Consider the following 57,671-nt stretch of genomic DNA (forward strand, 5'->3'; position numbering starts at 1 on the left):
TGCTGCATGAGAAGGGGCCGATGAATGTCAACGAAATCGCCGCCGTGCTGTCGCTGCCGCAGTCGACCGTCTCGACCAACATCCAGGTGCTGGAGGATGCGGGGCTGATCCGCACCGAGAACCTGAAAGCGAAGAAAGGCAGCCAGAAAATCTGTTATCCGACGGCCGAAGAAGTGCTCGTCGTGTTCAAGAGCGAATATCGTGCGGTCAAGAACGACGCGATCGAAGTGTCGATGCCGATCGGGCTTTACACCGGCTTCGAGGTTACCGCGCCCTGCGGCCTTTGTTCGCCGGACGGCATCATCGGCTTGCTCGATGTACCGAACACTTTCCTCGATCCGGATCGTATGAAAGCCGGGCTGTTGTGGTTCACCCGCGGTTTTGTCGAATACCAGTTTCCCAATAATGCCAAGCTCGCCAATGCCGAGATCACCGAGCTCGAAGTGGCGATAGAGCTGTCTTCGGAAGTGCCGGGCACCAGCGCCGATTGGCCCTCGGACATCACGCTGACGATCAATGGCGTCGATGTCGGCACCTGGACGTCGCCGGGGGATTTCGGCGACAAGCGCGGCGTCTTCACGCCGTCCTGGTGGAAACTCAAGGGTTCGCAATACGGCAAGCTCAAGAACTGGCGAATTGCCAATGACGGCACCTATGTCGACGGCCTCAGGATTTCCGAAACCGGCCTCGCCGCACTCGATCTGAAGAGCCATCATTCAATCCGCGTCCGTATCGGCGTCAAGGACGACGCCAAGCGCCCCGGCGGGATCAACATTTTCGGCAAGGGCTTTGGAAATTACGATCAGGACATCCTGCTCCGGATCAAAACTGGTTGATATCATGAAACCGGGTTCTGAAGATAACGCAGCAATTTCAATGAACTGGCTTTCTGCTGAGCCAAAACCTTCGTCTAATTGTCCTACTTTTGGCTATTTTGGCTTGACGAAGAGCTGCCAATTCCTCTTTGATATCGGGCAAGATGATTTAAATCATCGTTTGTGATATCGATGGGAGGAATGCATGAAGGCAGCCGTTACGGCACATCCGCATTATGTTGTCTCGGAAATCGATCCGAGGCTCTACGGATCCTTCATCGAGCATCTCGGGCGGGCAGTTTATACCGGCATCTACGAGCCAGGCCATCCGACGGCGGATGCCAATGGCATGCGTCAGGACGTCATCGATCTCGTCAGAGAACTTAATGTTCCGATCGTCCGCTATCCCGGCGGCAATTTCGTCTCCGCCTACAATTGGGAAGACGGCATCGGCCCCAAGGAAGAGCGCCCGGTGCGGCTCGACCTCGCCTGGCATACGTCGGAAAGCAACGAAGTCGGCCTGCACGAATTTGCCGATTGGTGCACCTCCGCCAACACCGAGATGATGCTTGCCGTCAATCTCGGCTCGCGCGGCCTTGACGAAGCCCGCAACCTTCTGGAGTACGCCAACCATCCCGGCGGCAGTACATGGAGCGACAAGCGCATCGCCAATGGCCGCAAGGAGCCCTTCGACGTCAAGCTCTGGTGCCTCGGCAATGAAATGGACGGCCCCTGGCAGATCGGCCACAAGACCGCGGACGAGTATGGCCGCTTAGCGCATGAGACGGCCAAGGCAATGCGCGCCTTCTCCAAGTCGCTCGAGTTGGTGGTCTGCGGCTCTTCGAATGCCAAGATGCCGACCTACCCTGAATGGGAAGCGACGGTTCTCGACCATACCTACAACGAGGTCGACTACATCTCGCTGCACATGTATTTCGACAACGAAGCCAACGACGCTTCGAACTATCTCGCCATGAGCGAAAAGCTCGACGACTACATTGTCTCGGTCGCCGGCGTCATCGACTATATCAAGGCCAAGAAGCGCTCCAACAAGCAGGTCTACATCTCGTTCGACGAATGGAACGTCTGGTACCATTCCAAGGAGCAGGACAAGAAAATCCTCGGCGGCAGCGACGGCTGGCCATTCGCCCCGCCGTTGCTCGAAGACATCTATAATTTCGAGGATGTGCTGCAGGTCGGCCTGATCCTCAACACGTTCATCCGCCGTTCCGATGTCGTCAAGATCGCCTGCCTGGCACAACTGGTCAACGTCATCGCGCCGATCATGACCGTTCCGAATGGCCCGGCATGGCGGCAGACGATTTTTTATCCCTATCTGTTTGCTTCTAACTACGGCCGCGGCAATGCGCTGGATCTCAAGGTGGAAAGCCCGACCTATAAATCCACCGTTGCGGGCGACGTCGCCTACGTCGACATTGCCGGCGTGCACGACACGAAGACCGGCCACGTCACCTTCTTCGCCGTCAACCGCCATTCGAGCGAGGCAATCGAAACAGTGGTCGACCTCACCGGCTTCGGCGAAGCGGAAATCGTCGATCACCGGGTCGTGGCGCACGCCGATCTGAAAGCCGTCAATTCGGCCGAGAACCCAGGCAATGTCGGCCCAAGGAAGGGTGAGGGCGCCTCACTCGCCGGCGGCAAGCTGAGCCTGTCGCTGCCGGCCTATTCCTACCAGGTCATTCGCCTGAGGCTCTGAGTTCAGGCGGATCATCGAGACAAGCGCAAGCGCTGAGGAGGAGCGTCGACGTGACGGCCGATATCGAGATCAGAAACGTGAGCAAGCAGTTCGGTGCCATGACGGTGCTGGATCATCTGTCGCTCTCCATAAGGGCACGCGAATTCATCGTGTTCCTGGGGCCGTCCGGTTGCGGAAAATCGACGCTTCTTCGAATGATTGCCGGTCTCGAAGCTGTCGATAGCGGCGAGATTGCCATCAACAATGAGCGCATCGATCATCTGCCGCCGGGCAAGCGCGGCATTGCCATGGTGTTCCAGTCCTATGCGCTTTATCCGCATATGACGGTGCGCGCCAACATGGCCTTCGGGCTTGCGAATATCGGCGTTCCAGGCAAGGTCATCGAGGCGCGCATCAACGAAGCCGCCCGCATCCTCGAAATGCCGCATTTGCTCGATCGCAAGCCGGGCCAGCTCTCCGGCGGTCAGCGCCAGCGCGTCGCCATCGGCCGTGCGATCGTCAAGGAGCCGAAGGCGTTCCTGTTCGACGAGCCGCTCTCCAATCTCGATGCGGCGTTGCGCACCCGCACCCGCATCGAACTTGCCCAGCTTCATCAGCGCCTGCAGTCGACGATGATCTTCGTCACCCACGACCAGGTCGAGGCAATGACGCTCGCCGACCGCATCGTCGTCATGAACAATCGCAAGATCGATCAGATCGGCACTCCGATGGAGATCTACGAGCGTCCGGCGACCAAATTCGTCGCAGGGTTCGTCGGTGCGCCGGCGATGAACTTCGTTCATGCGACGCTCAACAAATCCGGCGAGAACGCCACGGCCAGGTTTGCGGACGGCATCTCGGTGCAGACCGAGATCGCCTCCAGCCAATTGACCGATGGCAAGTACACTTTCGGCATCCGTTCGGAAGACGTCCGTATCGTTGCCGCCGGACAGGGCAATGCCGATGGCGTGGTCGATGTGCTCGAGCGGCTCGGCGAACGCACCCTGATCTACGCGCGGCTGGGCGATGGCCAGCAGATAGTCGGTTCCGATGCCGGCAACAGTCGCGTCGCCGTCGGCGACAGGATCGGGCTCGCCTTCGACGGCCAGAAATCGCATCTGTTCAATGAGACCGGCCGCGCCTGGCATGCGAGGGAGGCCTGAGATGGTTGACCGGCTGGCGATGTCCCCGACCGCGACGCTTGCTGTCGGCGCCAGAACGCCGACCGCCGACATCTATGCGCCGCAATGGCGAAACTTCATTTTCGTTGCGCCATTCTTGTTCTTCTTCACGACGCTGCTGCTCTTCCCGCTGCTCTGGGGGATGTGGCTGAGTTTCCACAAGGCCGACACGTTCTCGTCCGGAAATTTTGTCGGTTTCGGCAATTACGTCAGGCTGTATCACGACAAGGTCTTCCTGCAATCGATCTGGAACACCTTCTACTTCGTGCTGCTGACGGTGCCGACGCTGGCGCTGATCGGTCTTTTCCTGGCGCTTTGCCTCAATCGCCGGACGCGCACTGCTGCGGTTTTGCGGACGCTGTTCTTTTCCTCGTCGGTGCTGTCGGTCACCATCGTCACGCTGATCTGGCGCATCGTCTTCATTCCGAATGTCGGCCTGTTGTCGACGATCTACGGATGGTTCGGCGCGACCGCGCCGGCTTTCATTTCCGATCCCAACCTGGCGATGGTCGGCATCGCCATTGCCACCATCTGGTGGTGCATCGGCCTGCCGATGATGCTCTTTCTCTCGGCGCTCCAGCAGATTCCGCAGGATATCTACGAGGCGGCGGCGCTGGACAATGCCAATCGCTGGCAGACGCTACGCTCGATCACGCTGCCGTCGATCAAGCGGACCTTCATCCTGGTGATCATTATCCAGATCGTGCTGCAATTCCAGCTGTTCGGCCAGGCTTGGCTGATGACGCGGGGCGGTCCGAACAACCTGACCAAGCCGATCGTGCTCTACATCTACGACACCGCATTCCGCCGCTGGGATCTCGGCCTGGGCGCCGCTGCATCGGAAATCCTGTTCATCCTCATCCTGATCGCGGCCATGGCCCAGTACCTGGTGACACGCAGCAGGGGAGACCAGGCATGAGCGCTCCAGCCGCTTCCATCAAGGGACGGGCATTTGGCGACCATTTGTTATTGGCCCTGGTCCTCCTGCTTTCGATCGTCATGATCGCGCCGGTTCTGTGGGTCATCGGCCTGTCACTCAAGGACAATGCGGAGCTGATGGCAGATCCGAATTCGGTGTTTCACGCGCCCTATACGCTGAAGAACTACATCAACACGGTCGGCACCTCGTCGGTGTTCATCTGGGTGCGCAACAGCATCATCGTCTCGGGCGGATTGACGCTCGGCACCTTGATCCTGTCGTCGCTCGCCGGCTACGGCTTTGCACGGCTGAATTTCCCCGGCCGAGACGTGCTGTTCGTGATCGTGCTGTTCGGCCTGGCGGTCCCGGAGCAGGCCGTGCTCGTCGCCCGTCACCAGATCTTCAGCATGCTGAAGTTCCACAACACCTATCAAGGGCTCATTCTGCCGGGCCTTTCGGCTCCGTTCGGCGTCTTCCTGATGACCCAGTATTTCAAAGCCATCCCGAAGGAGTTGGACGAAGCCGCCATGCTCGATAACGCCAGCCGGCTCAGGATTTTCTGGAAGGTGCTTCTGCCGCTCACGCTGCCTGCGCAGGCAACGCTCGGCATCTTTACCTTTCTCGGCGCGTGGAACGATTATTTCTGGCCGCTGATTTCGGCAACGAGGAAGGACATGTTCACGCTGACGGTCGGCATGGCCTCGACGCAGACCAACTTCGCCCAGTCCGAAGGCATCGGCTTCCTGATGGCGCAGGCGGTGTTTGCCGGTGCACCGATCCTGATCGTCTACCTGTTTTTCCAGAAATACATCGTCACGGCGGTCTCCGGCGCTGCGGTGAGATAACGAAGATTGCCTGACGGCCGGGGGGAATGCGCAGCGATTGAAGCACGAAGGCCAATCCAGGGTGGAGCGGCGGAAACTCAGTAGGAGGAACTGATATGAAACTGAAGAAAATGCTGTTTGCCGCAGTCTCTGCGGGCGCAATGATGCTCGCAAATCCAAGCTTCGCGGCCACGGAACTGAGCGTGCAGCGCTTTTTCGGCGCCTGCGATGCCGATTTCGGCACCAACACCGATCCCACCAAAGCCGTTGGCGAATGCGGAATCATCACCTCGCTGATCAACAAGTTCAACGCCGACAATCCCGATGTCCACGTCAACGTCACCACCGTGGAATGGCCCGGCTACGATCAGCTGACCGCGCAGTTCGCTTCAGGCGACGCTCCGGACATCGTCACGATCCATGAATCCGTACTGTCGGATTATCAGTCGAAGGGCCTGTTGATGCCGCTCGACGATCTCTTGAAGTCAGTCGGCGTGACACCCGACGCCTTCACCGACGCGGCGCGCAATGGCGCCACCAAAGACAGCAAGATCTATGGCCTGCCGATCGACAGCTGGACGATGCTCTATCATGTCAACATGGATCTTTTCAAACAAGCCGGCCTCGTCAGTGCCGACGGCACGCCGATTTTTCCAAAGTCGCCCGAGGAACTGCTCGCCCAGGCCGAACAGTTCAAGCAGAAGACGGGCAAGCCTTATTTCGTCCAGAACCTGACCAATGAGACTGCGCTCTACACACGCAATCTCTACACTTATCTTTTCCAGCAGGATTCCGATTTCTTTGCCGATCCGAAGCATGTGAAGTTGAATACGCCGGAAGCCAAGAAGGTCGTCGAGATGTACAAGGCGATCTTCGAGAAGGGCTACACCACCAAGGACCTCGATTATGGCGGCTCGATCAATGCCTTCCTTGCCGGCGAGGGTGGCGTCCACCTCAACGGCACCTGGGTGGTCGGCGATTACAACGCCCAGTCCGAAACCAAGGGTACGGCGCTCAACAAGGGCGGCTATGCGGTTTATCCGTATCCGCAGCTGTTTGGCGGCACCCACGCGCAATATGCCGACGGCCACACCTGGGCCGTGTCGCAGAAAGACCGCACGCCTGAACAGATCGCGGCCATCGGCAAATTCCTGAAGTTCTTCGCCGACAACGACTTTGAGTGGTCGCGCACCGGTCACCTGCCCGCCTACAAGGCCGTCATCACCTCGGACGCCTTCAAGGCCCTGCCGCATCGCAACACGATCTCTGCGGTCGCCGACCTCGGCAAGCCGCTGCCGTCGGCCGTACAGCGCCAGTTTGCGATCCAGGACATTATCGGCGAAGAGATGAGTGCAGCAATCAGTGGCCAGAAGGACGTCGACACCGCCCTTGCCGACATGGAAAGCCGCGTCAACGAATTGCTCGCCAACATTTGACCACGGGTTTCGAAAGGCCCTCCCAAGGCGCCCCCGCGGCTGGAAACGGCCGCGGGGTTTTGGTGAGGCGGTGGTTGCAGTGGTTATTGCGTGACTTGCCCGTGGCGACCGGGTCGAACACGCCAATCACGGCGCCGCAACCTCGGCAGCAGCCGACGCGAGCCCTGACTGGAGGATTCCGCTAGAACGCCGCGGCCATGGGCATTGCGATCTTGTTGGGGATCTGGATGTCGATCTCCAATCTCGACGTCGTTTCGCCGTGATCCATGCTCACCTGCAGGAAATCCTGGTCGACCTGAACATGCCGGGCGATCACCGCCATGATCTCCTCGCGCAACACGGAGACGAGATCGGGCTGGTTGCGGCTTCGACGCTCGTAAGCCAACAGCAGTTGCAAGCGCTCGCGCGCCACGGGCGCGCTGCCGCGGCGCTTGAAGATATCGAGCAGGTTCATGCTGCCCTCCTTCCCAACAGCCGGTCGAGGAGGCCCCTCCGCTCGAAAGGCAGAACGACCGGCAGGTCCTCGCCCTCGAGTCTTCTTGCCGCGTCGATATAGGCGCGTGCGGCGGGGTTGGTGTTTTCGCTGAGCGTAACCGGCGCGCCCACATTGGATGCGCGCAGCACGTCCTGGCTCTCGGGAATTATTCCCAGCAGAGGCGTGGACAGGATCTCGAGCACGTCATCGATGCTGAGCATCTCGCCGCGGGCAGCGCGGGCAGCGTCGTAGCGCGTGACGAGGACGTGTTTGGCAATCGATTCACCTTGCTCGGCTTTCATCGTCCTGGAGTCGAGCAGGCCGATGATGCGATCGGAGTCGCGGACCGAGCTCACTTCCGGGTTGGTCACGATAACCGCCTCGTCGGCAAAGCGCATCGCAAGCTGCGCGCCGCGCTCTATGCCGGCCGGGCTGTCGCAGAAGACATAGTCGAAAACCGAGCGCAGCTTGTCGATGACATCGGCGACGCCTTCCTCGGTGAGAGCATCCTTGTCGCGCGTTTGCGAGGCCGGCAGCAGGAACAGCGTGTCGAGCCGCTTGTCACGGATCAGCGCCTGCGAGAGCTTGGCGGTTCCCTGAATGACGTTGACGATATCGAAAACAACACGCCGCTCGGCGCCCATGATCAGATCGAGGTTGCGCAGGCCGACATCGAAGTCGACGAGGGCCACCCGCTTGCCGGTTTTCGCGACCGCGGCGCCGAGAGCGGCCGTCGAGGTCGTCTTGCCGACACCCCCTTTGCCGGACGTGATAACCACTACCTTGCCCATATTTGTGCCTCCAATGTTGTTAGTTGAGCGGTGCGACGCAAAGTGCGCCGTCCTCGAGAAAGGCCTGTACCGGCCTTCCTCGCGAGGAGGCGTCCATCTCCTCGGCGGTGCGGTACCAGCCGTCTACCGCCAGAAGTTCGGCTTCATTTTTCCGGCAAAAGATACGAGCCGCGGAATTTCCGGTGGCGCCGGCGAACGCACGTCCACGCAGCGTGCCGTAGACGTGGATCGATCCTCCGGCGATGATCTCGGATCCGGAACTGACGGAGCCGACAATGACCACATCGCCATCGGGGTGAAAGATCGACTGGCCGGAGCGGATCGGTGCCTTGATCATCAATGAGTTCGGCGCCTGCGGCTCTTCCGTGTTGGCCTCAGCGGCGGCTTTCGGGTCCGGCTGCACGTAAAGCGCGTCAGCGGTGGCCTCCTTGGCGCCAACGAGGAGCGGCGGCAGATCAGCGTCGAGACCAACATTGCCGTCCGCCTCGATCGCGTAGATGCGAATCCCGCGCTCCGCGAGCTGTGAGACCAGATCTCCGATCTCGCCCGCCTCGGGCTTGAGTATATTCAGGTCGAGCACGACCGGGCGACCGGCAAAGAAGCCGGGAGAGTTTTCGGTCCAGTGATCCAGGCTTTGCAGCCATTCCCCCAACGGGGCCTCAGGGGTGAGGGTGAAGGCTACAAACGAGCGCGCTCGAAAGCGTATGGACTTGTTTTGGATGGGAGCGACGCAGGTCACAGAGGCGAGTCCTTACTGATTGGTTAAGGCTAGCCCGGCATGGTTAACGAAAAGTTAATGGCGGCTTTCCGAGGCTTCCATTCTTGCTGTTTCGGAGCACCAACGGTCGATCTGATTGGGCCCTGGAGACCCTCGCCCTTGCCGAAGACCGGCCGAAGGGCGGAAATGAGGCGTTGCGACGGTGCGGAGGTGCCATTCGACCTCCGCACCGCAATCGCCATGGCACTTTTGTCAGTTACCCATCATCTGCTTGGCGTTTTCCGGCGTGATCGCCGTCGTTGCAACGGTGACCGTCGGCTCGACGGATGTGGCGCAATCGAGAAGAACCGACTTTGCCATATCGATCGCCTCCTTGGCGCCCGTCGGATAAGTGAAGGTTGCAGCCCATTCGCCTTCGGCAACGGCCCGGATGCCGCCGGCAGGACCTGGCAATCCGTCGGTGCCGATGATCTTGATCTGCCCTTCCTTGCCGGCGCCCTTGGCGGCAAGGCGCGCTCCGGCGGCCATCATGTCGTTGCTGGCGTAGACCATCTTGATATCGGGATTGGCCTGCAGCATGGCTGCGAACGCCGTCTGTGCCTTGTCCGGCAGCCAGTCCGCCGCCTGCTCAGCGACGACCTTGATCTTGTCGTTCTCCTTGACGCCGTCCTTGAAGCCGTTGAGCCGTTCCACGGCAGGGGTCGAACTGGGCAGCCCTTCCAGAACGGCAACTTCACCGCCGTCAGGAAGCAGTTTCGTGGCGGTGTATTTGCCGGCTTCGAAGGCGATCTTGTAATTGTCGCCGCCAATAAAAGCCGTGTAGTCCTTGCCCGGATCGCCAACCGTCTTGCGGTCGAGCTCGATGACGGGGATGCCGGCCTCCATGGCCCGCTTCACCGCCGGCGTCAGCGGCGATGCTTCGAAGGGCGATATCAGCAGCAGGTCGACCTTCTGGGTGATGAAATTGTCGACCTGTGAGGTCTGGGTGTTCACGCTGCCGGCGCCGTCGGCGATCTGCAAGGTGAACTGGGACACTGCCTTGGCGGCGGCGGTGAGTTCGTCATTGACGTGCTGGCGATACGGCTCGGCATTGTTGGCCTGAGAAAAGCCGATTACGAATTCGCCGGTCTTGGAGCAAGCCTTGACCAATGGTTCCGCAGCTTGAGCCCCTCCGGCGGCTGCGAGAAAGGTCCCGGCAAGCAGACACGTTTGCCAGGCCCTTTGTCTGCTATTGCGTGTGCTCCTGATAACCATGGTTGTTTCCTTCCTGTCGATGCCCTTGGCTCGACTGTTGGTTTGCTGAGCTTCACTCTCCCGACGCCGGGTAAGCTGGCGTTCAGGGGTCTTCCAATGTCGCCCACTTAACGGACCAGACCTTCGCGGCGACGGACGAGGGACTGAAGAACCGCCGCCAGGATGATGATCGCGGCTGTCGCGAGCAATTGCAGGGCGGGTGTGATGTTGTTGAGTTGCAGGACGTTGGCGAGCGCGCCGAGCATGATCGTGCCGGCGACCGTGCCGACCATCGATCCGGCTCCACCGAACAGGCTGGTACCGCCGATGACGACCGCGGCGATGGCGGTAAGTTCGTACCCGGCGCCGTCATTGGCACTGCCGAAGTTGAACTGCCCTGCATGGACGATGCCGGCGAGAGCGGCCGCGAAGCCGGTGATCGCATAGACGGTGATCTTGACGGCGGACACCGGAACGCCCGAGAGGCGCGCCGCCCGCTCATTGCCGCCGACGGCAAAGACATAGCGGCCAAAGCGGGTCGTGTTGAGAACCACTGTGGCGATCGCCGCAAAAGCGATGAAGACGATGGTTGCCACCGGCACCACATTGTTGAACAAGCGCTCGCCCAGAATGGCAAATACCGGAGGGGCAAGCCCGGGTCCGTCGCCATAGGAGATGTTGATGTACTCGTTGCCCGAGACGACCAGGGCCAGACCGCGCGCGGCCTGAAGGCCCGCGAGGGTGACGATGAAGGGCTCAAGGCGGAAGCGCGTCGAGATCGAGCCCTGAACGGCACCGAAGACCACGCCGGCAAGAAGCACGGCAAGAATCGTCGGCACGAGGCCAACACCGCCATTGATCATCATCGTAGCCGTGACGACACTGGCCAGGCCAAGCAAAGCGCCAACCGAGAGGTCGATCCCCGCAGTGATGATGACGAAAGTCATGCCGATCGCGATGATGCCGGTCTCGGACACGGCGCGTACGATGTTGGCGATGTTGTCCGGGGCGATGAACAGTATCTGTCCGTGCCGGCGCGGCGAGAAGATGATGCCGCCGATCACGACGACCACCAAGCCGATCAGGCTCTGGAAGCGGACGATGAGTGCAAGCGGATCGCGCCGCTTCTGAGCTGTCTTGCCGCTCGGCAGTTCGGTATCCGCCGTGCTGGTGTCGGACATCAGGAGGCCTTTCCGGTTGCGGCGGCAAGCACCGTGTGTTCATCGACGCCGCGCTCGAATTCCGCCACGTTGCGGCCCTCCCGAAGAACCACGATGCGATCGCATAGGCCAATCAGCTCAGGCATTTCGCTCGAGGCGACGAGTATGCCGAGGCCTTGCGATGCCAGATCGCGAAGCCTGGCATAGATTTCCGCCTTGGCGCCGACGTCGACGCCACGCGTCGGTTCATCCAGCAACAGCAGCCGCGGATTGCCGAGGATCTCCTTGGCGAGCACCACCTTCTGCTGGTTGCCGCCCGACAGCGCGCCGACCGGGATGGCCGCATTGCGCGGTCGTATGTCGAATTGGCCGAACGAGCGCGCCACAGCGGCTGCTTCGCGTGCAATCGACATGAAGCCGCGCGGTGAGATTCGTCGCAGCACCGACATGACCAGGTTGCGGCCGACCGTCGTACGCAGCATCAGTCCGCTTCCTCGCCTGTCGTCGGTGACGAAGGCGACGCCGGCCCTGCGCGCAGCTCTGATGGACTCGAGGCGCACCGGGCGATCGTCGACCTCGACGGTGCCGGCCCAACGGCCTGCCAGGCCGGTGCCATAGAGCGCGCTGAGCAACTCGGTACGGCCGGCACCCATGACGCCCGCCAGCCCGACAATTTCGCCCTCATGCACGTCGAGCGAAACGTTTTGGGGAACCTGCCAGCCGGCGCTGGCTCGAGCGGGATGGAAACGGGCGTCCTTGAGATGAAGGAGCCGGCGACCTACCGTGCGTGTGCGTTTCGGGTAAAGGTCCTCCAGAGGCCGGCCGACGAGAAGGCTGACCAGTTCGGCCTGTGGTGCGTCCGGGGCTGTCGTCCCGGCCACGCGGCCATCGCGCATCACCGTTACCCGGTCCGCAACTTGGGGAACCTCCTCAAGCCGATGCGAGATGTAGATGATGCCCACGCCGGTGGCACTGAGCTTGCGCATGATGGTGAAGAGCCTGTCCACCTCGCTGACCGTCAGGGCCGCCGTCGGCTCGTCCATGATCAGGACACGCGATGCATAGGACAGTGCCTTGACGATCGCCACGACCTGACGATGCCCGATCGACAGTTCGCCGACGGGCCGTTCGACATCGATGTCCAACTCGATGGCGGTCAGCCGGGTGCGGGCTTCTTCGCGCATCCTTGCGACATCGAGAAAACCGCCGGGCTTCACCAACTCGCGACCGAGGAAAAGATTGGCCGCGACATCGAGGCCAGGCACGAGATCGAGTTCCTGGAAGATCGTGGCGATGCCGGCGGCCTGCGCTTCGCGCGGATTGGCAAAATGCACCGGTGCGCCATCGATCGTGATCGTTCCTTCGTCAGGGGCGTGCACACCGGACAGGATGTTCATCAATGTCGACTTGCCAGCGCCGTTCTCGCCCAGCAGGGCATGGATCTCGCCCACGCGCAGTTCGAAATCGACGCCGCGCAAAGCGTGAACGCCACCGAAACGTTTAACGACGCCATTCATGGTCAGAAGCGGCGAAGTCATGCCGGTCTTCCGCAGGATGCGCGCAGGCGCAGCGTCGGCTCAAGGCGAACCGTGCGTCGTTGGCCATCTGGAAGTCCAATCCGCTCAATCAGCAACGCGGCTGCCTGCCGGCCCAAATCCTCGCAGGGCTGTTCGACCAGCGTCAGTCGCGGCTCGAAGTAATCGGCCCATTCGAAATCGTCGAAGCCGACCACCGATATGTCCCTGGGGACAGCGAGCCCTCGCTCACGGACCGCGCGCATCACGCCTATCGTCGACAGATTGTTGCCGGTCACCAGGGCAGTCGGAGGCACCAGCAGCGACAACAGCGCATGGGCGGCGGTGCTCGCACTGGCGGTGGTCGCGTTTCCCGTCACGACGTAGTCCGGCACAAACTCCAGGCCGTTGGCCTCCAGTGCCGCGCGAAATCCGTTCATGCGCTCCAGCGTGGTGGCAAATCCCCGCTGTCCGGCAACAAAACCGATGCGGCGATGTCCGAAGGACACGACGTGGTCGATCAGCGCGCGGATGGCCTCGAAATTCTCGACACCGACCTGATCAAAGCGATCGTCAGGTAGTCGGTCGATCAAGACGCAGGGCAGGGACCGTTCCGAGAGATATCGCAATGCAGCTTGCGGCGCGGCAGAGGGCGCCAGGATGATCCCGTCGACGCGTCGCTGGTGCAGTGCCTGGACGACAGCCAGTTCCTTGTCGGGATCGTCCTGCGTATCCGACAGGAACACCATGAGGCCAAGGCGCGCGCACTCGGTCTCGACGGCGCAGATGATGTCGCTGAAATAGGGGTTTGAGATCGCCGAAATCGCCAGGCCGACACTGCTCGTCGAGGCCAGCTTTAGCGAGCGTGCGACACTGTTGGGCATATAGCCGAGAGCAGCGATCGCCTCGCTCACCGATCTGGCAGTGGCCGGGGAGACATAGCGGGTTTGATTGACGACGTGTGAAACGGTCGACACCGACACGCCTGCCCTGCGAGCGACCTCGACGATCGTCGTCATCGCGGAGCTGTCGCGCTCGACGTGGTGACGGGCAAGCGCACGCACGCTCCTCCTCGAATCTTGCGTTTCCCAGTCTCACAATCTTTGAATCCGCCTGGGCGGCCGTTGTGACTTTCCGAAAGCTAGCGCCATCGAAACGTTTGCGCAACCGGTTTTCTGGCTTGATGTGACTTGCTTGCGCCGAAATCAGCCAGGACTTCCGTGCCGGCCATCAGCTGCGGCTGGATGCCACCGCGATCTGTTGGCCGGGCGCGACAACTAGAGCAAGGCTTCGTACCGATCGCCAATCGTGTCGACTGTGAAATCCGCCGCCCGGCTTTTCAGGACGGCAGCAGGGGTGGGGTGGTCCAGCATCTCGGCCATCGCCTTCGCCAGGGCTGCGGCGTCACCGACCGGCACCAAGGTGCCGAAACGGCCGTCACCGAGTATCTCGCGCGGGCCATGCGGAGCATCGGTGGAGATTACCGGGACACCGGCAGCCATGGCCTCGACCAACACGTTGCCAAAGCCTTCGCTGGTGGATGTAAGGACGAACAGATCGGCTGCGGCATAACAGGCTGCCGGATCGTTGACGTAGCCGGCAAAGAGCACTTCCCCGCCTATGCCGGTACCTTCGGCATAGGCGTGCAATTCGGCAGCCAGCGGACCTTCGCCGAAGATGACAAGCCGGGCAGGGCGGCCGGCGCGCAGGGCAGCGAAGGCCCGCAGCAAAGTCCGGTGGTCCTTGACCGGCACCAGGCGCCCGGCGGTGGCGATGACCGGGCCATATCCCATCGCTGCCAATTTTGCCTGCCAGGCATAGGAAGTCCCCTGCGGTGCTTCAGCCGGCGGCAGCGGGTTGCTGATGACCACGACCTTGGATTCGGGGAAGCCGCGGGCGATGATGTCACGGCCGACACCCGCCGAAACGGCGATGGCTTTGGTCGCGCGCGCTGCAACCAGCGCGGAAAGCCAGATCGCCAGCCTCGCGCCGAGGCCGCTCGCAGGCAGCGAGGCGGCGGCGTGGAAGCTTGGAAAGAATTTTGCGCGGCTTCTGGCCAACATGAGTGACAGCGCCATGACCAGATTGGCGAATTCCGGGGCACTATAGACCGCATCAGGATCAAGGCGGCGGAACAAATTTGCGCTTCGCACGATGCCTTTTAGCGTCGCCGACTTGGCGTAACCCTCGCCGCGCAAGAGAAGGCCGAAGTCGACCAGATGCACGGCGGCGGAGCGCAGCGCCGCGTTAGGCCCTTGCGCGTTCCAGGTAAAAAGCGTGACCTCGTGGCCACGCGACGCCATTTCATTTGCCATCAGGACGAAGACACGCTCGGCGCCGCCGCCTCGCAGGCTGGCGATGTGGAAAACGATGCGCTTCGCCATGCCTTGCTTCAGGCTCGGCTGGCAGCAAGGTCTGATCTGTTCGGCGGCCGGCGCATGTCGCGGATAATGCCCATGCCAATGGCCAGCAGCATGCCCAGGGCAAAGCCTGCGAACGCTCCTGCGCCTGCCACCAGGGCAGTGCGCGGGGGCCATGAGCGCCCTGGCGGGGGCACCGCGGTCGAAATCACCTGTACGTTTGTGGTGTCGATCTGCTCGCGCTCACTGATTTGGCGCGCACGTGACAGAAAGCTCTCATAGACCGCTCTCTTCGAGGCCGCATCGCGTTCAAGCTCACGCAGGGCGACTTCGGACTCGCTGTCGGTGAAAACGTTGCTCTTCAGATCGTTCATCCTGGCGTTGAGAGAGGCCAACGAGGCCCTGGCCTTGTCCAGGCTGGACTTTGCCGTTCCGACGGTGCGGGAGAACTCGGCTCGGAGTTGCGAGTTGACGGTCTCGAGCTCCGTCCTCAGCCTGACAATCGTCGGGTGGCGCGGACCGAAGGTCATCGACTGTGAGTCGATCTGCTGTCGCAGGCTGTTTGACCTGTCGCGCAGCGCCGCGAGCGCTTCCGAAACCGTGGGGTCGGGATTGGCCCCATTTATACCGGAGGCAACCAGGGCGTCGTAGCTTGCCTGCGCGGCGATCACGCGCGATTGCGCATCGACGATTTCGCCGTTGAGCTGCGTCATCGTCTGCGAACTGACGAGCTGGCCATTGCTGGAGGACAGGTTGTGGCTGCGCCTGTAGCTCTCGACCTTCTCTTCGGCTGCCTGGACGTCGCTCTTGAGTTGGCCAAGCCGGCTGTCGAGGGCAGCCGCGGCACGGCCGGCACCGGCAGCTTCGGCCTTGGCCAGTTCTTCCTGGAAGTTTTTGACTATGGCCTGCGAGATCAGGATCGCTTTGGCAGTGGTTTCCGCGGATACCGAGAGGGTTGTGACAAACGAGGTTGGGTCCGCAGCGGCGTTTACCCGGTCCGCCAGGTTCTTCAAGGCGATAAGCTTCGGGTCGGGCTTCGCCACCGCGCCAGACGTAGACGTGCTCCGGTCTGGATCGAAAAACTCTGGATCGTGAGTCAGATTCAGTTCGTCCACCACACGGGAAAGCACGTTGCCCGAGGTCAAGATGCGCTGCTTGCTGCGTGTGTTGAGCAGCTGGCTATCGACCTGGCCCGGTTGTGAGTAGAGGTCGTTTTCCACAACCTGCAAATTGGAGGGGTTGATGAGTACCTCTGTCGTGACGGTGTAACGCTGCTTGCTCAGCAATGCATAGGCGCCGCCGACAATGCCGCCGATTACCGCCAGCATGAACGCCAGGGCGAGACCGGCCCGCAGCCAGACGAACAGGCGTCGAAAATCGAGCTCGAGGAAATCGCCGATCTTGTCCAGGGTCACCGTCGCGACAGGCTCGGATGGTTGCGGCGTCACCGGTGCGGAGCTGCGCGCCGCGACTGGGTCATGCTGTTGCAGCATCGCCCTGCGCCGCGCATTGGCGATACGCTCGAACGCACTGTTATTGGAAGCCGTCGCGGAGATCGGGGGTGTGCCGGAACCGGCAGACATGGTGACAACCCTTGTTAAATCGTTACGCTTGGCCTGCTCTACAGAAACATCGTTAATATCTTATTTTCCAAGCTGGCCCATTTTGCCGTTCATCCCCCCTTCCGTCCGGCGGACGTTGAAGGGATTCGTTGCCCAGAATTTGGCGCGCATTCTTGCCGTCGCCCGATTTGCGTCCGCAACCGGTGAGTGATTTTCATGAAATCGGTAACGCGCACTTAACGGCGCGGTTGTATTGAAAAGATGGCAATGCCTTTTGAATGACATCTGAAGCACTGACCGCGACCTGCAGGATGGCGTCAGTCGCCTGCAATTGCAGGAGAGGAACGTGACGAAATTCTATTCGGTCCAGTATCTTCGCGCCTGCGCCGCTTTGTTGGTTCTGTTCGCGCACGCTTTTTCCTACCAGATCGGCATAGATAATCCGATTATCGTGACTGCGGGCCGCCTTGGTGTCATTCTGTTCTTCGTCATTAGCGGATTCATAATGGTCTATATTACGGGGAGCGGTCCCTTCTCTGCTCCAACCTTCCTGAAACGCCGAGCGATCCGGATCATCCCCCTCTACTGGCTTTTCACAAGCGTCGCCGCACTTCTGGCAGCTCTTGCACCAAGTCTCTTCCAGAAGACCGTCTTTACGTGGCCCCATTATCTCCAGTCGCTGTTCTTCGTTGTCCACCAAGCGCCCGAACGAGATGGCGTCAGCCCAATTTTGTCACTCGGCTGGACGCTCAATTATGAGGCCTATTTCTATATCGCATTCGCGGTGCTCGCATTCCTATCGGTGACCGCGCGCGCATTTGTGTTGACGGTCTTTTTCATTGCGATGTGGCTGGCCGGGCTGTTGATAGCTCCCACCAACCCTGTTCTCCAGTTCTATCTGAACGCTTCGCCGGTGGCCTTCGTCGTCGGCATGTGGATAGGCCGGCGCTATCTGGACGGCGGCTTTGCTTCCGACACACGCCATGTCTGGCTACTCGGCCCTATGGCCGCTGCAGGCGTGTTGCTTGCATTCGTCGATGACGGCACGCCGCTGATGAGCCAGATCAGCTTCGCGGGGCAGGTAATGTGGGCCGCCAGCCTGCTTCACCTTGGCCTCATTCTGGAACCGAAACTGAAGCACTGGAGCCTGCTCGAAGAGCTCGGCAACGCCTCCTATGCGCTTTACCTGTCGCATATCTTCGTGATCGGCGCCGTAGCCTACCTGGCCAGGCGCACCATCGGCTACGACCATCCGGCAACAGTGTTGCTGGTCTCGGTGGTCAGCATCGTGACTGCCTGCATAGCCAGCCTGGTGATCCACCAGATGATCGAGAAGCCGATTCTTCTCATTCTGAACGGCAGAAGGAAGGTTAGAGCCACATCGCTTCCTTACGCTGCCACGGGGAACAAATAAGGAGACCGTGCAAACGTCCGGGCATCGAACTTAACGGTTGTGGCAAACGCATGGCCCGGCATATTTTGACAACACACACGCCGCATCCGTTCGGCAGTCTCTTGAATGGATCTCGTGGCCGGAATGCCGTTTGAATACCTTCACTTGGATGGGCCATGAGCTATCCTGCTGCCGCATCGGAACGATTGTTGTCCAGCCAGGCGCGCCGTCAAAACGCGTTGTCGCTGCTGTTTTTCCTATGCGCCGCATTCGCGTTCCTGCTGCGCTTTACGGTGTCGCCGCAGGTGATGAACATGGTCGTCGACTATACGGCCCAGGGAGGCTCGTTCTACGAGAAGCTGCATTTCGGCACTTACGCGATCTTCCTGCTGCTTGCTGTCGTTCTTTTCAGCCGACCGTTTCTGCTGCAGGGCGACGAAATTGGATTATTCAAGGCGTTGATGCGCTATTCGGTGCTGATGTTCGCGCTGGTGCCTTATCTGTTCATTACCGGCCGTGCGGGCTCCTCCGGGTTCATCATCGATACCTATCTGGTGGCCGGCGCCACAGGCCTGTTGATGCTGGCATTAAACGCGGAGTCGCGGCGGGCGCTGGGCGACGTAGTGCTTGGAATGGCCATCCTGAGCGCCGTGATCGGCACTATCGAAGCGGTGACTCAACATCGATTCCTGCCTTACGGCATCAACGAACTGCAGTTCAGGCCGATCGGCCTAGCGGCCCATCCGCTGTCACTAGGCGCGCTCTGCGCCACTGTCATCGGATTCGTACCGCTGACGCGCTGGCGCATATGGGTGCGGGTGGTGGCGATTTTCGTATTGGTCGTCGGTTGTGCTGCATCGGGCGCTCGCGCCGCGCTTCTGCTCGCTGCCGGAGAAATCCTCATTCTGCTGCTGTTCGTGCCTTGGCCGGGCCTGTCGCTCAAGTATGAGCGGCAGGCCAAATTTGTCGTGCTGATGTTCACTATGACAGGCGGCGCGGTGCTTGTTGCGATGCTGTTTGCTGGCGGTCTGCTGAACCGGTTCAGCAACACCATTTTCGACCAAAATTTTATGGCGCGGGTGACGATCTACCAGGTGTTCGGACTTGTCAGCTGGAAAGACATCCTGTTTGGCATGAACGGCGACGAACTCCTGGCGATCGTCAACGAGAAGCTGCATCTGCCGTTCATCGAGAGCGCGCCGGTGGTCATCGTCATGCTCTTCGGCCTGCCCATAGCCGTGCTCTTTACGGTGCTGATATTCTGGTTCGTTTTTCGGCTGCTGCGCGGGGCGCCGCTGCCCGCATGGATAGGCATCATCACCTTCCTGCTTGCTGCGCTGTCGAACAACGCGCTCTCATCAAAATCGCCTGAAATCGCGATTATTGTGGTGTTGCTGCTTGCCTATAGGAAGCAGCCCGATAGAGGCCAGCTCGAGAGCATGCCTTCGGCCGCTGCATCCCACCCAAACCCGGCCGGGTCTCGTTAAGCACGGACCTCGGATCCGGTCAGCCGGCGCTATCCACGACCTCGACATCGCCGGCGCGATTGAGCGTGTGGATACCCGCCCGCGCCCATGCCGGCCCCGGATCGATTGGGCGGGGCAGTTCAAAACGGACGTCGAAATCATTAAGCCGATCCAGCCGCATCAACCCCAGGCCACCGCCATAGGCTCTCGAGCCGTTTTGCACCGGCAGCAGCAAGGCGTCGCCCTGACGGATGAAAGCGCCGCCCGGCCGAGTGGCCGAGTGATCGACGGCGACGGGATTGAGCGCATGCGCTACCCAAGGCCCACGCAGCGCCGTGGCGGAATAGACGGTCATCGTGTCCGACGCGCTGCCGTGACCGAACCTCTCCGTCCCCAGCAACCAGAAGCGGCCGTCGGATTCTAGCAGCGTGGCGTCGTTGAAATCCCTGTCCGCGATCAGCACCGTATCGCGTACCCAGCGATCCGGAAACTGCACGGCACGGTAGAGCACCAGTTCGCGTGCCGTAGCGCTTTCAGGAATCATGAAAATTTCGCCGGAGTGGGCGAACACCTGCGGATATGACAGGTGATGCGCTTCCTCCAGCACCAACCTCGGCACGCCGAAAACGCCGTCGTCGCCAAGTTCAGCGACGGAAATCACGCCGCGGCCGGTGGCGTAGGGGAACTCCTCGACAAAAAGATAGTGGCGGCCGTCGCGTTCGAGAACGAACGGATCGGCGTAGAATCGCTGCCCGTCATCGGCAAGCACGGTGAACGGCTTGCCATCCAGCTGTCCGGTTTCGGCGACGCCTGGACCGTCGATCAGCCGGTAAGCAACCTGCCAATAGAAGGGGCGCCGGCCACGTCGCAGTTTTTGCACGGCACGGTCGACCAATCCCCTGCCGAAAAAGGGCAGATAGTGCCGGATAAATCCGCCTTTCTGCAGGGGTGGCGCCGGGCTCTCGGCAATCGGCGCAAGTTTGCCCGTGGAAAAGCGGGCGACACATTGGGCAATCAGGGAGATGGCGCCGGCGAGCAGGTCGTTGCTGCTGCGGGACAGCCAGAGCCGATCGCTGATCATCGGCCGCGCCCTGGCGATGGCAACGCCGTCGAAGCGGGCGGTGAGTTCGGGTAGCCGCCCGCTCGCCAGTATCTCGGTCATGCCCGCGGCAAAGCTGCTGCGGCCACAAAATTCGAGCGTCAGGACAGGCGTGCCCCGTCGTGCGGCGGTAGCGGTGAGATCGACTATAAGGTCGGCGGGGCCGGTATCGCCGGACGGCAACGGCTCGGAACGGCTTGCCAGTGAGGGGCCGAAGCGTCGGCCCTCGAGCGCCAGCACATTATCCATCCCGCGCGCGTTGGCTTCAGGCGTCGGCGCGCGGCAACTCGAGACAACGTGTCCAGCCGCGCTCAACCGCACCAGAAGCTCATTTTCCCAGCGCCGGGATGCGTCGGCGTGGCCGATGATTAAAATATTAGTCAATCCAATATATTCTTTTTCAAGACTACTACCATAGACTATTTGTCAGCCCGACCTTTCACAAGAGTTAACCCGGGAGAACGCGGCCTTGGTTGTTAATCATATATTAAGAATTGAGATCACGAAGGCGTTTTCCGGCGCTATTATGGCTGTTGCGGACAATAGTCGGCATGTTTCGAGTGCTGCAGGCGGCCAGGATCAGCAATGAACGTCCTTTCACGTCCAAAACTGCCGTCCAGGCGGAAACTGCTGATCGTGTTCGGCACGAGGCCGGAGGCGCTCAAATGCTTTCCGGTGGCGCGCGCCGCCCTTGCTCATCCAGGCTTCATCACCGAAATATGCATCACCGCCCAGCATCGCGAGATGGTCGACCAGGTTGTCGAACTGACCGGCCTGCCGGTGCATCACGATCTCAACATCATGCAACCCGGCCAGTCGCTGTTCGACGTGACCTCGCGCGTGCTCTTGGGCATGGCCGAGGTGCTGGACAAGGCGAAGCCCGATATCGTCATGGTACAGGGCGACACCACCACGGCGATGGCCGCGGCTCTGGCTGCCTTCTACAAGCGCATCCCGGTCGCTCATGTCGAAGCAGGATTGCGCAGCCACAACATCAACTCGCCGTTTCCTGAAGAACTGAATCGCAAGATTGCCGGCGACATCGCCACCTGGCATTTTGCGCCGACCGTTCAGGCGCGCGACAACCTCATCGCCGAAGGAAAAGCCGAAAGCACTATCTTCGTGACCGGTAACACCGTGATCGACACGCTGTTGCATTTTTCAAGCGCGATCGATGCCGACAGGTTGATGAACGCGAAGCTCGCCGCCCGTTTCCCCTTCCTCGACCCTACGAAGAAAATGATCCTCGTCACCGGCCATCGCCGCGAGAATTTCGACGGCGGCATCCAGCGCATCTGTACGGCGTTGAAAGGATTGGCGGCGCGCGGAGACGTGCAGATCGTCTACCCTGTCCATCCAAACCCCAATGTGCGCTCGGTGGTCAACGCAGAGCTGGAAGGCGTGCCGAACATCCATCTGGTCGAGCCGCAGGACTATCTGCCGTTCCTGTATCTGCAGAAGCAGAGCTATCTGGTGCTTACCGATAGCGGCGGCGTGCAGGAAGAAGCGCCTTCGCTCGGCAAGCCGGTGCTGGTGATGCGCGAGAATACCGAGCGACCCGAGGGGATCGTGGCCGGCACCGCCCGCCTCGTCGGCACCGATGTCGAGAAAATCCTGTTCAACGCCAATCGCCTGCTCGACGATCAGGCTGCCTATCGCGGCATGGCGGAACGACACAACCCATATGGCGATGGCCGGGCCAGTAACCGGATTGTTGAGGAACTGCTGCATCATGGCTGAAATCAAAACCGTTTCCGTAATCGGCATGGGCTATATCGGCCTGCCGACCTGCGCCATTTTCGCCAGCCGAGGGCTCGACGTCATTGGCGTCGATGTGAACGGAGCGGTCGTCGAGAAAGTCAATCGCGGCGAAATCCACATCGTCGAGCCGGACCTTGACGGCCTGATCCAGAAGGTCGTGGCGAACGGCAAGCTCAAGGCCTACAGCACGCCGCAGCCGGCGGATGCGTATATCATCGCCGTGCCGACCCCGATGACCCACGACCATAGGCCGGACGTGACCTACGTACTGGCGGCGGCACGAAGCATCGCCCCGGTGCTGAAGCGGGGAGACCTTGTGGTGTTGGAATCGACATCGCCGGTCGGCACGACACGCATCATGAACGGGCTGCTTGCCGAGTTGCGGCCTGACCTCAAATTTCCTGTCCTGCATGACGAAGACGCCGATGTGCTGGTCGCCTATTCGCCCGAGCGCGTGCTGCCGGGAAAGGTGCTGACCGAGCTGATCAATAACGATCGCTCGATCGGCGGATTGTCCCGCAAATCGTCGGAACGGACCGCGGCACTCTATTCAACCTTCGTCACCGGCGACCTGTTCATGACGACGGCCGAAAGCGCTGAGCTGGTGAAACTTACCGAGAACGCGTTCCGCGACGTCAACATCGCCTTCGCCAATGAGCTTGCCGCAGTGTGTCAGGACCTGTCGCTCAATGTCTGGGAAGTGATCGATCTCGCCAATCGGCACCCTCGCGTGAACATCCTCCAGCCGAGCCCGGGCGTTGGCGGTCACTGCATTGCGGTCGATCCATATTTTATCATCGACGCCGCACCCAACAGCACGCGGCTGATGGCTTCCGCACGCCGGATCAATTCCGAGCGGCCCATGTCGGTGGTCAGGGATATCGAGGCTTTGCTCGACCCCTCCCGCAAGCAAACGATCGCCTGTCTTGGCCTCAGCTTCAAAGCCAATATCGACGATTTGCGCGAGAGCCCGGCCGTCGAGGTGGTGAAGCTTCTGTCCGATAACCCCAATGTGAAGATCATTGCGGCTGAACCCAACACAAATGCGCTGCCGCAGGAACTCGAGGGCAGGGGCATCGTGTTCACCGACGCACTTTCGGCCATCGACAAGTCCGATATCGTCGTCCTCCTGGTCGACCATCGGCAGTTCAATCTGGTCGACCCCGAAGCGCTCAAGGACAAGAAGCTCGTCGATACAAGGGGCCTATGGACCTGGCGCAAGGCACGCAAGCCCGACGCCCGTATCGAAGGCAAGAAACCAGAAGTCGCACAAGTGACGCTCGCAAGGGAGCAGGCTGCATGAACGCGCACGACCCGGCTTGGGCGCAGCATTCCCTGTTGGCATCACGGCGCCGGGAGTTCCTTGGCGCACCGATCCATGCGCTGACCATGGCCGAGACGCTGGCCATCGCCGACGAGGCGATGACCGTGCGGCGGCCGCTGCATCATGTGGTCGTGAATGTCGCCAAGCTGGTGACCATGCGCCAGAATGCCGAACTGCGCGAGGATGTTGCAGGGGCGGACGTGGTCAATGTCGACGGGATCGGCGTGCTTTGGGGCGCACGTCTGTGTGGCGTCGCGCTGCCCGAGCGGGTGGCGGGCGTCGACATCATGATCAATCTGCTGAGCCTCTGCGCGAAGCGTGGGTTCAGGCCCTATCTGCTGGGGGCCGAACAGCACGTTCTCGATGCGGTTGTAGCGAGACTTGCCAAGGACCATCCGAGCCTGGTCATAGCGGGGATGCGCAACGGCTATTTCAAGCCGGAGGATGAGGCCGGGATCGTCGCGGCGATCAACGCGTCGGGCGCCGACTGCCTGCTGGTGGCCATGCCGACACCGCGTAAGGAGCGATTTCTCAAGCGCTACCGCGACGAACTCGCCGCAAGCTTCGTGATGGGCGTGGGCGGCAGTTTCGATGTCTATGGCGGCAAGGTTGCCCGTGCGCCGAGGCTGATACAAGCAGCCGGCCTGGAGTGGCTGTTCCGCGTGGTCCAGGAGCCGCGACGCTTGTGGCGCCGCTACTACGACACCAACACTGCCTATGCCGGGCTGCTGTGCCGGGAGTTCTGGGAGCGTCGCTGGCGCCGAAACGCCGGTTTATAGGTTCGCGTTCACCCATAAAACAGGCGTTGGCCGTGGGAGCGACGTTCGAACTCCCGAGACTAAGGCCGTGACTTGGAAAACGGCGCTTAACATTGGGTTATCTGAGTGTCACGATCGTAGATGCCGGTCTCCGAATCATGGCCTCTCAAATATCAAGGTAAGCGCCCGCCTTGCGGCATGTTGCAGCCGGGGGCGCGTCACCCTTTCGGACTTAGATTACGGGTTTAGGATCGCGAAGGCTGTTCCAGGCCGGAGCGCTTTCCAACGCCGCATAGTTCCCCATTGCGATCTCCTGGACTATTTTCATTAGTGCTCCGCCAGCCGCGCGCGCAAGTGACCCGCCCGCGCTTATCCGCCGTACGCCCGCCCCGGCAATCTGCTCAAACGTGAGACCGGAAACACCTTGGCCGAGGACATGATTGACCGGCACGCTGACAGAGCTGCAAATCTGCTCGAGAGACGCCAGATCCGGGACACCCGGCGCATACAGCACCTCAGCGCCAAGAGCTTCGAAGGCCTTTAGGCGGCGAGTCGCCTCGTCGAGACCATACACGCCTTTACCCACCCCATCGGCGCGGGCGGTGAGCACGATGTCGTATTTTCGAGCAGCTGCAACCGCCGCCGCTACACGTGCCACCGCAGCATCAAAATCGCGTATTGGCTGGCCAGGCTTTGGTTGTCGATCTTCGATCGAAAGTCCAGCCAATCCCGCTTCGGCGGCAAGCCGGACGGTTTCAGCCACGCCTTCTGGTGTGTCTTCATAACAATCTTCCAAATCGGCAGTGACCGGCACGGTCGTCGAGGCGGCGATCTCGGCGGCATATGCCAAGCTTTCGTCGCGGCCGACTTCCTTTGCTCCGTCCTTCTTTCCCTTCAAGAAGGCGTAACCCGAAGATGTTGTCGCAAGCGCCCTAAAACCCAGACCAGCCATCATTCGCGCGCCGGCTACGTCCCATGGGTTTGGGATCAGGAAGCAGCCGGATTTATGAAGAACGCGAAATTGTTCAACCTTCTTGGATCGGGAAATCACGCTGCCCCCTCAGACTTGGAAAAAAGCCGGGTTCGACTAAATGCCGATGATTGCAGCTTTTCAATCGTCCGTTTTTCCGCCGAGCGCGACGTGCGGACCACTATGGCGCCTCCTCTCATGACCCGAACACCCGGAGATTGAATGTCCGGTATGCAAGAGCCCGTCTCCGGCAAGGTACACCATGTGTTGTAAGCCTCGGAAATACCCGCTTACAGATCGCTTGCGAAATTACGCGATCCGTAGCCGCGCCCGCAGCTGGGCGAGGAATTGCGTCGCTGCCACAGGGTGGAATAGCGAGGTCAGCCCGAAGAAAACCGCAGCTCCGGCGGTGCCGCCGGCGATAAGCGAGAAGATTGCCGGCACATCGCCGGCCACCATGCTGGCAAGCTTGGCGGCCACCCCTGTGCTGAGCGAGATGATTGCCGAAACGCCAATGTCGCGCCACGGCACCGGCACCGGCGTGAGCCGTTCGCTGATGATGATGCAGGTTATGGAGCCCACCACCGAGCCGCCCGCCAGCGCCAAAGCGGCGCCGATCTCCGCCATCGAAGGGATCAATAGCAGAGACAATGCGATTGTTGCCGCCGAGCCGAAGAGATTGGCGATGATCAGCAGCCACGGCCGTTTGTGCGCGTGCACCACGACGCCATAGACGAAGCTGGTGAGGTTGGCACACAGCACGCTGAAGGCGATGATCGGAAACAGCAGGCCGAAGCGGCCGTGATATTGCGAGGGCAGCATGAGCTCAGTGATATCGCTGCTGAGCGCGACCAGCATAGCTGCAATCGGCAGGCAAAGCCGCATCATCAAGGCCATCAACTGCGATAGCAACCGACCCGATGCGGCGGGCCCGTCCTCGTCGAACCGGCTGACCACCTCGGGAAAGGCGCCCATGTTGATGGCGTTAGCGACCATGTCGATCGGTTGGCGGGCCAGCGCATAGGCTGCGGCGAAGATCGCCACAGCGCTGGCATCGTAATAGAACTTGAGGAACAGACGCTCCGCGCTGTTGAGCCCGAAGCCAACCAGCGCCATGATGATCAGCGGCACACCGAGCGCAAAGAAGTCTCTGTGGGTGAAGCGCGGCGGACCGGTAACGACGCGTCGGGATGCCATGATGCCCGCCACGATGCCGGCAATCAAGGCGCCGAGGCTCGAGCCGAGCGATACCGTCAGAAAGCTATCCTGGAAGATAAGGATGGCGCCGATCGGCAGCGCGAGTTGCAGCAGGGCACGCAGGGCTTCGAGCATCGAATAGACCGAGTGGCGCTGCTGCATCTGCAGCACCGTCAACGCGAAGCGGCTGATGGATCCGGCGACAAGATAGCCGCAGACCGCGATCGCGAACTCGACCCAGCGTTCCGGCACGACCACCGCCGACGCGCCTACCGATATGACCAGCGCCAGTGCCGTGGTGGCAAGCAACACCTGCCCGGCCAGCATCAGGCTGCCGCGGCTGACTTCGCCCTTGCCGCCAAGCCTGAGCAACGCGATGCGCAGCCAGTTGGTGACGGCAATGTCGGTCATTTCGCCGACGGTCACCACCAGAGTGAGCAGGCCATACTCGGTCTGGTCGATCAAACGCGTCACGACGACCAGCAGGAGCAACGCCGAGATTCGCGTCAGCAGGATCGCCGGAGCATAAATGAGCGTGGAACGGAGCAGCAAAGGCGTGTCCCTGGAAAATTCACCTTCGACTAGCCGCCGATTGGCGGAAAATCCAGCGCGATGACGGCGAAGGGTGAACAGATTCAGTTTGAACTAAAAGATTTGCCGTAAACCTTATCGGGAACGTTTGCTTTGCAGTTACCCGGTCTGTGTTATTTAGAGTACCATCATGTTGCAGCGCCTCATATCCGATCGAAAAATACATGTCCTGGTCGCGACGCCGTCGGGCGTTTCGGGCCAGGGCGGCATCGACCGCATCATGGGGGCGCTGAAGCAGGAGTTCGAACGGCAAGAAGTCACCGACATCGATGTGCGCTTCCTTGCCAGTCGTGGCTCGGGGCATGTCGGACTTTCGATCTTCTATATGCTCGGCTTTTGCTTACGGATGCTTAAAGCGCGTCTGGCTGGACGCGCCGATGTCGTTCATATCAACATCTCAGTCTCCGGCAGCACCTATCGCAAGATGGTGATCGCCGCCTGCGCACGGCTGCTGTCGATACCCTATATCCTGCATTTGCACGGGGCGCAGTATCAGACATTCTGGAAAGACGATCACGGGTTCATAAGCCGCCGTATCAAAGCTCTGTTCGAGCATGCCGATCGGGTGATCGTTTTGGGCAGGCTTTGGCGCGATTTCGTCGCCAACCGGGCGCCAGGCGCTGCCGGCAATATCGTGATCGTGCCCAATGCGACCGAAGTCCCGTCGCTGGCGCATGTCGGTGGCGGCGGCCACGTGCATATCCTGTTCCTGGGTCGTATCGGCGACCGCAAGGGCGTACCGCAATTGTTGGACGCGCTGCATCGCATGAACCCCGTCAAGAACTGGCGCGCCACGATTGCCGGCGATGGCGAAATCGATGCGGCACGGGCAAAATCGGCCGGGCTGGGGATCGCAGACCGGATCGCCTTTCCGGGTTGGGTGGGACCCGACGATGTCGCGTCGCTGATCTCTTTCGCGGATATTCTGGTTCTTCCCTCCTTCGCCGAAAACCTGCCTATGTCGGTGATCGAAGGCATGGCAGCCGGTTTGGCGGTGGTGGCAACCCCGGTTGGCGCGGTCGAAGACATAATTACCGACGGGCAATCCGGGCTGCTGGTGCCGCCAGGCGATGTTACTGCGTTGACCGACGCGCTGGGCCGCCTCGTGGAGAGCCCAGCACTGAGGGCGAGGCTTGGTGCCGGTGCCATGGCCGTGCATCGGGAACGGCTTGAACTCGCCCCGTTTGTCGGCGCAATCTGCGATGTCTGGCGGTCGGCGGCGTCAAGCCGTCAACCGGTCAAGCGCTGAGGCTGATGATCGCGGCGGCGCCTCAAGCCCGAATTCGCGGTGGAATATCTCCAAATTCAACAGCGCCCATATCAGCTTTTCGTGGTCTGCGGCACCCGTGGTGTGTTCCGAGACGATTTGATCAAGCTGTTTCGGGCTCAAATAGCTGCGAATGACGGAGTTAGGCGAGCAAAGGTGGTCGTGCACGTAGTTCCTCATCGACCCCCGAAACCATTCGGCGACGGGCACCTTGAATCCGATCTTGCGGCGGTTGAGAATTTCCTCCGGAAGTATGTTGGCCATGCTGCTGCGCAAGATCAGCTTACCCTTCCGCCAACCCACCTTGTAGCGATCGGGCAATTTGCTGACGAACGCAACCAGATCGCGATCGAGGAACGGCATTCTTCCTTCGATTGAACCGGCCATCATCATCCGGTCGCCTCGTTCCAGGAGATTGTCGGGCAACCACGATGTCTGATCGAAAAATAGCGCGCGGCGAAGATGGGATGCTGTCGCGCTTGAGGAAAACGGTAAGTTGTTGCGTCCATTGCGGCAATTGGCCGGCGCACCGATGAGGCGACTGTGTTCCTGCTCTGTCATGGCTCCAAACCAGGAGATCATCCGGGTGGCAAAGTCCCTTTCACCCGCGCTTCGGGCAAATGTATCGAACTTGGCCGATGCGCCAGGCATGGCACGTATCAAAGGGCCGAGGAGGTTGTTGTGGAGCAAGGCTGGAACGAGCGACCGGTAGATTCCAGCCAGTGACTCTGCGCGATGTTTGGGATACCCGCCGAGAACCTCGTCTGCCCCTTCCCCTGTGAGCACCATCTTGACGTCCTGTGAGGCTCGCTCCGACATCAGGTAAATTGGAATGTCCGAACTTTGTGAAACAGGCGCCCCCAGATGGCGAATCAACTTCGGCAGGTGGTCAATCAGGTCGTCCGCTTCTATGACCAGTTCGCAATGATCGGTCTTGAAATGATCGGCGACGCGTCGGGCGAATGGAAGTTCACTATAGGCCGGTTCGCTGAAACCGACCGAAAATGTGCGAATGGGCTTGTCGCTGTGCTTGGTCATCAGGGCGACGATTGCTGACGAGTCGAGGCCTCCGGAGAGAAAGGCGCCGAAAGGTGCATCGCTGCGCATTCTGATCTCGACGGAATGGTCGAGCAGTTCCAGAAATCGTCGCTTGGCGGTTTCGTGGTCGATGTCCTCGGTCAGGTCCGTTTGATCTGGAGGCGTATAATAGCGCGTTTCCGTCACAGTCCCTTGCGACCAAACGGCATAGCTTCCGGGGTTGAGCTTGCGGATTTGTTTAAAAAGCGTGCGCGGTCCAGGCACGTAACGCCAGCGCAGGTACTCGTGCACAGCGTCCAAATCGAGTTGCTGCGCATTTGGCTGCGATGACAACAACGCGTTGATCTCTGAGGCAAAGGACAGCAGTTTTTCGCTCTGCATGAGGTAAAGGGGCTTTTTGCCGAACGGATCACGGGCGAGGATCAATTCGTGCCTCTGAGCATCCCAGAGCGCAAAAGCGAACATGCCGCTCAACCGTTCGAACATGGACAAGTGCCACTGATCATAAGCTCTGAGCAGCACCTCGGTATCGGAGCGCGTTCGAAAATGATGACCGAGGCCGATCAGTTCCTGGCGCAGCTCGATATAGTTGTATATTTCGCCGTTGAAAATTATTCTGAGATGGCCGTCCTCGATATGCATCGGCTGATTTGACTCTGGCGCTAAGTCAATAATCGCCAGGCGGCGATGGACCAATGCCAATTGTTCCTCGCCAGTATTCAAGTCCAAGAACTCGATGCCTTCGGCATCGGGACCGCGATGCCGCAATGCATTTGACATTCTGGCGGCCCGCTCTTGTGGATTCTCGGCCCTTCGGCCGATCCACCCGGCAATTCCACACATTGTTCCCCCTAGGCGCGCGTATTCCTCACTCCAGTACAACAAATGTATTAAACACTTCGTGGCTAACAGATCGAGCCGCGAGGGAAAAACTGCCACAGGCCGTTCTCGATCCAACCTGGCGTTGAGAGGATCGAAGTTGACGGCTGCTCATCCGCGACGAGAACTGACGGCAATTAGGGCAGGCCCAGTGCCTGCAGCATCTCCGGGTCGGGCACCGGGGGGCCATCGGGCCGGATGAGGCTCATCCCATAGCGATTGGAGAACTCCCAGACAGACCATGGGATCGCGAAGCGTTCGGCCTCTCGGCGCACCGCCTTGAGATAGCGCGAACGGTCGGCCTCGAAGGCGCCCATGCGGCCGTCCGCTGACATGAGGATAGCGCCGAATTCGCCCATGAAGAGCCGCCGGCTTGGAATGCCATGGCCTTCAGCCCAGTCGACGGCCTGACGAAAGCTCGTCTCGAGTTGGCTCTGCCCCCAGTTCTGCTCGAAATATTTCGCTACTGCTTCGCGCGCGGTGGCCATGTTCATCATCTGCTCGACCCTGCTCAAGCCGGCAGCTTCCATCCGCGCCCTAAGGGTTTCGGTCACCACTTCGGGTGTACTGCTGTCGGCAGGCCAGGGAAGTCCCGAAACAAAGCTGTTTGTGTCATCGGGCCGCTGGTGGGTGAAGCTGTGCGGCTCATACATATGGAAGCTGTAATAGAGGTTTGGGTCATCGAAGCCGGGGCTGAGGTTGACCAGTCCGGCAATGCTGCCGCCGCAGGCGCCGGTCGCAACGATGGTGAGTTCGCTGCTGACCGCTCGAATGTCGTGGACGGTCCCCGCCATGATCCGCTGCCAGTCATCGCTGCCGCTTGGATCGCAAGGGTAATATGCGGGCTCGTTGTAAGGTTCGAGGGCGACTTTGTCGGTGCCTATCTTGACCAGCATGGCGGCGACCGCCACAACCATCTGGCGGTAGCCGGCAACGCCCTCGCTGTCGGCGCCGCCGTAGATCATCTCCATGCTGTAGTCCGGAACCTGAGTGACGCCATGCAGGTCGAAAACCACCTTGAGGCCGGTCGACGTGATCCGCTCGACGGCGGCGGCAAGTATGTCCAGCGCCTGCTGCCGCCTGGCGCCCTCGCTGGCAAGCAGAGGGCCGGGATCGACGCTCAGCCGGACGAAGTCGAAGCCCATCGATCGGATGTGGGCAAACACCTCCCCGGCCGGCCAATCGGTGAACGGCCTGCTTCCCGCAAGCCACTCCTTTTCGCTGCGATAGGGCGGCCAAACGTAGGTTCCGTCTTTCTCCACCGGCGACCAGTTGAGCCACTCATGCACGCCAACGCCGCGCTTGAGAGGGATGGGCGCTGCCTCGGCCGCCATAACCACGGCGAGCACCCAGGCAACAACACACACCGCTTTTCTCATCGCTCTCTCCGCATGGTCGCCGGAGATATTAACCGCAACGAACGGGAAAGAAGATTGCCGGCGCGCAGCTTTTCGACGGCATGGTATACAAGGACCGAAACGTTGACGGGGCGTGCATGAGAATCGGCTGGTACATCAACCGATTGCGCAGCATGGGACCGGCCGAGGTGTTGCACCGGCTGAGCGAGCAACGTCGAAGGATCGCGTCGCGCCGCCGCGATGATGGGTGGGAGCGCTATCCATCGCCGCAGTTGCACCCGGTGCTGCCGGGATTTCGCCACGCTGTGCTGGCAGCGACCGACGCTCAGCGGCAAGCCATAGCGGCGGCCGCGCAAGAGACGCTTCAGGGCCGGTTTTCGGCACTCGGGCGGACATGGCCAAAGCGCGAGCCCGATGTTTTGTTTCCTGCTGAGCTTTGGCGTCTTGATCCGGTGACCGGCAGGCTTTGGCCTGGCTCCGAGGCTCATACTTTCGACATCGATTTTCGCCATGGCGGCGACCTTGGCGATATAAAATATGTCTGGGAAATCAACCGGCTGCAGCAATTGCCGCCACTGGCTGCACACCTGCTCCTCAGCGAGGACAATCGGTCCCGGAGGGCCATTGAGGTGGCAATCGGCAGTTGGCATTCCGCCAATCCGCCGTTCCGAGGCATTGGCTGGGCGTCTGGCATCGAGGTAGCGCTGCGAGCCATCAGCCTGATCGTCACCCTGGACCTCGTTGGCGACCGGCTTGACCCGACGACCCTGCGGAAAGCCGGTGAGATACTCGCGGCAAGCGCCTATTGGCTGCCGCGGTTTCCATCGCGATATTCCTCCGCCAACAACCATCTCGTCGCAGAATTGGCTGGCGAATATCTGGTCGGCCTGGCGCTCGGGGCCGAATCCGAAATCGCCCGCGGCGCCCTCCTGAATGAGACGCACAAGCAGATACTCGCCGACGGCGCCGGTGCCGAGCAAACGCCGACCTACGCAGCCTTCAGCGCCGAACTCATCTTGCTGTGCGCCGCCGCGGCACGCCAGGCGGGAACGCCGTTTCCCCCCGCTGTCGAAGCGCGTCTGGGTGCCTTCGCCAATTTCGTCGGCTGGCTGCCACTGAAAGCCGCCCGCTTCGGCGACGACGATGAGGGCCGCGTGCTGAAGCTGGGGGACGAGCCGAACTATATCCGATCCGTCGCGGCCGCCATCCAAAGCTTACTGGGGACGCCGGGCAACGCGCCGGGGCCCGACGACTTTCGTTCGCTTTTCTTTGGTGCGCCGTCGGGCCCGGCACCGGCGGTGCATGGCTTGCAGACATTCGCGCGAGGTGGGCTCTCCGTCTGGCGCGGAGCAATGAATGGCCGCGATGTCGAACTGACGTTCGACCATGGGCCGCTCGGCTATCTCTCGATAGCGGCGCACGGCCATGCCGACGCGCTGTCGCTCACCCTGTGCATCGACGGTGAGCCGGTGCTGGTCGATCCGGGCACCTGGCTCTACGGTTCGGGAGGCGCATGGCGCGACTGGTTCCGCTCCACGCCGGCGCACAACACGCTGAACATCGAGGGTAAAAACCAAAGCACCATCGCTGGGAATTTCAACTGGTCGCACAAGGCAGTTGCGACGCTGGTGGACAGCGAGCCTGGAACGCACTGGAGGCTGTGTGGCCGGCACGACGGGTATAGAAGCCGCTTCGGCGTCATGCATCAGCGCACTTTGGCGCGCCAGGCCGATGGCATCCTCATCACCGACCAACTGCTCAGCGGCAAGCATCAGTCCGAGATCGTCTTCCAACTGGCCGCCGGCCTCTATACCGACCGGCATGAAAACACGGTCACGGTGTTGCGCGGCGACGAGGCGCTATTGGCCATCCGCTTTCCTGATGCCGCGCTCGATATCCGCGCCGGCGGTGACATGCCGGGGCAAGGCGGTTGGGTTTCACTGCGTTTTGGCACCAGGCAGCAAGCCGAACGCCTCGCCTGGCACGGTGAAGTGGGCGAAGCTGGAATCCATATCCATCTTGCCCCAATTCACCCGCCGCAACGGCAAAAACCGGCGCCAACGTAGAGTTGCCGGGCGAGTTCCAGCCGTATTCGACATTAATTACGTTTGGACATTTAGCGGTTTCGTTACCGTTGATCTGCTAGTCTCGCATCATCCAGCCTGCTTTGCCCGCTGCGCCCGCAACAGCCACTGGTTGCAGGCGGCGTAGCAGGTGTGGCGGGGATTTCGTGCTTTGCAATTCGCCCCAGGAGCCGCTGCAACGATGTTTTCCGAATTTGCCAGAGCGATTGTGGAAAAGCTTTCGAACGTCAATCTGACCACGCTCGGCCTGCTTCTCCTCACCGCACTGGGCAGCGCGGTGATCGCCTACTGGCGAACTGCCGAACATAAGTCCCTCAGGGACTTTTTCGACTTCGCCTTCCCGGCGGAAGTCATCCTGCACCCGTCGGCGCGAGCCGACGCCCTGTTCTGGATCACGAAACGGGCGATGATGCCTTTCCTGCTCATTCCTGCCGGCGTCACCTTCGTCGTCGCGGTGGGCTACGGCACACGCGAGGCAATCGGCTGGCTCCTTAACATCCACGCGCCGCTTCTCGGCGGCCCGGCGGGACCGATGACGATCGTCATCTTCACCGCAACCATGCTGGTCGCCTATGATATTTCCTACTACCTCTACCACGTCGCCCAGCACCGCTTTCCGTTCCTGTGGGAATTGCACAAGGTGCATCATTCGGCCGAGGTGATGGTGGGGATCACCAAGGACCGGGTTCATCCGCTGGACGATCTGATGAACCGTATGTGGGATGGCGTCATCCCGGGCATCTGCTTCGGCATCTGGAGCCTCATTGCACTCGATCCGGTAGAGATCGCTATCTTCGGCATCAACGTCTACGTCATCCGCAACATCCTGATGATGGACTTTGTTCGCCATACGCATCTCAAGATATCGTTCGGCTCGTTGAACAACATCATCCTGTGTCCGCACTGGCACCAGGTGCATCACAGCATCGACCCGCGTCACTACGATAAGAATTTCGGCCTGCTTTTTTCGTTCTGGGATCGTCTGTTCGGAACGCAATTTGTCCCGGAGCCGGATGAAGACCTGAAATTTGGCCTGGTCGATCGCGATGTGCGCGATTACCAGTCGCTCTTTGGGCTCTACATCCTGCCGCTCAAGAAGATGGCAAGGCATGTCATGCGACTGTTTCACAGACGGCCCAATGTGGTCGCGCAGCCACAGGACAGTTCTCCTTCATGAACACCGCTGTTTCCATCGACGTCCTAGGCGCGGAGCGCCTGGAAATCGTCCGTTCGGCGGATCGCCTGGCTGCGGTCGAAGCCGCTTGGATGGAGCTTTGGCATCGTACCGACGGGCTGATCTTTCAAAGCCATGCCTGGATTTCGGCATGGTGGAGTACCGTACAACGCCGTGACCAGCGCGCGTTGCGGATCGGCCTGGTCTGGAAGGGCGAGAGACTCGTTGCTGTCGTTCCGCTGGCGATCGGCAGGCGCAGGGGGCTGCGGTTTCTCGAATGGGCGGCCGGCAGCTATACCGACTATGGGGATATTCTCGTTGCTCCGGAATGCTCGTTGTCGGCGTTGCAGGAGCTATGGAGCCAACTCTGCGATGCAGGCGGCTTCGATCTTGCCTTGATCAGTCGTCTCTCGCCGGATGCGGCGGCCCGCAAAATTTTCACGCCGGGAGCTTCCGGCGGCATCAGGCTTCGTCACTTTCACCGAACGGAAGTCAGCTATCGCGTTGCCGGACAATGGGAAAGCGGAGCGGCATGGTTGGCGGACCAGTCGAAAAAGACGCGCCAGAACTATCGGCGCGGCATCAAGGCGCTGGAAGAAACCGGAGAGGTGAGATTTCGCCTGCTTGCGCCCGACGAGCCGCTGCAACCGGTACTGGAGCGCCTCGCGGCCTTGAAGCGGAAATGGCTGACCGAGCGCATGCGTGAATCAGACCTCTTCGAAGAGGGCGTGCCGGTACTCGCCGCGCTCGTCGATGCGTTGGCGCGCGCCGGCGTGCTGCATATCTTCGTCCTCGAATGCAATGGCGTGATGGTCGCGGTGTCGATCAACTTCGTCCAGCACGACGTGATGATGGCCTTCGTGACGACGTTCGATCCGGATTTCGGCCGGGCGTCGCCGGGTGTGATCCTGTTGATGGATTACGTGCAGTGGTCGATCGATCACGGCTTGAGCACGGTCGATTTCCTCTGTGGCGCAGAGTCGTTCAAACACAAATTCTCAACGCAGGCGGTTACGCTGGAATCCGTCATCGGGACGCGCACGGCACAGGGCGCGCTTGCATCTCTTGCCGATCGTGTCCTCCAGACCGTCAGGCATATGCGCGAGCGGTCATCGGCACCACCAGAGGGACGCGATACGCCCGCTCAAGCCGAAGCAGCCTTGGACTAGCGGGACGCTGGCAAAAAAGCTCAAATGAAGCGCGGTATTGGACCGTTTTGCGGCGTGGTGCGGTCGCCGAGGTCGAGGAAGATATCGTCGATGTAGCACCATCCCCAGCCTTCCGGCGGATCGTAGCCTTCGATGACGGGATGGCCGGTTGCCCGAAAATGCTTGGTGGCATGACGGTTGGGCGAGTCGTCGCAGCAGCCGACATGGCCGCATGTGCGGCAGAGCCGCAGATGCACCCACTGCGAACCGCTCTTCAGGCATTCCTCGCAGCCGAGCGCGCTCGGCGTCACGTCGCGAATGTCCCCGGCATGCCTGCATTCGTCCGCCATCATGCGCTCCTGGCCAGTTGAGGCGCCACGGCGAGACTGCCGCCTTGCGCGAGATATGCATGCAGCGCCGCAACCACCTGGGCACCTTCACCGACGGCAGCGGCGACGCGCTTGATCGAGCCAGCGCGCACGTCGCCGATGGCGAACACGCCGCTGCGGTTCGTCTCCAGCGCACCCGCTTGGCCAATGTCCGGCCCAGTGCGCACGAAGCCCTTCGCGTCCAACGCCAAGCCGCATTGCGCCAGCCAATCGGTGTTCGGATCGGCGCCGATGAACAGGAAGAGATGGTGGATCGGACGTGCTGTCTCCGTGTCGCGGTTGCGCCAGCGTACATTGCCAAGATTGCCGTCGTCGCCTTCCAGCGCCGTGATCTGCGTCTCAGCCAGCACCTCGATGTTCGGCTGTGCCCTGACGCGCTCCACCAGATAGCGCGACATGCTCGCATCCAGGCTGCTGCCGCGCGCCAGCAGCCATACCTTCTTCACATGCGCCGCCAGATAAACAGCAGCCTGGCCAGCCGAATTGCCGGCGCCGACCAGGGCCACCTCTTGCCCGGCGCAAAGCCGGGCTTCGATCGGCGAAGCCCAATAGTGCACGGAGGTTCCCTCGAATTGCGCCAGGTTTGCCATATCAAGGCGGCGATAGCGCGCTCCGCTGGCGATCACCACCGACCGTGCCCGCACGGTCTCCCCGCCGCCGACGGCGAGCGTGTAATGGGCGCCCGGCGTGTCGCTTGCACTGCCCAGCCGCTTCGCCTCGTCCGGTATCACCATTTCGACGCCGAATTTCTGCGCCTGATTGTAAGCGCGCGCCATCAGCGCCATTCCCGAAATGCCGGTCGGGAAGCCGAGATAGTTCTCGATGCGCGAGGAGGCGCCCGCCTGTCCACCAAAGGCACGGCAATCGAGCACGATCGTCGACAGCCCTTCGGAAGCCGCATAGACGGCCGCCGCGAGGCCGGCTGGTCCGGCGCCGACAATGGCCACGTCGTACAGCTTGTCGGCGTCGATCGGCCTCACCAGGCCGATGCAGCGGGCGAGCTCGTTCTCTCCGGGATTGAGCAGCAGCTTGCCGTTCGGGCAGAGCACGATCGGCAAATGGTGGATATCGACATGGAAGCGTTCGATCAGCGTCTTGGCGCAGGGATCGGTAGCGGAATCGAGAACCCGATGCGGCTGACCGCTGCGGGCTAGGAAACCTTGCAGCCGCAATACGTCACCGCTGTCGACCGGTCCGACAATGATCGGTCCGGCTGTGCCGCTCTCGAGCAGGCCGACACGGCGCAGGATCAGCGCCCGCATGATGCGCTCGCCGAGGTTTGCTTCCTGTACCATCAGGTCCCGCAGCCTTTGCGAGGCGATGACGAGCGCCTCGACCGGCTCGACCGCCTCCACATCCACCAGTGAGGGCCGGGCTGAAAGCTGCGCCAGCTCGCCGACGAAATTGCCCGCACCGTGCGTGACGATCGTTTCGCGCCGGCCGAAGCTGCCGCCCTGGATTATATCCACTTTGCCGGACAGGACCACGATCAGACCGGGCGCCAGCTCACCGGCTTTGACGATCTGTTCGCCTGCAGCATAGGACACGGCTTCGCCGAAACGGCCCATGCGGTCCAGGTCAGGTTCAGCCAGCGCGGGAAACATCTGATCGCGACGGGCAATGGAGATCGGATTGGCAGATTGAGACATGGTTCGAGCCTATCGCCGCTGTCCGACAGATTGAAGCGGTTTTTTGCGGCTTGCGGGCCGTAGGAACCTAACCCGCCTGTCGGTAAACGCTGCGCCCCTTCGCTTCGCATTTCACTGACAGCGGGCCGTGCGCCGGTGCCGTCGCGAGGTGCCTCACATTCCGTTGCATCTCCCTGATTTGTTTGATTTGCGTATTCCGGCAAACCCGACGCATGCTGCTTCGGCCGGCGCCTGTCTAAGCCGGCCAGGCCCGGCGCGCCGTCCTGTGTCAAACTCTCGGCCGCCGGGCTTCTGAACAGGAGAAACGGCCTGCGTCCGCTAGGCGGCTACCTGAAGCACGATCTTGCCGCGCGTATGCTGCTTCTCGAGCCGTTCCTCGGCTTTGGCGACGTCCTCGAGAGGATAGATTGCCTGCACGAACGGCCTGACCTTCCCGGCGTCGATGAGGCGGCTGATTTCGGCAAGCTGTGCTGCGTTCGGCTTGGTCAGATAGGAGACGCCGCGAGCCCGATGCTGGCGGGCCTTTTCCGCCGACGGTTCGGAAAGCGTTGAGACGAGCGTGCCGCCGGGTTTGAGCACGTCCCACGAGCGGTCCTGTGTTTCACCTGCTACTAGGTCGAAGACGAGGTTGACGTCCTCGACAACCTCCTCGAAGCGCTGGTTCTTGTAGTCGACCGCCTGGTCGGCGCCAAGCGCGCGGACGAAATTGAAATCCTGCGCGGAAACGGTCGTCGCGACGAAGGCGCCCGCAACCTTTGCAAACTGCACCGCCAGATGACCGACGCCGCCGGCGCCACCATGGATGAGGACCCGCTGCCCGGATTTGAGGCCGCCGTGATCGAAAAGGCCTTGCCACGCGGTAAGGCCCGCAAGCGGCACGGCGGCGGCTTTCGGCGTGGTTTAAGCGTTGCGGCTTCGCCGCCGCCTCCGTTGCCTTGACGACGACATATTCGGCGTTGCCGCCGCGGTCGTTGCCGAGCATGGCATATAGCGGATCGCCCTTCTTTAGCGTATGGCCCGCGTGCCGCACAGTTCCACCACGCCGGATACGTCACGGCCGAGCGTGACGGGCAGATCCGCGCCCGAAGAGCCCTCGCGAACCTTGTAGTCGACGGGATTGACGCTTGCCGCGTAGACCTTGAGCGTGACCTCGTCGTCATGCGGCTGAGGCAACGGAACCGCGTCCAGCGAAAGAGCCTCCGGTCCACCAAAATCGTGGATACGGACGGCCTTCATGGTAATCATGGCTTGCTCCTCGTCGGTTTGCGGTCCAGTTCGCCTCTGAACAGTTTCACCGGCAGGCTGGCGTCTATCCGGCCGGCGGTTCGGTCGTGGCAAGGCCGGTCGACGGTGCGCCGTCAGTGTATCGTTTGCGAATGCTCGCCGCCGGGTTGCGAGATGCCGCTTAGCGCTTCACCGGCTGTCGCCGTCTCGCTGTTGGTGGCGAGGTCGCCCAGCGAAACGATGCCGACCAGGCGCTTGTCGCGATTAAGCACCGGCAACCGGCGCACTTTCAGATCAGCCATGTTGCGCAGAACATCCTCCGCGTCTTCGTCGTCGAAGCAATACCTGACCTCGGTGCTCATCACTTCCCGTACCTTGGCGTCAGGTGTCTTGCCTTGGGCGACGCCGCGGATTGCGATGTCGCGATCGGTTATCATGCCGACGAGCCGGTCGTTCTCGCCCACCGGCATCGCGCCGGCGTCGAGGCGACCCATCATTTCTGCCGCATCACGTAGGGTTTGCTGCGGACTGGCGATCTCGACGTCCTTTGTCATGCAGTTGCCAACTTTCATTTTAACCTCCGTTGGTTGCAGGCCCTGCCGCCAATTCCGTGATGGAAGGGTGAATGAGCGCCAGCGCAAAACGTTCCATGGCAAGACCCGTTTCGAGCGCTCCGCCAAATCACCCTTGCCATCCTCCACTCCGACCGCCCTTCAGGCGGTCGGCCCGGGAAAAGTCGGTTCCGAAGGAATTTCGGAAGGGGTGCCAGGAGGAATCCCGATTGGCTCCTGGTCCGGCATTGGAATTGGATCCGGCGAGGGTGGGGGTACGCCTGGAGGTTCTCCCGGCGGAGTCTCCGGCGGGGCAGGCGGCCGGGCCGGCTCGGGATTGGGATTGTCCGGCAGTGGATTCGGGTTGTTCGGATCGGGATTGTCCATCGATCACTCCCCTGACATCTGTGGCCTGATCTCCGCTCAGAGTGGGTTGTCGCAGCGGCGATCAGGCTCTCTTGTCCTAAACCAAGGGGAAGCAAAAGCGTTCCCGATTCCGACGCCAAGCGCGGTGCGAATCTATCGGGCGGTTCCCAGGCTGGCATACATTCCGTTGGTGCGGAATTGCGTCGGGTTGATGCCGTAGAGGCGGCGGAAGACCTTCGAAAAATAATTGGCATCCTCGAAGCCGCACATGATGGCGACTTCCTTGACCGGCAGGAAATCGGCCTTCGTCAGCAACTTCGCCGCGCGCTGCAGTCGCTGCTGCAGCACGAATTCGGCGGGCGGAAGACCTTCACTCTCGGCGAAGCAGCGCGAGAAATGCGCGCGGCTCAGGCCGCTGATCTCGGCGAGATCGGCAACGCGGAGCGGCCTGTCGAGATTAGCCTTGATGTGATCGATGACCGGTTGCATGGCGCTCTTGTCGTCGGTGACGGCATGCGAGCCGAAGACATCGTCGTAGAGCGCCATGGCGGCTTCATAGGCGACAGCCGAGGCGGCTCCGGGCGAGACCGCGCCTGTGATCAGGCGTACGCTGCAATCCGCGAGATGATCGATCGTCGAGGGCTTCAGCCGAAGCACCGGACCGACGGCGGCAAGGATCGACTTGTGAATGCGCAGTGCCTCCTCGCCGTTCATCGATATCCAGAAGAATTCCCAGCGTTCGCCCCTGGCCAGCCAGTAACGGTGGTTGTGCGGCACGAGAACCAGCAACGTATCGCCCCTTTGCAGACGGTAGTTCCGGTTCTCGTAGCGCAATCGGCCGATGCCGCTGATCGTGTGCTGGAGCACGGTAAACGGCGTCTGGCCGCGCCTGCGCCCATCCCAGTCGTAGACCTCGTTCTCGCGCACTTCATAGCCCGTGCTTGTCGGCATGGTGTGCAGGCGCTGGCGGCCGCGCGGCAGCGATACCGTCCTGCCCGCCGGCCCGGCGTCGATCAAGTTCCGCAGCACAAAATTACCCCTAAAAGCATAATCCTTCTCTGGTCGCGTGCTGAATTAGGCGCATAATCCCTCGAGAAAAGCAAAAGAAACCGCGGTCAAAGAGCGGACGGGAGGAAGCGCCGGAGTCCAGCCTGCACGCCATGGCAGGCGGGCCAGGCCTGTTTTCGCCGCCTTTGCCCTAACATTCGATCAGGTCGAGGTGAGACTGATGAGTTTCAAGATCGCTATCATCGGTGCGGGAAGCGTCGGCTTCACCAAGAAGCTCTTCACCGACATTTTGTGCGTTCCTGAATTCAGGGATGTCGAATTCGCGCTGACCGATCTCAGCGAGCGCAATCTCCAGATGATCAAGTCGATCCTCGACAGGGTCGTCGAATTCAACAGGCTGCCGACCAGGGTTACAGCAACGACCGACCGCCGTGCTGCCCTCGAGGGTGCCCGCTACGTCATCAGCTGCGTTCGCGTCGGCGGTCTCGAAGCCTATGCCGACGACATCCGCATTCCGCTGAAGTATGGCATCGACCAATGCGTCGGCGACACGATTTGCGCCGGCGGCATCCTCTACGGCCAGCGCAACATTCCGGTGATCCTCGATTTCTGCAAGGATATCCTCGAAGTCGCCGAGCCTGGGGCGAAATTCCTGAACTATGCCAACCCGATGGCCATGAACACCTGGGCGGCGATCGAATATGGCAAGGTCGATACCGTCGGCCTCTGCCACGGCGTCCAGCACGGCGCCGACCAGATCGCCGAAGTGCTCGGCGCCAAGTCGCGCACCGAACTCGATTACATCTGCTCCGGCATCAATCACCAGACCTGGTTCATCGACCTGCGTCTCAACGGCCGCAAGATCGGTAAGGACGAGCTGGTTGCCGCCTTCGAGGCGCATCCGGTCTATTCGCAACAGGAAAAGCTGCGCATCGACGTCCTGAAGCGGTTCGGCGTTTATTCGACCGAAAGCAACGGCCATCTTTCCGAATACCTGCCCTGGTACCGCAAGCGGCCGGACGAAATCACCCGCTGGATCGACATGTCCGACTGGATCCACGGCGAGACCGGCGGCTACCTTCGCTATTCGACCGAAACGCGCAACTGGTTCGAAACCGAATTCCCGCAATTTCTGGAATCCGCCGCGAGGCCGATCGATCCTGCCAAGCGCTCCAACGAGCATGCCAGCCATATTCTCGAGGCGCTGGAGACGAACCGCGTTTATCGCGGTCATTTCAACGTCAAGAACAATGGCATCATCGCCAACCTGCCGCAGGATGCGATCGTCGAGTCGCCCGGCTTCGTCGATCGCTTCGGTATCAACATGGTGGCCGGCATCACGCTGCCGGAGGGCTGCGCCGCCACTTGCATTTCCTCGATCAACGTCCAGCGCATGTCGGTTCATGCGGCAATCTCCGGCGATATCGACCTGCTGAAGCTCGCGGTCCTGCACGACCCACTGGTCGGCGCGGTTTCGACCCCGGAAGAGGTTTGGCAAATGGTGGACGAGATGGTCGTCGCCCAGGCCCGCTGGCTGCCGCAATATGCCGATGCGGTGCCGGCCGCGAAGGAACGGCTTTCGAAATCCAGGGTCAAGACCCGAGAATGGGCCGGTGCGGCACGGCGCGACGTCCGTTCGATCGAGGAATTGCGTGCGGAAAAAACGGCTCTCAAGCAGGCCGTCTGAATTTCATCGGGACGGATTGCGGTAAAGTTTCGGAGGGATTTTCGGCGCCGCACCGTCTGCATAGCGTTCGAGGAGAAATGGAGCGGCGTCAACGCGCTCCTGAACAACAGGGAGGAGAGACGATGAGGAATTTTCGAAACATTGGCATTCTCGCAGGGCTGGCGCTTGGCGTCTCGGCCTCGGCGCTGAGCGCATATGCATCCGAGCCGACCGTGCCGCCGGTGCCCGCGCAATTTCCCGCCGAGGGAAAGATCAAATATGTCGCGCGCGACTCCATCCTGGAGTTCAAGGCACTTCCAGAATACCACGAACCCGATTGGGTCACCGACAAATACGTCAAGCCAGGCAAGCTGCCGCCGGTCAAGGACCGGCTCCCGAAGGAGCCGCTGGTCTTCAAGACCGGCAACATGCCGGACGGCGTCGGCGTCTACGGTGACACGATGCGCCATGTCATCGGCGGCCGGCCGGAGGGCTGGAACTACGGCGCGGGGCAGACGCAAGGCTGGGGCGGCATCGACATCGGCCTCTCCGAATGCCTTACGCGAACGGCCCCGCTTTTCCAGGTCGAAGCCAAGGACACCGAGCCGCTGCCGAACCTCGCCAGGGGCTGGGACTGGTCGAAGGACGGCCACACGCTGACGATGCATCTGGTCGAGGGCGCGAAATGGTCGGACGGCGTTCCGTTCAACGCCGACGATGTGATGTTCTACTGGGACGACGAGGTGATCGACCCCAATGTCTCGCCGCTGAACGGCGCCACGCAGGAGACCTTCGGCGTCGGCACGACGCTGAAGAAAATCGACGACTACACCGTCGAGTGGACCTTCAAGGACGCCTTTCCGAAGCAACACCTCTACGCCATGGCTTACGGCAAGTTCTGCCCCGGACCGTCGCACATCCTCAAGCCGCAGCATCCGAAATACTCGAAGAACACTTACGAGCAGTTCAAGAACGCGTTCCCGCCGGAATATATGAACATGCCCGTGATGGGTGCCTGGGTGCCGGTGGCATACCGCCCCGACGACATCATCGTCATGCGCCGTAATCCGTACTATTGGAAGGTCGACGAGAAGGGCAACCAACTGCCGTATCTCAATGAACTGCACTACAAATTATCGACCTGGGCCGACCGCGACGTTCAGGCGGTGTCGGGGGCGGCCGACATCTCCAATCTGGAGCAGCCGGAGAATTTCGTCGCCTCGCTGAAGCGGGCGGCGCAAAAGGACGCGCCGGCCCGGCTTGCCTTCGGTCCGCGGCTGATCGGCTATAATCTGCGGATGAACTTCTCCGCCAACGGCTGGGGCAATCCCGACGAGCGTGGGCAGGCGGTTCGCGAGCTGAACCGCAACGAGGATTTCCGCAAGGGCGTTACCATGGCGCTCGACCGCAAGGCGCTCGGCGACTCGCTGGTCAAGGGTCCGTTCACCGCCATCTATCCGGGCGGCTTCTCCTCGGGTACGAGCTTCTACGACCGGAAGTCGACGGTCTACTACCCCTTCGATCTCGAAGGCGCCAAGGCGGAACTCGCCAAGGCAGGCCTGAAGGACAGCGACGGCGACGGCTTCGTCAATTTTCCTGCCGGCACCGCCGGCGGAAAGAATGTCGAGATCGTGATGCTCGTCAACAATGACTACACCACCGACAAGAGCCTCGCGGAGGGCGTCGTCGGCCAGATGGAGAGGCTAGGTCTTCGCGTTGTCCTGAACGGGTTGAACGGCGTCCAGCGCGACGCGTCCATGTATTCTGGCCGTTTCGATTGGATGGTCAGGCGCAATGATGAGGAGCTCACCTCGGTCGTACAGAACACCGAGCAACTGGCGCCGATCGGCCCACGCACAAGCTGGAACCATCGCGCTCCGGAAAACGGCCAGGTCGATCTGATGCCGTTCGAGAAGGACCTCGTCGACATCGTCAACAAGTTCGTCTCGGCGCAGGACAACGACGAGCGCGCCAGCCTGATGAAGCAGTTCCAGAAGATCTCGACGCAACACGTCTATACCGTCGGGCTGACCGAATATCCCGGCGCGCTGATCATCAACAACCGCTTCTCCAATATCCCGCAGGGAACGCCGATCTTCATGTTCAACTGGGCCGAAGATTCGATCATTCGTGAAAGGGTCTGGGTCGCTGTCGACAAGCAGCAGAAATATGAACTGTTCCCCGAACAGCTTCCCGGAAAGCCCGGCGACAAGGGTCCGACGAACTGAGTTTCCTCCCCTGACTTGAAAATTCCCGGCCGCGCTGCTGGCGCGGCCGGGACAAAGCCAGCGGCAAGGGGATAACTGAAACCGAGCGAGGAGAGAAACGGCCGATGCTGCGATTTCTGCTTATGCGCATAGCATCCGCATTACCGGTTCTCGCCATTTTGAGCGTGGTTACCTTCGCGATCATCCAGGCCCCGCCGGGCAACTATGCCGACTACATCCGCTTGCAGCTCATCAACCAGGGTGGAGCCTCCTTTGCCGAGGCCGATGCGCAGGCGAAGGCTTATAGCGTGGAGCATGGCCTCGATAAGCCGGTTCCGCTCCAATACCTGAACTGGATCGCCGGCATCGTCACCCGCGGCGACTTCGGCTACAGCCTGTATTACAACAAGCCCGTCGCCGACGTGGTGGGCGAGCGGCTGCCGCGCACGCTGCTGCTTGCGCTTGTCTGCCATCTCTTGGCTTCGGTGCTGGGCATCGGCTTTGGCATCTGGGCGGCGACCAGACAGTACAGCTGGATCGACAGTACGCTGTCAGCGATTTCCTTCCTCGGCATGACGGTGCCGCGCTTCCTGATGGCGCTGATCATCGTCTACCTGCTGGTCTTCCAGTTCAATGTGTCCGAGATCGGCAGCTTCTTTTCGCCGCAATTTGGCGGGGCGCCGTGGTCCTGGGCGAAGTTCGTCGATCTCGTCCGGCATGTCTGGCCGGTTGTCGCCATCGCCACCTTTGGCGGGCTCGCCTACAACATGCGGGTGATGCGCGGCAATTTGCTCGACACGCTGAACGCGCAATATGTCGAAACCGCTCGCGCCAAGGGTCTCAGCGGTGGTGCGGTCGTGATGCGCCATGCGGTGCCCAATGCGCTGCATCCGCTGGTCATGTATCAGGGCGTGGTGCTGCCCTATATGCTGACCGGCGAGATCGAGACTGCGATCATCTTTGCCCTGCCGACCGTCGGCCCGGCGATCGTCGGTTCGATGGCGGTTGGCGACGTCTATGTCACGGCGACCTTCATGATGGTGCTGTCGGCGACGCTGATCGTCGGCAACATCATCGCCGACATGCTGCTCGTCATGCTCGATCCGCGTGTGCGCCAATATGCAGGGTCCTGAGATGCTTGTGTTCGAGCCCTCGCTGCCGCCACTTGCCGAGGAGCCGGCCAAGATCAAGCCGCGCGGCAATGAGAGCTACATCGCACTCGTCTGGCGCCGCCTGAAACGGTCCTGGACCGGCATGGCCGGGCTCATCCTGGTCGCGTTTCTGGTGCTGCTGGCGGTGTTTGCCGACTTCTTCGCACCGATGGATCCCAAGGTGACCGATGTCGGCTTCGCCCCGCCGCAGATGATGAGCTTCCATGACAAGGACGGCAACTTCGTCTTCCAGCCACGCGTCTATGCCCTGGCGGATTCGGAAGACCTCGACCCGGTTACCTTCCAACCCGTCGTCGGGCCGGACTACGACCATCCGCGGCTGCTCGGCTTCTTCGTCAAGGGAGCGGAGTACAGACTGCTCGGCCTGCTTCCCGCGAACCGGCACTTCTTCGGCTCGACCGACGGCCAGCCGGTGCACTTCCTTGGCACCGACAAATTCGGCCGCGATGTGCTGGCTCGTGCGATTTATGGTTCGCGCATCTCGTTGATGATCGCATTGACCGTGGTTTTCATCGTCACCGTGATCGGCACGACGGTCGGCATGGTGTCGGGTTATTTCGGCGGCACATTCGATGTCTGGGTCCAGCGCTTCGTCGAACTGGTGCTCGCATTTCCGCAATTGCCGCTTTATCTGGCGCTAACGTCGCTGGTTCCGGTGACGGCGCCGACAAATGTCTTCCTGGCCTTCGTGATCGTCGTCATGTCGGCGCTTGGCTGGGCGCAGATGTCGCGCGAGGTGCGCGGCAAGACCCTGGCGCTGGCGCGAATCGACTACGTCCGTGCGGCGATGGCGGTCGGCGCCACGGATGGCCGCATCATCATGCAGCACATTTTCCCAAACGTGATGAGCCACGTGATCGTTGCCGTCACATTGGCGATCCCCAGTGTCGTCCTGCTCGAATCCTTCCTCGGTTTTCTCGGCTTCGCGGTGAAGCCGCCACTGATCTCCTGGGGGCTGATGCTGCAAGACACCGCCACCTATTCGGTCATTGGCACCTATCCCTGGATCCTCTCGCCGGTCGGCTTCGTGCTTGTCACCGTCTTCGCGTTCAACGCGCTTGGCGACGGACTGCGCGATGCAGTCGATCCTTATTGACGTGACATGATGCAACACGCGCTCGTCAAATCTTTCGCACCGCCTGTCCGGCTCGACCATGATGGACGTTCGGAAAACCCGGTCATCGATGCCCGCAACATCGCCGTCGATTTCAAGGTCGAGCACGGCATGGTGGAAGCGGTCAAGGACATCTCCTTCCAGCTCTATCGCGGCGAGACGATCGCCATTGTCGGCGAGTCCGGATCGGGCAAGTCGGTGACGGCGCGCACCGTCATGGGACTGTTGTCGAAGCGTGCGGTCGTGTCGCCGAAATCGACCGTCGAATACAATGGGGCGAACATCCTGAAATTTTCCGAGCGTGCCCGGCGCAAACTGCGCGGCGACCGCATCTCGATGATCTTCCAGGAACCGATGAGTTCGCTCAACCCGATCTACACGATCGGCAGCCAGATCGTCGAGGCGATACGGGTGCATCGCAAGATGAGCCGCAGGCAGGCCGAGGCAAGGGCGCTCGAGCTGCTGCAGCAGGTGCAAATTCCTGAGCCCCAGGCGCGGCTGAAGCAGTATCCGCACCAGCTTTCCGGCGGTCAGCGCCAGCGTGTGATGATCGCCATGGCGCTGGCCAACGATCCGGACGTGCTGATCGCCGATGAGCCGACGACGGCGCTCGACGTGACGGTTCAGGCGCAAATCCTCAATCTCATCCGCAACCTGCAGAAGAAACTGCGCATGGCGGTGATCCTGATCACGCACGACCTGACCGTGGTGCGGCAGTTCTCCGACTATGTCTACGTCATGCAGCATGGGGAGATGCGCGAGCACAATGTGACGGAGAAGCTGTTCGCCAATCCGCAGCATCCCTACACAGGCCACCTGCTTGCCTCCGAGCCGCGCGGCCAGGCAAATCCGTTGCCGGAAGGCGCCGACGTCATTCTTGAGGCCAAGGGTGTGCGCGTCTCCTTCATGCTGCGGCACGGCACGTTCATGAAGCCGGATCTGCGCGAACTTGTCGCCGTCGACAGCCTCAGCCTGACCCTCCGGCGGCACGAGACGCTGGGCCTCGTCGGCGAATCCGGATCGGGCAAGACCACGTTCGGCGAGGCGTTGCTCAGGCTCAACACCACGGACAGCGGCGAGATCTATTTCGATGGCCAGCCGATCCATGGCTGTTCGCGGGCGCAGATGCGGCCGCTGCGGTCGCGCATGCAGGTCGTCTTCCAGGACCCGTTCTCGGCGCTCAACCCGCGCATGACGATCGGCCAGATCATCGAGGAAGGGCTTGTCGTCAACCGCATCGGCGCCACGAGGAACGATCGGATCGAGCGGGTGCGCGAGGCACTGATCAGCGCCGGCATGCCGGGCGATATCCTGTCGCGCTTCCCGCACGAGTTTTCCGGCGGCCAGCGCCAGCGTATTGCGATTGCCCGCGCCGTCGCGCTCGAACCGGAATTCATCGTACTCGACGAGCCGACATCGGCGCTGGATCTCTCGGTCCAGGCGCAGATCATCGAACTGCTGCGCAAGCTGCAGCGCGAACGGGGCCTGAGCTACATCTTCATCTCGCACGATCTCAAAGTCGTGCGGGCGCTGTGCCATCGCGTCATCGTCATGCAGCACGGCCGGATCGTCGAAGAGGGGCCTGTCGACGAAGTCCTGTCCCATCCCAAAACCGCTTACACCGAACGGCTGGTCAAAGCCGCTTTCGAGGTAGCCTGATTGTTATGCCGGAGGTTATTGTGGCAAGAAATCCCAAGGTCGCTTTCATCGGAGCTGGCTCGACGGTGTTCATGAGGAACATCGTTGGTGACATATTGCAGCGTCCGGCTTTATCCGGCGCGACGATCGCACTGATGGACATCAATCCGCAAAGACTTGAAGAAAGTGCAATCGTCGTTGGCAAGTTGATCTCGACGCTTGGCGTAAAGGCCAAAGCCGAAACCTATTCGGACCAGCGCAAGGCGCTGGCGGGCGCCGATTTCGTCGTCGTCGCCTTCCAGATCGGCGGCTACGAGCCCTGCACGGTCACCGACTTCGAAGTTCCGAAGAAATACGGGCTGCGCCAGACCATCGCCGATACGCTCGGCGTCGGCGGCATCATGCGAGGCTTGAGAACCGTGCCGCATCTGTGGAAGATCTGCGAAGACATGCTCGCGGTCTGCCCGCAGGCTATCATGCTGCAATATGTCAACCCGATGGCGATCAACACCTGGGCGATCGCGGAGAAATACCCCGACATCAAGCAGGTCGGCCTCTGCCATTCGGTGCAAGGCACGGCAATGGAGCTGGCGCATGATCTCGACATTCCCTACGAGGAGATTCGCTATCGCTCGGCCGGCATCAATCACATGGCCTTCTACCTGAAGTTCGAGCATCGCCAGCCGGACGGCACCTATCGCAACCTCTATCCGGATCTGCTGCGCGCCTATAGCGAAGGGCGGGCGCCGAAGCCGGGGTGGAACCCGCGCTGCCCGAACAAGGTGCGCTACGAGATGCTGAAGCGCCTCGGTTACTTCGTCACTGAAAGCTCCGAACATTTCGCGGAATACACGCCCTATTTCATCAAGGACGGGCGCGAAGATCTGATCGAGAAATTCGGTATCCCGCTCGACGAGTATCCGAAGCGCTGCATCGAGCAGATCGAACGCTGGAAGGGGCAAGCGGAAGCCTATCGCTCGGCTGACAAGATCGAAGTGGAGCAGTCGAAGGAATATGCGTCCTCGATCATGAATTCGGTCTGGACCGGCGAGCCGTCGGTGATCTACGGCAATGTCCGCAACAATGGCTGCATCACGTCATTGCCATATAATTGCGCGGCCGAGGTGCCGTGCCTCGTCGACGCCTCCGGCATTCAACCCACCTTCATCGGCGACCTGCCGGTGCAGCTTACTGCGCTAATCCGCACCAATATCAACGTCCAGGAGCTGACGGTCCAGGCGCTGATGACCGAGAACCGCGAGCACATCTATCACGCGGCGATGATGGACCCGCACACGGCGGCTGAGCTCGACCTCGACCAGATATGGTCGCTGGTCGATGATTTGCTGGTTGCGCATGGCGATTGGCTGCCGGCCTGGGCGCGCGGAGCGCGCAGCGTTCGGGCGGCCTGAGGCGCAGGGCTGTCTATTTCACTCGCCTATGCCGACCATAAAGCCCGCTTTGAAAGCGGCGCGGCGTTGCCGGCCGATGTCTCGAAATCGAAGAGCTTCTGCGTCACCAGTGCAGCCGCCCCTCTTGCCCAGGAATTGTCCTCCCAGTCCAGCAGCATTGGCGGTGCTTGTCGAAAGGTGTTTTGCCCGAGCATCACCCGCATCGGGCCAAACAGCGCGTCGCCAAACGATACCGCTTCACCGCCGACAACAATGACCTCCGGGTCGGTGATGTTGACAAGATTGGCGAGATGCCGGCCGATGCCACGTCCGGCTTCTTCGAGAATGGCGACGGCTCGCGGTTCGCGGTCTGCCAAGGCTTCCATAAGGGTCGCTTTGCAATCCGCTTCGTCGTGCCCGGTGGCTTCGCGCCATGTGCGCAGGATCGCCGGCTCGGCGTAATAGGCCATCAGGCAGCCGCGTTTTCCGCACTCGCAAAGGCGGCCGTTCTCCTCATAGGAGGTGTGACCGAATTTGCCGGCAGCACCGTTCGCACCGCGATAGAGTTTGCCTTCGAAGACGAGCGCACAGCCGATCCCGACGCCGATCGCCAGCACCGCCATATTGCGGTGCTGGCGTCCGAGGCCGAAGAGTTGCTGGGCAATGGCGTAGGCATTGGTGTCGTCCTCAAGCCACACGGGGACGTCCACCCGTTCGGCCAGCATCGGGCCAAGGGGAACGTTGTCCCAGTTATAGCGATTGCTGCGGATACACACGGCCTTCTGGTTGTCTATAACGCCAGGCATTGAAACGCCGATCCCGGCAAGCTTGGCGCCGGGCCGATCGACAATCGCAATCAGCTCCGGCACCGCCTTGGCCAACGCCTTTGTAATACGGTCGGGATCGCTGTCCGAGAGCTTGACGCGCATGGAACCCAGCGGATTGGTCGCAAGATCGGTGACCACGCATTCGACCGACCCGACCATCAGCTTGAAACCTATGGCGAGGCCGTTTGCGTAGTTGATATCCACCGGGATAGGGCGGCGCCCGGCCGAGCCCACGACTGTCTTGCCCTCGATCAGCAGGCCATCCTCGATGAGGTCCGCCACGACGAAGGTGACGGCCGCCGGACTGAGGCCGGTAACGGACGCTATGTCGGCCCGGCTGCGCGGACCCTCCTGCCGCAAGAGATTGAGGATCAGTCTCCGGTTCATCGCCCGGGTCGTGCTCGGGTCACCCTTGAGCTTCACGGATTTATTCCTTAATTTTGTAAATTAATTATTGCCTCTCGATCAAACATATGCGTAAGTTTGCCCAACTGTTCAACACCCGAACCGGGGTTAACGAAAATAATCCGGTTCATACCGGCAGCCACCGCGCTCTGAAGGAGCGGGCAAGCATGTTGTCTTGCCCGGGAGATGCGTTGTCGGGTTCGCACAGCGCCGGGTGAGGGGGACGACCGCGTCGGCCGCGATGCCGGGCAGAATTAACAACAAGGGAGGAGTGACAATGACGTTCAAGTGGATCGAAAAGCCGTCGACGCGGCGCAATTTCCTTAAGGGAGCCGGTGGCGTTTCCGCCGCGGTGCTCACGGGCTTTCCAATGCCGGCACTCAGCCAGTCGAGCGAAGTCACCATCATTTCAGATGAAAACAATGCCGATGCCCTGCAGATTTTGCGGCGCATCGCGGCCGATTTCGAGAAGCAGTCAGGCACCAAAGTTGTGATCAACAACATGGATCACGAGGCCCACAAGACCGCGATCCGCAACTACCTTGTGGCCGGCGCGCCGGATGTCTGCTTCTGGTTCTCCGGAAACCGCATGCGTGCCTTCGTCAACCGCGGCCTGTTCGACGACATTTCGGATCTGTTCGAGAAGGAAAAATACAAGGACGTGCTGGGTGCTACGACCGGTGCCGTCACGGTCGACGGCAAGCAGTATGGACTGCCGACCGGCGGCACGATGTGGGGCATGTTCTATCGCAAGGACGTCTTTGCCGAGCACGGACTTACGGTACCGGCGACCTGGGACGAATTCCTCGCTTACGGCCAGAAATCCAAGGCCGCCGGCCTAATCCCCGTCAGCATCGGCACCAAGGAACTCTGGCCGGCGGCCGGATGGTTCGATCAGATGAACCTGCGCATCAATGGTCTCGACAAGCACTTCGCCTTGATGAACGGCAAGATGGCCTATACCGACCCGGCGCTGAAGCCTGTTTTCGACCACTGGGAGGAGCTGATCAGGCAGGGTTTCTTCACGCCGGATCAAACCTCGTTCGGCTGGCAGGAGGCCGGCGCCTTCCTCGCCCAGAAGAAGGCCGGCATGATGAACCTCGGTGCCTTCGTGAAGGCTACTTTCCCTGAGCAGGATCTCGAGCAGCTGACATTCGCGCCTTTCCCGAAGATTGACGCCGCCCTCGACCGCTACGAAGAATTCTCGGTCAATTCGGTCCACATCCCGGCCAACGCCAAGAACAAGGCGGGTGCCCGCGAGTTCCTCGCCTTCTTTTACCAGCCGGAAAATTTCGGCCCCTATCTGGAACCTGGCGGCAACGTTCCGCCGCGCAACGACCTTCCAGCCAGCAAGGACCCGCTGGTCAACGCGGCTGTGGAAAGCCTCAAGACGGTGGCCGGCACGTCGCAATATTACGACCGCGACACCGATCCCGACATGGCCCAGGCGGGTCTGGTCGGTTTCCAGGAATTCATGGCCAAGCCGGAGCGCCGGGATGCCATTCTTCAGCGACTCGAGGGAACCCGTCGCCGGATCTTCAAGATCTAGCGCCTCCCAGCCGAGGGGAGCGGGGTCTTGCCCGCTCCCCGATGCGTTCCGGTGAATGAGGTCTCCCAAAATGACGAAGCTTTGGCGCCGCCATCGCTGGTGGCTGACACCGACACTTCTGATCCTGCCCGCTGCTGTGCTGTTTTCCGTCGTCATTCTGGCCTCTGCGGTCGAGAGCCTATGGATCAGCCTGCACGAATGGGACGGCTTCAGCCCGATGGTCTGGATCGGCCTTGGCAACTACCGCGAATTGTTCGCCGACCCGCAGTTCTATGTTTCGCTGAAGAACAATCTGATCTGGCTGGTGATGTTCATGCTGGCGCCGCCGCTCGGCCTCGCCATCGCGCTGCTCGTCAGCCAGAAAATCCGCGGCATGCGCCTGCTCAAGTCGCTGTTCTTCATTCCGCTGGTGCTGGCTTCGGTTGCCGTCGGCGTTGTCTTCACCTGGGTCTATACGCCGGAATTCGGACTTCTCGCCCTGATCTTCCGCACCTTCGGCGCGACCGCCCCGGCAGTGCTGTCGGATGAAAACTTCGTCACCTTCGCCGTCGTGATCGCAGCGTTGTGGCCGCAGATCGCCTTCTGCATGGTGCTCTATCTCGCCGGCCTCAACAATCTCAGCGAGGACCTGATCGGCGCCGGGCGGGTCGACGGCGCCAGGGGCTGGAACATGCTGCGCCACATCGTGTTGCCGCAGCTGACACAGGTCACCTTTATCGCCATCGCTGTCACCGTCGTCGGCGCACTGCGTTCCTTCGACATGGTCTCGGTGATGACCAGCGGCGGCCCCTTCGGTTCGTCCGAGGTGCTTGCCTATCAGATGTTCGAGCAGTCCATCTTTTCCTACCGCTTCGGCTATGGCGCGGCCATTGCCTCGGTGCTGTTCGTGATCATGGCGGTCTTCATCGCCTGGTACCTGACGCGGATGATCCGCGCCGATGAAAGGGGCGGCTGATGTTTCCCCGCCCGATTCCCGAAACTGCTATTTGGCAGCGTCGCCTCTATGTCGTGCTGGTGGTCGGCATCCTGATTGTCTGGCTGGCGCCGCTCTTTGCCATCATTCTTACCTCGTTCCGCTCTACGCAGGATGTCATGGGCGGCAATCTGTGGGGCTGGCCGACCCAATTCGGCCTGGTCGACAACTACACGGCAGTCTTCACCCAGACGCCGATGGCCCGCTACTTCCTCAACAGCCTGACGATCACCATCCCCTCGGTGATCGGCGTTCTCATCTTGAGCACGCTCGCCGGGTTCGTGCTCGCCCGTTACCGATTTCGCGGCAACATGCTCGTCTTCGCCCTGTTCGTCGGCGGAAACTTCCTGCCGCACCAGATCATGATGATCCCGGTCCGCGATCTCATGGTGCGGCTCAACCTCTACGACACGATGTCGGCCCTGATCATCTTCCACATCGCCTTCCAGACCGGGTTTGCAACACTGTTCATGCGCAACTTCATCGCCGCCTTGCCGGGAGAGCTGTTTCAGGCAGCCAGGGCCGAGGGCGCGACACCGTTTCAGACATTGGTACACGTCGTCGTCCCACTGGTACGGCCGGCTCTCGCGGCGCTTGCCATCCTGCTCTTCACCTTCATCTGGAACGATTATTTCTGGGCGGTCGTGCTCACCATCAGCGATACCGTAAAACCGGTCACCGCCGGCCTTGCCAATCTGCGCGGCGAATGGGTCTCGGCCTGGAACTTGATCTCGGCTGGAACCATCGTCGTGGCTTTGCCACCAGTCGCCATGTTCTTCCTTATGCAGAAGCACTTCATCACCGGCCTCACAATGGGAGCGGTCAAGGGATGAACGACAATGGCTTCAAGGCGTCGCCCATCCGATTCGAAACCGATTTTGCAAGCAGGGCTCCATGACCAGTCTTGAACTCCGGCAGATACAAAAGAATTATGGCACCTATCATGCACTGCGCGGCATTGATCTCAGCGTCGAACAGGGCGAGTTCATTGTCACCGTCGGGCCGTCCGGTTGTGGCAAGTCAACGCTGTTGAAGATCATTGCCGGGCTTGAAACCGTTTCGACCGGTGAAATTCTCATCAACAACCGTGATGTCACCACCACCGAGCCGGGTGAGCGCGGCATTGCCATGGTTTTTCAGTCTTATGCGCTTTACCCGCATATGACCGTCGCCGAGAACATGGGTTTCGGCCTGCGCATGGCGCATCGCCCCAAGGCCGAGATCGATGCCGCCGTGCTGCGAGCCGCCAAGATCCTTCGCATTACCGACCAGCTCGACAAGCGGCCGAAACAGCTTTCCGGCGGCCAGCGTCAGCGTGTGGCGATTGGCCGTGCCATAACCCGCTCGCCCGACGTGTTCCTGTTCGACGAACCGCTATCCAACCTTGACGCAGCGCTGCGCACGCAGATGCGCGTCGAGCTTTCCGATCTGCACGCCAGGCTCGGCGCCACCATGGTCTATGTCACGCACGACCAGACCGAGGCGATGACAATGGCGAGCCGTATCGTCGTGCTCAATCGCGGCTCGGTCGAGCAGGTGGGCGCTCCGCTCGAACTCTACCGCAATCCGGCCAATCTCTTCGTCGCGGGCTTCCTCGGCGCACCCCGAATGAATTTTTTCGAAGTGACCGTCGCCGCTGTCTCCGGCGGCGCCGCCACGCTGTCGACCGCCGGTCTTTCTCCTTTGGCTGTCGAACTGACGGAAGCGGCATCCGTACAGGTCGGCGATAGGGTGACAATGGGGATTCGGCCGGAGAGCATCAGCCTGGCCGCGGAAGGGACAGCGAGTTTTGCAGGACGGGTGCGGCTGGTCGAGCATCTCGGCCGCGAGACCATCCTCTATGCCGACGCCGGCCCGCTGCAATGCGTCAGTTCTGAAAGCGGCAGCGGCAACTTCACCGTCCAGATCGGCCATGCGAGCGCTGTCTCTGCCGACGCGACCGTCGGCTTAAAGGTCGAGCCGCGTGACGTCTATCTCTTTTCCTCTGTCGATGAGCGGACCATCAGTGCCCGTAAACCCACCATCACCGACTGACCTGCAGGAGTATCCTTCGTGAACAAGACTTCAAACGGCCGCGCCCTGTCGGTCTGGCGGACGATCCAGACCGACCGCTTTCTGGTCGGCGCGCCGCATTACCCCGAGCATGTGGACGAGAGTTACTGGGACAATGACGCCAGGCGCATGGCCGAGGCCGGCTTCAACGTCGCCCGCCTCGGCGAATTCGCCTGGCACATTTTCGAACCGCGTGAAGGCACCTTCGATTTCGACCTGTTCGACCGGGCAATCGAGGGCCTCGCGCGTCGCGGCGTCAACACGATCCTGTGCACGCCGACCGCCACCCCGCCGCGCTGGCTGACCGCAAAGCATCCGGAAATCCTGCGGCTTGATGGAAATGGCCGGTCGATGGGCCACGGCTCGCGCCAGTATGCCGACACCAGCAGCCCGGTGTTTCGCGACTATAGCCGCAAGATTACCAGGGCGATGGCGGACCACTACCGCGACAATGCAAATGTCATAGGCTGGCAGACCGACAACGAACTCAACACCAGCATGCCGGAATCCTATTCGCCGTCGGCATTGAAGGAATTCCAGGCTTATCTCCAGGAAACCTACAAGACGATAGACAGGCTGAACTTCGCCTGGGGTGGCGATTTCTGGGCGACGGCTTACGGCGATTTCAGGGAAATTGTCTTCCCGCTGGATTTTTCCCCGTCCTTTCCCGGTCCCGGTCACCTCCAGGACTACCACCGTTTTCTCGCGTTTTCGACAGCACGGTTCCAGCACGACCAGGTCGAGATCCTGAGAGCCACGAATGCCGGTTGGTTCATCTTCCACAATCTCGGCGGATTGCGCGATATCGATTTTCGAGGCCAGTTCTCCACCGATCTCGACTTTGTCGGCTACGATATCTACCCGTTCCTCTATGACGAGTTCTTTCGCCTCGGCAACCACGCCAAGATCCAGGCACTGCATCTCGACATCTGCAGGGGATTTTCCGGCAACTACATAGTGCCGGAACAACAGTCGGGTTTTGGCGCCCAGCCGGGCTTCTGCACGCTGACGCCGGAGCCGGGCGAAATGCGACGCATGGCGATGTCGTCGGTTGCGCGTGGCGCCGATGGCATCATGTTCTTCCGCTGGCGTCCCGCGCATTTCGGCGCCGAGATATACTGGATGGGCATCATCGATCACGATGATGTCGCTCGCCGCCGCTATGACGAAGCGAGGCAGTTCGCCACCGAGATGATGGCGCTTAAAGACAAGATCCTAGGCACCCATGTGCGGATGGATGTCGGCATCGCCGGCTCGGACTTCGACAATCAGGAAGCCCACAAAACCTTCCCGATCGGC

48 protein-coding genes (2 of these 48 cut by a window edge) are annotated in these 57,671 nt (G+C 61.1%); 27 read left to right on the forward strand and 21 right to left on the reverse strand.

Translation table 11 applies throughout. The features are described from left to right. The 7 genes from NKH63_RS13200 to NKH63_RS13230 all read left to right on the forward strand — a co-directional run. Positions 1–836 carry the 3' portion of an ArsR/SmtB family transcription factor gene (locus NKH63_RS13200; protein WP_352494491.1) on the forward strand. 91 nt of this gene lie to the left of the window's left edge, so 836 of the gene's 927 nt are visible here — the last part of the coding sequence; the start codon falls outside the window, past its left edge; it ends in the stop codon at positions 834–836. Between the two features lie 4 nt (positions 837–840). Beyond that, positions 841–1,002 carry a hypothetical protein gene (locus NKH63_RS13205; protein WP_156948152.1) on the forward strand — a complete coding sequence of 54 codons (162 nt, stop codon included), beginning with the start codon at positions 841–843 and terminating at the stop codon, positions 1,000–1,002. A gap of 18 nt (positions 1,003–1,020) precedes the next feature. After that, positions 1,021–2,532, forward strand: a complete 1,512-nt coding sequence (gene arfA / locus NKH63_RS13210; RefSeq protein WP_352484061.1) for an arabinosylfuranosidase ArfA — start codon at positions 1,021–1,023, stop codon at positions 2,530–2,532. Positions 2,533–2,582: 50 nt separating this feature from the next. Further along, positions 2,583–3,674: an ABC transporter ATP-binding protein gene (locus tag NKH63_RS13215; protein ID WP_352484060.1), complete on the forward strand. Its 1,092-nt coding sequence runs from the start codon at positions 2,583–2,585 to the stop codon at positions 3,672–3,674. A 19-nt stretch (positions 3,675–3,693) separates the two neighbouring features. After that, positions 3,694–4,611 carry a carbohydrate ABC transporter permease gene (locus tag NKH63_RS13220; RefSeq protein ID WP_051409714.1) on the forward strand — a complete coding sequence of 306 codons (918 nt, stop codon included), beginning with the start codon at positions 3,694–3,696 and terminating at the stop codon, positions 4,609–4,611. Further along, positions 4,608–5,456, forward strand: coding sequence for a carbohydrate ABC transporter permease (locus tag NKH63_RS13225; RefSeq protein ID WP_352484059.1), 849 nt, complete (start codon positions 4,608–4,610; stop codon positions 5,454–5,456). The genes NKH63_RS13220 and NKH63_RS13225 overlap by 4 nt, the downstream gene beginning before the upstream one ends. A gap of 95 nt (positions 5,457–5,551) precedes the next feature. Then, positions 5,552–6,871, forward strand: coding sequence for an ABC transporter substrate-binding protein (locus tag NKH63_RS13230; protein ID WP_023720710.1), 1,320 nt, complete (start codon positions 5,552–5,554; stop codon positions 6,869–6,871). A gap of 181 nt (positions 6,872–7,052) precedes the next feature. Here NKH63_RS13230 and minE read toward each other — a convergent pair whose 3' ends face one another. From minE to NKH63_RS13275, 9 genes are all read right to left on the reverse strand, one after another. Further along, positions 7,053–7,325 (reverse strand): cell division topological specificity factor MinE, encoded by a 273-nt coding sequence (gene minE, locus NKH63_RS13235; RefSeq protein ID WP_023720709.1) that lies wholly within the window; start codon positions 7,323–7,325, stop codon positions 7,053–7,055. Continuing rightward, on the reverse strand, positions 7,322–8,137 hold the full coding sequence (minD, locus tag NKH63_RS13240) for a septum site-determining protein MinD (protein ID WP_352484058.1): 816 nt from the start codon (positions 8,135–8,137) through the stop codon (positions 7,322–7,324). Before minD ends, minE begins: the two co-directional genes overlap by 4 nt. A 19-nt stretch (positions 8,138–8,156) precedes the next feature. Further along, positions 8,157–8,876 (reverse strand): septum site-determining protein MinC, encoded by a 720-nt coding sequence (gene minC / locus NKH63_RS13245; protein ID WP_352484057.1) that lies wholly within the window; start codon positions 8,874–8,876, stop codon positions 8,157–8,159. A gap of 231 nt (positions 8,877–9,107) precedes the next feature. Beyond that, complete coding sequence (locus tag NKH63_RS13250) at positions 9,108–10,109, reverse strand: substrate-binding domain-containing protein (protein WP_031194494.1); 1,002 nt, start codon at positions 10,107–10,109, stop codon at positions 9,108–9,110. A 107-nt stretch (positions 10,110–10,216) separates the two neighbouring features. Further along, a complete protein-coding gene (locus NKH63_RS13255; protein ID WP_352484056.1) occupies positions 10,217–11,269 on the reverse strand; it encodes an ABC transporter permease in 1,053 nt (350 codons plus the stop codon). Continuing rightward, positions 11,269–12,786, reverse strand: coding sequence for a sugar ABC transporter ATP-binding protein (locus NKH63_RS13260; RefSeq protein WP_352484055.1), 1,518 nt, complete (start codon positions 12,784–12,786; stop codon positions 11,269–11,271). The genes NKH63_RS13255 and NKH63_RS13260 overlap by 1 nt, the downstream gene beginning before the upstream one ends. Further along, positions 12,783–13,781, reverse strand: coding sequence for a LacI family DNA-binding transcriptional regulator (locus NKH63_RS13265; RefSeq protein WP_352484067.1), 999 nt, complete (start codon positions 13,779–13,781; stop codon positions 12,783–12,785). Before NKH63_RS13265 ends, NKH63_RS13260 begins: the two co-directional genes overlap by 4 nt. A gap of 258 nt (positions 13,782–14,039) precedes the next feature. After that, positions 14,040–15,146: a glycosyltransferase gene (locus tag NKH63_RS13270; protein ID WP_352484054.1), complete on the reverse strand. Its 1,107-nt coding sequence runs from the start codon at positions 15,144–15,146 to the stop codon at positions 14,040–14,042. Positions 15,147–15,154: 8 nt separating this feature from the next. Beyond that, on the reverse strand, positions 15,155–16,705 hold the full coding sequence (locus tag NKH63_RS13275; protein WP_352484053.1) for a GumC family protein: 1,551 nt from the start codon (positions 16,703–16,705) through the stop codon (positions 15,155–15,157). A gap of 325 nt (positions 16,706–17,030) precedes the next feature. On the opposite strand from NKH63_RS13275, the gene NKH63_RS13280 reads away from it, so the two are divergent. Together NKH63_RS13280 and NKH63_RS13285 are read left to right on the forward strand one after the other, a co-directional pair. Then, the gene (locus NKH63_RS13280; protein WP_023720700.1) at positions 17,031–18,098 is read left to right on the forward strand and encodes an acyltransferase family protein; all 1,068 of its coding nucleotides are present in this window, start codon (positions 17,031–17,033) and stop codon (positions 18,096–18,098) included. A 155-nt stretch (positions 18,099–18,253) separates the two neighbouring features. Further along, positions 18,254–19,564: a VpsF family polysaccharide biosynthesis protein gene (locus tag NKH63_RS13285; RefSeq protein ID WP_352917945.1), complete on the forward strand. Its 1,311-nt coding sequence runs from the start codon at positions 18,254–18,256 to the stop codon at positions 19,562–19,564. A 19-nt stretch (positions 19,565–19,583) separates the two neighbouring features. Here the strand turns inward: NKH63_RS13285 and NKH63_RS13290 are convergent, their stop codons facing one another. Next, entirely contained in the window at positions 19,584–20,891 is a 1,308-nt protein-coding gene (locus NKH63_RS13290) for a glucosamine inositolphosphorylceramide transferase family protein (RefSeq protein ID WP_352484051.1), read from the reverse strand. Positions 20,892–21,227: 336 nt separating this feature from the next. On the opposite strand from NKH63_RS13290, the gene wecB reads away from it, so the two are divergent. The 3 genes from wecB to NKH63_RS13305 are packed head-to-tail and all read left to right on the forward strand — an operon-like array spanning position 21,228 to position 24,506. Continuing rightward, positions 21,228–22,382, forward strand: a complete 1,155-nt coding sequence (wecB, locus tag NKH63_RS13295; protein WP_352484050.1) for a non-hydrolyzing UDP-N-acetylglucosamine 2-epimerase — start codon at positions 21,228–21,230, stop codon at positions 22,380–22,382. Next, positions 22,375–23,706 carry a UDP-N-acetyl-D-mannosamine dehydrogenase gene (gene wecC / locus NKH63_RS13300; protein WP_352484049.1) on the forward strand — a complete coding sequence of 444 codons (1,332 nt, stop codon included), beginning with the start codon at positions 22,375–22,377 and terminating at the stop codon, positions 23,704–23,706. The genes wecB and wecC overlap by 8 nt, the downstream gene beginning before the upstream one ends. Then, positions 23,703–24,506 carry a WecB/TagA/CpsF family glycosyltransferase gene (locus tag NKH63_RS13305; protein WP_023720694.1) on the forward strand — a complete coding sequence of 268 codons (804 nt, stop codon included), beginning with the start codon at positions 23,703–23,705 and terminating at the stop codon, positions 24,504–24,506. Before wecC ends, NKH63_RS13305 begins: the two co-directional genes overlap by 4 nt. Before the next feature lie 211 nt (positions 24,507–24,717). Here NKH63_RS13305 and NKH63_RS13310 read toward each other — a convergent pair whose 3' ends face one another. Both NKH63_RS13310 and NKH63_RS13315 read right to left on the reverse strand, forming a co-directional pair. Then, the gene (locus NKH63_RS13310; RefSeq protein WP_352917946.1) at positions 24,718–25,536 is read right to left on the reverse strand and encodes an isocitrate lyase/PEP mutase family protein; all 819 of its coding nucleotides are present in this window, start codon (positions 25,534–25,536) and stop codon (positions 24,718–24,720) included. 228 nt (positions 25,537–25,764) lie between these two features. After that, positions 25,765–27,204 carry a lipopolysaccharide biosynthesis protein gene (locus tag NKH63_RS13315; protein ID WP_023720692.1) on the reverse strand — a complete coding sequence of 480 codons (1,440 nt, stop codon included), beginning with the start codon at positions 27,202–27,204 and terminating at the stop codon, positions 25,765–25,767. A gap of 169 nt (positions 27,205–27,373) precedes the next feature. Between NKH63_RS13315 and NKH63_RS13320 the strand changes: the two genes are divergently transcribed. Then, positions 27,374–28,492: a glycosyltransferase family 4 protein gene (locus NKH63_RS13320; protein ID WP_352484047.1), complete on the forward strand. Its 1,119-nt coding sequence runs from the start codon at positions 27,374–27,376 to the stop codon at positions 28,490–28,492. Here the strand turns inward: NKH63_RS13320 and asnB are convergent. Both asnB and NKH63_RS13330 read right to left on the reverse strand, forming a co-directional pair. Further along, positions 28,466–30,391 carry an asparagine synthase (glutamine-hydrolyzing) gene (gene asnB, locus NKH63_RS13325; protein ID WP_352484046.1) on the reverse strand — a complete coding sequence of 642 codons (1,926 nt, stop codon included), beginning with the start codon at positions 30,389–30,391 and terminating at the stop codon, positions 28,466–28,468. The genes NKH63_RS13320 and asnB overlap by 27 nt on opposite strands. A 173-nt stretch (positions 30,392–30,564) precedes the next feature. After that, positions 30,565–31,806 (reverse strand): glycoside hydrolase family 5 protein, encoded by a 1,242-nt coding sequence (locus NKH63_RS13330; protein ID WP_352484045.1) that lies wholly within the window; start codon positions 31,804–31,806, stop codon positions 30,565–30,567. A gap of 116 nt (positions 31,807–31,922) precedes the next feature. On the opposite strand from NKH63_RS13330, the gene NKH63_RS13335 reads away from it, so the two are divergent. From NKH63_RS13335 to NKH63_RS13345, 3 genes are all read left to right on the forward strand, one after another. Continuing rightward, complete coding sequence (locus NKH63_RS13335) at positions 31,923–33,851, forward strand: heparinase II/III family protein (protein ID WP_352484044.1); 1,929 nt, start codon at positions 31,923–31,925, stop codon at positions 33,849–33,851. A gap of 199 nt (positions 33,852–34,050) precedes the next feature. Further along, positions 34,051–35,046, forward strand: coding sequence for a sterol desaturase family protein (locus NKH63_RS13340; RefSeq protein ID WP_023720687.1), 996 nt, complete (start codon positions 34,051–34,053; stop codon positions 35,044–35,046). Continuing rightward, positions 35,043–36,212, forward strand: coding sequence for a GNAT family N-acetyltransferase (locus tag NKH63_RS13345; protein ID WP_352484043.1), 1,170 nt, complete (start codon positions 35,043–35,045; stop codon positions 36,210–36,212). The genes NKH63_RS13340 and NKH63_RS13345 overlap by 4 nt, the downstream gene beginning before the upstream one ends. Positions 36,213–36,232: 20 nt before the next feature. On the opposite strand, the gene NKH63_RS13350 is transcribed toward NKH63_RS13345, so the two are convergent. The 6 genes from NKH63_RS13350 to NKH63_RS13375 form a co-directional block, all read right to left on the reverse strand. Then, positions 36,233–36,544: a UBP-type zinc finger domain-containing protein gene (locus tag NKH63_RS13350; protein ID WP_352484042.1), complete on the reverse strand. Its 312-nt coding sequence runs from the start codon at positions 36,542–36,544 to the stop codon at positions 36,233–36,235. Continuing rightward, positions 36,541–38,229 (reverse strand): FAD-dependent oxidoreductase, encoded by a 1,689-nt coding sequence (locus tag NKH63_RS13355; protein ID WP_352484041.1) that lies wholly within the window; start codon positions 38,227–38,229, stop codon positions 36,541–36,543. Before NKH63_RS13355 ends, NKH63_RS13350 begins: the two co-directional genes overlap by 4 nt. Before the next feature lie 318 nt (positions 38,230–38,547). Then, positions 38,548–39,108 carry an NADP-dependent oxidoreductase gene (locus NKH63_RS13360; RefSeq protein WP_352484040.1) on the reverse strand — a complete coding sequence of 187 codons (561 nt, stop codon included), beginning with the start codon at positions 39,106–39,108 and terminating at the stop codon, positions 38,548–38,550. A gap of 126 nt (positions 39,109–39,234) precedes the next feature. Next, the gene (locus NKH63_RS13365; protein WP_352484039.1) at positions 39,235–39,474 is read right to left on the reverse strand and encodes an alcohol dehydrogenase catalytic domain-containing protein; all 240 of its coding nucleotides are present in this window, start codon (positions 39,472–39,474) and stop codon (positions 39,235–39,237) included. A gap of 113 nt (positions 39,475–39,587) precedes the next feature. Then, positions 39,588–40,025, reverse strand: a complete 438-nt coding sequence (locus tag NKH63_RS13370) for a CBS domain-containing protein (protein ID WP_023720681.1) — start codon at positions 40,023–40,025, stop codon at positions 39,588–39,590. 498 nt (positions 40,026–40,523) lie between these two features. Further along, the gene (locus NKH63_RS13375) at positions 40,524–41,321 is read right to left on the reverse strand and encodes a helix-turn-helix domain-containing protein (protein ID WP_084642854.1); all 798 of its coding nucleotides are present in this window, start codon (positions 41,319–41,321) and stop codon (positions 40,524–40,526) included. Between the two features lie 277 nt (positions 41,322–41,598). Here NKH63_RS13375 and NKH63_RS13380 point away from each other — a divergent pair, with 277 nt between their 5' ends. From NKH63_RS13380 to NKH63_RS13405, 6 genes are all read left to right on the forward strand, one after another. After that, positions 41,599–43,065 (forward strand): alpha-glucosidase/alpha-galactosidase, encoded by a 1,467-nt coding sequence (locus NKH63_RS13380; RefSeq protein WP_023720679.1) that lies wholly within the window; start codon positions 41,599–41,601, stop codon positions 43,063–43,065. Positions 43,066–43,187: 122 nt separating this feature from the next. Continuing rightward, on the forward strand, positions 43,188–45,272 hold the full coding sequence (locus NKH63_RS13385; protein WP_023720678.1) for an ABC transporter substrate-binding protein: 2,085 nt from the start codon (positions 43,188–43,190) through the stop codon (positions 45,270–45,272). Positions 45,273–45,376: 104 nt separating this feature from the next. Continuing rightward, complete coding sequence (locus NKH63_RS13390; protein ID WP_031194486.1) at positions 45,377–46,384, forward strand: ABC transporter permease; 1,008 nt, start codon at positions 45,377–45,379, stop codon at positions 46,382–46,384. Between the two features lies 1 nt (position 46,385). After that, on the forward strand, positions 46,386–47,519 hold the full coding sequence (locus tag NKH63_RS13395) for an ABC transporter permease (RefSeq protein WP_031194485.1): 1,134 nt from the start codon (positions 46,386–46,388) through the stop codon (positions 47,517–47,519). Positions 47,520–47,528: 9 nt separating this feature from the next. Further along, the gene (locus NKH63_RS13400) at positions 47,529–49,196 is read left to right on the forward strand and encodes an ABC transporter ATP-binding protein (RefSeq protein ID WP_352484066.1); all 1,668 of its coding nucleotides are present in this window, start codon (positions 47,529–47,531) and stop codon (positions 49,194–49,196) included. A gap of 20 nt (positions 49,197–49,216) precedes the next feature. Then, positions 49,217–50,587 (forward strand): alpha-glucosidase/alpha-galactosidase, encoded by a 1,371-nt coding sequence (locus NKH63_RS13405; protein WP_352484038.1) that lies wholly within the window; start codon positions 49,217–49,219, stop codon positions 50,585–50,587. A gap of 26 nt (positions 50,588–50,613) precedes the next feature. Here the strand turns inward: NKH63_RS13405 and NKH63_RS13410 are convergent, their stop codons facing one another. Further along, on the reverse strand, positions 50,614–51,816 hold the full coding sequence (locus tag NKH63_RS13410; RefSeq protein WP_023720673.1) for an ROK family transcriptional regulator: 1,203 nt from the start codon (positions 51,814–51,816) through the stop codon (positions 50,614–50,616). A gap of 259 nt (positions 51,817–52,075) precedes the next feature. On the opposite strand from NKH63_RS13410, the gene NKH63_RS13415 reads away from it, so the two are divergent. From NKH63_RS13415 to NKH63_RS13435, 5 genes are all read left to right on the forward strand, one after another. Further along, positions 52,076–53,347: an ABC transporter substrate-binding protein gene (locus NKH63_RS13415; RefSeq protein WP_023720672.1), complete on the forward strand. Its 1,272-nt coding sequence runs from the start codon at positions 52,076–52,078 to the stop codon at positions 53,345–53,347. A 70-nt stretch (positions 53,348–53,417) separates the two neighbouring features. Further along, complete coding sequence (locus tag NKH63_RS13420; RefSeq protein WP_023720671.1) at positions 53,418–54,302, forward strand: carbohydrate ABC transporter permease; 885 nt, start codon at positions 53,418–53,420, stop codon at positions 54,300–54,302. Beyond that, positions 54,302–55,153 carry a carbohydrate ABC transporter permease gene (locus tag NKH63_RS13425; RefSeq protein ID WP_352484037.1) on the forward strand — a complete coding sequence of 284 codons (852 nt, stop codon included), beginning with the start codon at positions 54,302–54,304 and terminating at the stop codon, positions 55,151–55,153. The genes NKH63_RS13420 and NKH63_RS13425 overlap by 1 nt, the downstream gene beginning before the upstream one ends. 61 nt (positions 55,154–55,214) lie before the next feature. Further along, the gene (locus NKH63_RS13430) at positions 55,215–56,354 is read left to right on the forward strand and encodes an ABC transporter ATP-binding protein (RefSeq protein ID WP_352484036.1); all 1,140 of its coding nucleotides are present in this window, start codon (positions 55,215–55,217) and stop codon (positions 56,352–56,354) included. An 18-nt stretch (positions 56,355–56,372) separates the two neighbouring features. Beyond that, positions 56,373–57,671 carry the 5' portion of a beta-galactosidase gene (locus tag NKH63_RS13435; RefSeq protein WP_352484035.1) on the forward strand. Its footprint extends 843 nt past the window's final position, so the window shows 1,299 of its 2,142 coding nt (coding positions 1–1,299); the start codon lies at positions 56,373–56,375; its stop codon lies beyond the right edge, outside the window.

Source organism: Mesorhizobium sp. M0960, assembly GCF_040319055.1.
Lineage (GTDB): Bacteria > Pseudomonadota > Alphaproteobacteria > Rhizobiales > Rhizobiaceae > Mesorhizobium.

What these genes read in the sequence shown, in the direction of transcription:
- NKH63_RS13205 (WP_156948152.1), top strand. Translation starts at nt 841, where the DNA reads ATGAAACCGGGTTCTGAAGATAACGCAGCAATTTCAATGAACTGGCTT.
- arfA (WP_352484061.1), top strand. Translation starts at nt 1,021, where the DNA reads ATGAAGGCAGCCGTTACGGCACATCCGCATTATGTTGTCTCGGAAATC.
- NKH63_RS13220 (WP_051409714.1), top strand. Translation starts at nt 3,694, where the DNA reads ATGTCCCCGACCGCGACGCTTGCTGTCGGCGCCAGAACGCCGACCGCC.
- NKH63_RS13225 (WP_352484059.1), top strand. Translation starts at nt 4,608, where the DNA reads ATGAGCGCTCCAGCCGCTTCCATCAAGGGACGGGCATTTGGCGACCAT.
- NKH63_RS13230 (WP_023720710.1), top strand. Translation starts at nt 5,552, where the DNA reads ATGAAACTGAAGAAAATGCTGTTTGCCGCAGTCTCTGCGGGCGCAATG.
- minE (WP_023720709.1), bottom strand. Translation starts at nt 7,325, where the DNA reads ATGAACCTGCTCGATATCTTCAAGCGCCGCGGCAGCGCGCCCGTGGCG.
- minD (WP_352484058.1), bottom strand. Translation starts at nt 8,137, where the DNA reads ATGGGCAAGGTAGTGGTTATCACGTCCGGCAAAGGGGGTGTCGGCAAG.
- NKH63_RS13250 (WP_031194494.1), bottom strand. Translation starts at nt 10,109, where the DNA reads ATGGTTATCAGGAGCACACGCAATAGCAGACAAAGGGCCTGGCAAACG.
- NKH63_RS13255 (WP_352484056.1), bottom strand. Translation starts at nt 11,269, where the DNA reads ATGTCCGACACCAGCACGGCGGATACCGAACTGCCGAGCGGCAAGACA.
- NKH63_RS13260 (WP_352484055.1), bottom strand. Translation starts at nt 12,786, where the DNA reads ATGACTTCGCCGCTTCTGACCATGAATGGCGTCGTTAAACGTTTCGGT.
- NKH63_RS13265 (WP_352484067.1), bottom strand. Translation starts at nt 13,781, where the DNA reads ATGACGACGATCGTCGAGGTCGCTCGCAGGGCAGGCGTGTCGGTGTCG.
- NKH63_RS13270 (WP_352484054.1), bottom strand. Translation starts at nt 15,146, where the DNA reads ATGGCGAAGCGCATCGTTTTCCACATCGCCAGCCTGCGAGGCGGCGGC.
- NKH63_RS13275 (WP_352484053.1), bottom strand. Translation starts at nt 16,705, where the DNA reads ATGTCTGCCGGTTCCGGCACACCCCCGATCTCCGCGACGGCTTCCAAT.
- NKH63_RS13285 (WP_352917945.1), top strand. Translation starts at nt 18,254, where the DNA reads ATGAGCTATCCTGCTGCCGCATCGGAACGATTGTTGTCCAGCCAGGCG.
- NKH63_RS13290 (WP_352484051.1), bottom strand. Translation starts at nt 20,891, where the DNA reads ATGGATAATGTGCTGGCGCTCGAGGGCCGACGCTTCGGCCCCTCACTG.
- wecB (WP_352484050.1), top strand. Translation starts at nt 21,228, where the DNA reads ATGAACGTCCTTTCACGTCCAAAACTGCCGTCCAGGCGGAAACTGCTG.
- wecC (WP_352484049.1), top strand. Translation starts at nt 22,375, where the DNA reads ATGGCTGAAATCAAAACCGTTTCCGTAATCGGCATGGGCTATATCGGC.
- NKH63_RS13305 (WP_023720694.1), top strand. Translation starts at nt 23,703, where the DNA reads ATGAACGCGCACGACCCGGCTTGGGCGCAGCATTCCCTGTTGGCATCA.
- NKH63_RS13320 (WP_352484047.1), top strand. Translation starts at nt 27,374, where the DNA reads ATGTTGCAGCGCCTCATATCCGATCGAAAAATACATGTCCTGGTCGCG.
- asnB (WP_352484046.1), bottom strand. Translation starts at nt 30,391, where the DNA reads ATGTGTGGAATTGCCGGGTGGATCGGCCGAAGGGCCGAGAATCCACAA.
- NKH63_RS13330 (WP_352484045.1), bottom strand. Translation starts at nt 31,806, where the DNA reads ATGAGAAAAGCGGTGTGTGTTGTTGCCTGGGTGCTCGCCGTGGTTATG.
- NKH63_RS13335 (WP_352484044.1), top strand. Translation starts at nt 31,923, where the DNA reads ATGAGAATCGGCTGGTACATCAACCGATTGCGCAGCATGGGACCGGCC.
- NKH63_RS13340 (WP_023720687.1), top strand. Translation starts at nt 34,051, where the DNA reads ATGTTTTCCGAATTTGCCAGAGCGATTGTGGAAAAGCTTTCGAACGTC.
- NKH63_RS13345 (WP_352484043.1), top strand. Translation starts at nt 35,043, where the DNA reads ATGAACACCGCTGTTTCCATCGACGTCCTAGGCGCGGAGCGCCTGGAA.
- NKH63_RS13350 (WP_352484042.1), bottom strand. Translation starts at nt 36,544, where the DNA reads ATGATGGCGGACGAATGCAGGCATGCCGGGGACATTCGCGACGTGACG.
- NKH63_RS13355 (WP_352484041.1), bottom strand. Translation starts at nt 38,229, where the DNA reads ATGTCTCAATCTGCCAATCCGATCTCCATTGCCCGTCGCGATCAGATG.
- NKH63_RS13365 (WP_352484039.1), bottom strand. Translation starts at nt 39,474, where the DNA reads ATGATTACCATGAAGGCCGTCCGTATCCACGATTTTGGTGGACCGGAG.
- NKH63_RS13370 (WP_023720681.1), bottom strand. Translation starts at nt 40,025, where the DNA reads ATGAAAGTTGGCAACTGCATGACAAAGGACGTCGAGATCGCCAGTCCG.
- NKH63_RS13375 (WP_084642854.1), bottom strand. Translation starts at nt 41,321, where the DNA reads ATGCCGACAAGCACGGGCTATGAAGTGCGCGAGAACGAGGTCTACGAC.
- NKH63_RS13380 (WP_023720679.1), top strand. Translation starts at nt 41,599, where the DNA reads ATGAGTTTCAAGATCGCTATCATCGGTGCGGGAAGCGTCGGCTTCACC.
- NKH63_RS13385 (WP_023720678.1), top strand. Translation starts at nt 43,188, where the DNA reads ATGAGGAATTTTCGAAACATTGGCATTCTCGCAGGGCTGGCGCTTGGC.
- NKH63_RS13390 (WP_031194486.1), top strand. Translation starts at nt 45,377, where the DNA reads ATGCTGCGATTTCTGCTTATGCGCATAGCATCCGCATTACCGGTTCTC.
- NKH63_RS13395 (WP_031194485.1), top strand. Translation starts at nt 46,386, where the DNA reads ATGCTTGTGTTCGAGCCCTCGCTGCCGCCACTTGCCGAGGAGCCGGCC.
- NKH63_RS13400 (WP_352484066.1), top strand. Translation starts at nt 47,529, where the DNA reads ATGCAACACGCGCTCGTCAAATCTTTCGCACCGCCTGTCCGGCTCGAC.
- NKH63_RS13415 (WP_023720672.1), top strand. Translation starts at nt 52,076, where the DNA reads ATGACGTTCAAGTGGATCGAAAAGCCGTCGACGCGGCGCAATTTCCTT.
- NKH63_RS13420 (WP_023720671.1), top strand. Translation starts at nt 53,418, where the DNA reads ATGACGAAGCTTTGGCGCCGCCATCGCTGGTGGCTGACACCGACACTT.
- NKH63_RS13425 (WP_352484037.1), top strand. Translation starts at nt 54,302, where the DNA reads ATGTTTCCCCGCCCGATTCCCGAAACTGCTATTTGGCAGCGTCGCCTC.
- NKH63_RS13430 (WP_352484036.1), top strand. Translation starts at nt 55,215, where the DNA reads ATGACCAGTCTTGAACTCCGGCAGATACAAAAGAATTATGGCACCTAT.